The sequence below is a fragment of the Paenibacillus sp. Y916 genome, from assembly GCF_056786435.1.
This window is the reverse complement of the sequence record NZ_JBXCJA010000002.1, coordinates 173014-229443: the sequence shown is the minus strand read 5'-3', so window position 1 is coordinate 229443 and position 56430 is coordinate 173014. Positions and strand designations below refer to the sequence as shown.

General features: G+C 40.7%; 62 protein-coding genes and 2 pseudogenes (2 of these 64 cut by a window edge). 37 read left to right on the top strand and 27 right to left on the bottom strand.

The genetic code is table 11. The annotated features are described in order from the left end of the window. The 9 genes and pseudogenes from AC1TO9_RS05250 to AC1TO9_RS05210 form a co-directional block, all read left to right on the top strand. On the top strand, positions 1-588 hold the 3' portion of the coding sequence (locus AC1TO9_RS05250; protein WP_482058576.1) for an ABC transporter ATP-binding protein. The gene continues 144 nt to the left of window position 1, outside the view; the window shows 588 of its 732 coding nt (coding positions 145-732); its start codon lies off the left edge, out of view; it ends in the stop codon at positions 586-588. Next, positions 588-1337, top strand: a complete 750-nt coding sequence (locus AC1TO9_RS05245) for an ABC transporter permease (protein ID WP_482058575.1) — start codon at positions 588-590, stop codon at positions 1335-1337. The genes AC1TO9_RS05250 and AC1TO9_RS05245 overlap by 1 nt, the downstream gene beginning before the upstream one ends. Before the next feature lie 344 nt (positions 1338-1681). Beyond that, on the top strand, positions 1682-1867 hold the full coding sequence (locus tag AC1TO9_RS05240) for a RusA family crossover junction endodeoxyribonuclease (RefSeq protein ID WP_482058574.1): 186 nt from the start codon (positions 1682-1684) through the stop codon (positions 1865-1867). 998 nt (positions 1868-2865) lie between these two features. Then, entirely contained in the window at positions 2866-4038 is a 1173-nt protein-coding gene (locus tag AC1TO9_RS05235; RefSeq protein WP_482058573.1) for an AI-2E family transporter, read from the top strand. Continuing rightward, a complete protein-coding gene (locus AC1TO9_RS05230) occupies positions 4035-4445 on the top strand; it encodes a GNAT family N-acetyltransferase (RefSeq protein WP_482053752.1) in 411 nt (136 codons plus the stop codon). Before AC1TO9_RS05235 ends, AC1TO9_RS05230 begins: the two co-directional genes overlap by 4 nt. Before the next feature lie 79 nt (positions 4446-4524). Then, positions 4525-5400, top strand: coding sequence for a radical SAM/SPASM domain-containing protein (locus AC1TO9_RS05225; RefSeq protein ID WP_482053751.1), 876 nt, complete (start codon positions 4525-4527; stop codon positions 5398-5400). A gap of 93 nt (positions 5401-5493) precedes the next feature. Next, the gene (locus tag AC1TO9_RS05220) at positions 5494-6231 is read left to right on the top strand and encodes an alpha/beta hydrolase (protein ID WP_482058572.1); all 738 of its coding nucleotides are present in this window, start codon (positions 5494-5496) and stop codon (positions 6229-6231) included. Between the two features lie 108 nt (positions 6232-6339). Continuing rightward, positions 6340-6573: pseudogene (locus tag AC1TO9_RS05215) on the top strand (TIGR03943 family putative permease subunit); the annotation flags it as partial. After that, complete coding sequence (locus AC1TO9_RS05210; protein ID WP_482054468.1) at positions 6571-7026, top strand: Fur family transcriptional regulator; 456 nt, start codon at positions 6571-6573, stop codon at positions 7024-7026. The pseudogene AC1TO9_RS05215 and the gene AC1TO9_RS05210, both read left to right, overlap by 3 nt. A 28-nt stretch (positions 7027-7054) precedes the next feature. Here AC1TO9_RS05210 and AC1TO9_RS05205 read toward each other — a convergent pair whose 3' ends face one another. Further along, entirely contained in the window at positions 7055-7249 is a 195-nt protein-coding gene (locus AC1TO9_RS05205; RefSeq protein WP_482053749.1) for a GTP-binding protein, read from the bottom strand. Positions 7250-7484: 235 nt separating this feature from the next. Between AC1TO9_RS05205 and AC1TO9_RS05200 the strand changes: the two genes are divergently transcribed. From AC1TO9_RS05200 to AC1TO9_RS05190, 3 genes are read left to right on the top strand one after another with little or no spacing between them, the layout of a single operon-like run. Further along, the gene (locus AC1TO9_RS05200) at positions 7485-8201 is read left to right on the top strand and encodes a metal ABC transporter ATP-binding protein (protein WP_482053748.1); all 717 of its coding nucleotides are present in this window, start codon (positions 7485-7487) and stop codon (positions 8199-8201) included. Continuing rightward, positions 8138-8992, top strand: a complete 855-nt coding sequence (locus AC1TO9_RS05195) for a metal ABC transporter permease (protein WP_482053747.1) — start codon at positions 8138-8140, stop codon at positions 8990-8992. Before AC1TO9_RS05200 ends, AC1TO9_RS05195 begins: the two co-directional genes overlap by 64 nt. 24 nt (positions 8993-9016) lie before the next feature. Beyond that, the gene (locus AC1TO9_RS05190; RefSeq protein WP_482058571.1) at positions 9017-10015 is read left to right on the top strand and encodes a metal ABC transporter substrate-binding protein; all 999 of its coding nucleotides are present in this window, start codon (positions 9017-9019) and stop codon (positions 10013-10015) included. 118 nt (positions 10016-10133) lie between these two features. On the opposite strand, the gene AC1TO9_RS05185 is transcribed toward AC1TO9_RS05190, so the two are convergent. Further along, the gene (locus tag AC1TO9_RS05185) at positions 10134-10982 is read right to left on the bottom strand and encodes a 1,4-dihydroxy-6-naphtoate synthase (RefSeq protein ID WP_482053745.1); all 849 of its coding nucleotides are present in this window, start codon (positions 10980-10982) and stop codon (positions 10134-10136) included. Continuing rightward, a complete protein-coding gene (locus tag AC1TO9_RS05180; RefSeq protein ID WP_482054467.1) occupies positions 10979-11641 on the bottom strand; it encodes a futalosine hydrolase in 663 nt (220 codons plus the stop codon). Before AC1TO9_RS05180 ends, AC1TO9_RS05185 begins: the two co-directional genes overlap by 4 nt. A gap of 373 nt (positions 11642-12014) precedes the next feature. Between AC1TO9_RS05180 and AC1TO9_RS05175 the strand changes: the two genes are divergently transcribed. The 4 genes from AC1TO9_RS05175 to AC1TO9_RS05160 are packed head-to-tail and all read left to right on the top strand — an operon-like array spanning position 12015 to position 17247. Next, entirely contained in the window at positions 12015-13166 is a 1152-nt protein-coding gene (locus AC1TO9_RS05175) for a type III polyketide synthase (RefSeq protein WP_482058827.1), read from the top strand. After that, complete coding sequence (locus AC1TO9_RS05170; RefSeq protein WP_482058570.1) at positions 13153-13899, top strand: methyltransferase domain-containing protein; 747 nt, start codon at positions 13153-13155, stop codon at positions 13897-13899. Before AC1TO9_RS05175 ends, AC1TO9_RS05170 begins: the two co-directional genes overlap by 14 nt. After that, on the top strand, positions 13896-15044 hold the full coding sequence (locus AC1TO9_RS05165; protein WP_482058569.1) for an NAD(P)/FAD-dependent oxidoreductase: 1149 nt from the start codon (positions 13896-13898) through the stop codon (positions 15042-15044). The genes AC1TO9_RS05170 and AC1TO9_RS05165 overlap by 4 nt, the downstream gene beginning before the upstream one ends. Before the next feature lie 28 nt (positions 15045-15072). After that, the gene (locus tag AC1TO9_RS05160; protein ID WP_482058568.1) at positions 15073-17247 is read left to right on the top strand and encodes an MMPL family transporter; all 2175 of its coding nucleotides are present in this window, start codon (positions 15073-15075) and stop codon (positions 17245-17247) included. Here the strand turns inward: AC1TO9_RS05160 and AC1TO9_RS05155 are convergent. Further along, entirely contained in the window at positions 17200-18168 is a 969-nt protein-coding gene (locus tag AC1TO9_RS05155) for an alpha/beta fold hydrolase (RefSeq protein ID WP_482058567.1), read from the bottom strand. The two genes, AC1TO9_RS05160 and AC1TO9_RS05155, sit on opposite strands and share 48 nt — an antisense overlap. A 363-nt stretch (positions 18169-18531) precedes the next feature. On the opposite strand from AC1TO9_RS05155, the gene AC1TO9_RS05150 reads away from it, so the two are divergent. From AC1TO9_RS05150 to AC1TO9_RS05140, 3 genes are all read left to right on the top strand, one after another. After that, positions 18532-19026: a flavin reductase family protein gene (locus AC1TO9_RS05150; protein WP_482053741.1), complete on the top strand. Its 495-nt coding sequence runs from the start codon at positions 18532-18534 to the stop codon at positions 19024-19026. A 66-nt stretch (positions 19027-19092) separates the two neighbouring features. Next, on the top strand, positions 19093-19842 hold the full coding sequence (locus AC1TO9_RS05145; RefSeq protein WP_482053740.1) for an AAA family ATPase: 750 nt from the start codon (positions 19093-19095) through the stop codon (positions 19840-19842). A gap of 22 nt (positions 19843-19864) precedes the next feature. After that, positions 19865-20035, top strand: a complete 171-nt coding sequence (locus AC1TO9_RS05140; protein ID WP_482058566.1) for a hypothetical protein — start codon at positions 19865-19867, stop codon at positions 20033-20035. On the opposite strand, the gene AC1TO9_RS05135 is transcribed toward AC1TO9_RS05140, so the two are convergent. The 5 genes from AC1TO9_RS05135 to AC1TO9_RS05115 form a co-directional block, all read right to left on the bottom strand. Continuing rightward, the gene (locus tag AC1TO9_RS05135; protein ID WP_482058565.1) at positions 20032-20610 is read right to left on the bottom strand and encodes an LOG family protein; all 579 of its coding nucleotides are present in this window, start codon (positions 20608-20610) and stop codon (positions 20032-20034) included. The genes AC1TO9_RS05140 and AC1TO9_RS05135 overlap by 4 nt on opposite strands. A 131-nt stretch (positions 20611-20741) precedes the next feature. Next, positions 20742-21524: a hypothetical protein gene (locus tag AC1TO9_RS05130; RefSeq protein ID WP_482058564.1), complete on the bottom strand. Its 783-nt coding sequence runs from the start codon at positions 21522-21524 to the stop codon at positions 20742-20744. 177 nt (positions 21525-21701) lie between these two features. After that, the gene (locus tag AC1TO9_RS05125) at positions 21702-22538 is read right to left on the bottom strand and encodes an alpha/beta hydrolase family protein (protein WP_482058563.1); all 837 of its coding nucleotides are present in this window, start codon (positions 22536-22538) and stop codon (positions 21702-21704) included. Positions 22539-22716: 178 nt separating this feature from the next. Further along, entirely contained in the window at positions 22717-23421 is a 705-nt protein-coding gene (locus AC1TO9_RS05120) for a DUF421 domain-containing protein (protein WP_482058562.1), read from the bottom strand. 46 nt (positions 23422-23467) lie between these two features. Continuing rightward, positions 23468-25141, bottom strand: coding sequence for a ribonuclease J (locus tag AC1TO9_RS05115; protein ID WP_482058561.1), 1674 nt, complete (start codon positions 25139-25141; stop codon positions 23468-23470). Between the two features lie 221 nt (positions 25142-25362). On the opposite strand from AC1TO9_RS05115, the gene AC1TO9_RS05110 reads away from it, so the two are divergent. Together AC1TO9_RS05110 and AC1TO9_RS05105 are read left to right on the top strand one after the other, a co-directional pair. Next, on the top strand, positions 25363-26190 hold the full coding sequence (locus AC1TO9_RS05110; RefSeq protein WP_482058560.1) for a L,D-transpeptidase family protein: 828 nt from the start codon (positions 25363-25365) through the stop codon (positions 26188-26190). Positions 26191-26375: 185 nt separating this feature from the next. Continuing rightward, positions 26376-26558, top strand: coding sequence for a hypothetical protein (locus AC1TO9_RS05105; protein WP_482053733.1), 183 nt, complete (start codon positions 26376-26378; stop codon positions 26556-26558). A 305-nt stretch (positions 26559-26863) separates the two neighbouring features. Here the strand turns inward: AC1TO9_RS05105 and aspA are convergent, their stop codons facing one another. The 4 genes from aspA to AC1TO9_RS05085 all read right to left on the bottom strand — a co-directional run bounded on the left by aspA (position 26864) and on the right by AC1TO9_RS05085 (position 30848). Further along, a complete protein-coding gene (gene aspA / locus AC1TO9_RS05100) occupies positions 26864-28282 on the bottom strand; it encodes an aspartate ammonia-lyase (RefSeq protein WP_482058559.1) in 1419 nt (472 codons plus the stop codon). Positions 28283-28520: 238 nt separating this feature from the next. Continuing rightward, complete coding sequence (gene fabV, locus AC1TO9_RS05095) at positions 28521-29717, bottom strand: enoyl-ACP reductase FabV (protein ID WP_482058558.1); 1197 nt, start codon at positions 29715-29717, stop codon at positions 28521-28523. Positions 29718-29875: 158 nt separating this feature from the next. Next, entirely contained in the window at positions 29876-30319 is a 444-nt protein-coding gene (locus AC1TO9_RS05090) for a hypothetical protein (protein ID WP_482058557.1), read from the bottom strand. A 52-nt stretch (positions 30320-30371) separates the two neighbouring features. Continuing rightward, entirely contained in the window at positions 30372-30848 is a 477-nt protein-coding gene (locus AC1TO9_RS05085) for a stalk domain-containing protein (RefSeq protein ID WP_482058556.1), read from the bottom strand. A gap of 282 nt (positions 30849-31130) precedes the next feature. Between AC1TO9_RS05085 and AC1TO9_RS05080 the strand changes: the two genes are divergently transcribed. Together AC1TO9_RS05080 and AC1TO9_RS05075 are read left to right on the top strand one after the other, a co-directional pair. After that, on the top strand, positions 31131-31883 hold the full coding sequence (locus AC1TO9_RS05080; protein WP_482058555.1) for an exodeoxyribonuclease III: 753 nt from the start codon (positions 31131-31133) through the stop codon (positions 31881-31883). A gap of 22 nt (positions 31884-31905) precedes the next feature. Beyond that, positions 31906-32226, top strand: a complete 321-nt coding sequence (locus AC1TO9_RS05075) for a hypothetical protein (protein WP_482053727.1) — start codon at positions 31906-31908, stop codon at positions 32224-32226. 452 nt (positions 32227-32678) lie between these two features. Here AC1TO9_RS05075 and AC1TO9_RS05070 read toward each other — a convergent pair whose 3' ends face one another. Genes AC1TO9_RS05070 through AC1TO9_RS05055 form a run of 4 tightly spaced genes read right to left on the bottom strand, consistent with a single transcriptional unit; the run spans position 32679 to position 33824 of the window. Further along, a complete protein-coding gene (locus AC1TO9_RS05070; protein ID WP_482058554.1) occupies positions 32679-32864 on the bottom strand; it encodes a tyrosine-type recombinase/integrase in 186 nt (61 codons plus the stop codon). After that, positions 32815-33351: a hypothetical protein gene (locus AC1TO9_RS05065; protein ID WP_482058553.1), complete on the bottom strand. Its 537-nt coding sequence runs from the start codon at positions 33349-33351 to the stop codon at positions 32815-32817. Before AC1TO9_RS05065 ends, AC1TO9_RS05070 begins: the two co-directional genes overlap by 50 nt. Positions 33352-33363: 12 nt before the next feature. Beyond that, positions 33364-33627 (bottom strand): hypothetical protein, encoded by a 264-nt coding sequence (locus tag AC1TO9_RS05060; protein WP_482053726.1) that lies wholly within the window; start codon positions 33625-33627, stop codon positions 33364-33366. Positions 33628-33653: 26 nt separating this feature from the next. After that, a complete protein-coding gene (locus AC1TO9_RS05055; protein WP_482058552.1) occupies positions 33654-33824 on the bottom strand; it encodes a hypothetical protein in 171 nt (56 codons plus the stop codon). 330 nt (positions 33825-34154) lie between these two features. Here AC1TO9_RS05055 and AC1TO9_RS05050 point away from each other — a divergent pair, with 330 nt between their 5' ends. Then, positions 34155-34337, top strand: a complete 183-nt coding sequence (locus AC1TO9_RS05050) for a hypothetical protein (RefSeq protein WP_482053725.1) — start codon at positions 34155-34157, stop codon at positions 34335-34337. A gap of 308 nt (positions 34338-34645) precedes the next feature. On the opposite strand, the gene AC1TO9_RS05045 is transcribed toward AC1TO9_RS05050, so the two are convergent. Both AC1TO9_RS05045 and AC1TO9_RS05040 read right to left on the bottom strand, forming a co-directional pair. Then, entirely contained in the window at positions 34646-35161 is a 516-nt protein-coding gene (locus AC1TO9_RS05045; protein ID WP_482058551.1) for a DUF3231 family protein, read from the bottom strand. Between the two features lie 25 nt (positions 35162-35186). Next, positions 35187-35426, bottom strand: a complete 240-nt coding sequence (locus tag AC1TO9_RS05040; RefSeq protein WP_482058550.1) for a WGxxGxxG family protein — start codon at positions 35424-35426, stop codon at positions 35187-35189. Positions 35427-35594: 168 nt separating this feature from the next. On the opposite strand from AC1TO9_RS05040, the gene AC1TO9_RS05035 reads away from it, so the two are divergent. From AC1TO9_RS05035 to AC1TO9_RS05025, 3 genes are all read left to right on the top strand, one after another. Beyond that, positions 35595-35855, top strand: a complete 261-nt coding sequence (locus tag AC1TO9_RS05035; protein ID WP_482053722.1) for a YopX family protein — start codon at positions 35595-35597, stop codon at positions 35853-35855. A gap of 499 nt (positions 35856-36354) precedes the next feature. Continuing rightward, the gene (locus AC1TO9_RS05030) at positions 36355-36591 is read left to right on the top strand and encodes a translation initiation factor 2 (RefSeq protein ID WP_482053721.1); all 237 of its coding nucleotides are present in this window, start codon (positions 36355-36357) and stop codon (positions 36589-36591) included. A gap of 88 nt (positions 36592-36679) precedes the next feature. After that, positions 36680-37036, top strand: a complete 357-nt coding sequence (locus AC1TO9_RS05025; protein ID WP_482058826.1) for a ferritin-like domain-containing protein — start codon at positions 36680-36682, stop codon at positions 37034-37036. A 181-nt stretch (positions 37037-37217) separates the two neighbouring features. Here AC1TO9_RS05025 and AC1TO9_RS05020 read toward each other — a convergent pair whose 3' ends face one another. Further along, positions 37218-37721: a DUF2798 domain-containing protein gene (locus tag AC1TO9_RS05020; RefSeq protein WP_482054464.1), complete on the bottom strand. Its 504-nt coding sequence runs from the start codon at positions 37719-37721 to the stop codon at positions 37218-37220. A gap of 164 nt (positions 37722-37885) precedes the next feature. Then, positions 37886-38212 (bottom strand): MazG-like protein, encoded by a 327-nt coding sequence (locus tag AC1TO9_RS05015; protein WP_482058549.1) that lies wholly within the window; start codon positions 38210-38212, stop codon positions 37886-37888. A gap of 301 nt (positions 38213-38513) precedes the next feature. Here AC1TO9_RS05015 and AC1TO9_RS05010 point away from each other — a divergent pair, with 301 nt between their 5' ends. The 3 genes from AC1TO9_RS05010 to AC1TO9_RS05000 are packed head-to-tail and all read left to right on the top strand — an operon-like array spanning position 38514 to position 41891. Continuing rightward, positions 38514-38687 carry a diguanylate cyclase domain-containing protein gene (locus AC1TO9_RS05010; RefSeq protein WP_482058548.1) on the top strand — a complete coding sequence of 58 codons (174 nt, stop codon included), beginning with the start codon at positions 38514-38516 and terminating at the stop codon, positions 38685-38687. A 44-nt stretch (positions 38688-38731) separates the two neighbouring features. Continuing rightward, positions 38732-39433 (top strand): ABC transporter ATP-binding protein, encoded by a 702-nt coding sequence (locus AC1TO9_RS05005; RefSeq protein WP_482058547.1) that lies wholly within the window; start codon positions 38732-38734, stop codon positions 39431-39433. A gap of 13 nt (positions 39434-39446) precedes the next feature. Beyond that, the gene (locus tag AC1TO9_RS05000; RefSeq protein WP_482058546.1) at positions 39447-41891 is read left to right on the top strand and encodes an ABC transporter permease; all 2445 of its coding nucleotides are present in this window, start codon (positions 39447-39449) and stop codon (positions 41889-41891) included. A 1531-nt stretch (positions 41892-43422) separates the two neighbouring features. Here the strand turns inward: AC1TO9_RS05000 and AC1TO9_RS04995 are convergent. After that, complete coding sequence (locus AC1TO9_RS04995) at positions 43423-43740, bottom strand: YopX family protein (RefSeq protein ID WP_482053714.1); 318 nt, start codon at positions 43738-43740, stop codon at positions 43423-43425. A gap of 357 nt (positions 43741-44097) precedes the next feature. On the opposite strand from AC1TO9_RS04995, the gene murB reads away from it, so the two are divergent. Together murB and AC1TO9_RS04985 are read left to right on the top strand one after the other, a co-directional pair. Beyond that, a complete protein-coding gene (gene murB / locus AC1TO9_RS04990; RefSeq protein WP_482058545.1) occupies positions 44098-45012 on the top strand; it encodes a UDP-N-acetylmuramate dehydrogenase in 915 nt (304 codons plus the stop codon). Positions 45013-45274: 262 nt separating this feature from the next. Continuing rightward, positions 45275-45724, top strand: a complete 450-nt coding sequence (locus AC1TO9_RS04985; RefSeq protein ID WP_482058544.1) for a CBS domain-containing protein — start codon at positions 45275-45277, stop codon at positions 45722-45724. Positions 45725-45838: 114 nt separating this feature from the next. Here AC1TO9_RS04985 and AC1TO9_RS04980 read toward each other — a convergent pair whose 3' ends face one another. Beyond that, positions 45839-46366, bottom strand: a complete 528-nt coding sequence (locus AC1TO9_RS04980) for a hypothetical protein (protein ID WP_482058543.1) — start codon at positions 46364-46366, stop codon at positions 45839-45841. Positions 46367-46587: 221 nt separating this feature from the next. On the opposite strand from AC1TO9_RS04980, the gene glf reads away from it, so the two are divergent. Beyond that, positions 46588-47712, top strand: a complete 1125-nt coding sequence (glf, locus tag AC1TO9_RS04975; RefSeq protein WP_482058542.1) for a UDP-galactopyranose mutase — start codon at positions 46588-46590, stop codon at positions 47710-47712. Between the two features lie 49 nt (positions 47713-47761). Next, positions 47762-48556 carry a hypothetical protein gene (locus AC1TO9_RS04970; protein ID WP_482053709.1) on the top strand — a complete coding sequence of 265 codons (795 nt, stop codon included), beginning with the start codon at positions 47762-47764 and terminating at the stop codon, positions 48554-48556. 67 nt (positions 48557-48623) lie between these two features. Here the strand turns inward: AC1TO9_RS04970 and AC1TO9_RS04965 are convergent, their stop codons facing one another. Continuing rightward, complete coding sequence (locus AC1TO9_RS04965) at positions 48624-49322, bottom strand: DsbA family oxidoreductase (protein ID WP_482058541.1); 699 nt, start codon at positions 49320-49322, stop codon at positions 48624-48626. A gap of 213 nt (positions 49323-49535) precedes the next feature. Between AC1TO9_RS04965 and AC1TO9_RS04960 the strand changes: the two genes are divergently transcribed. After that, a complete protein-coding gene (locus AC1TO9_RS04960; protein ID WP_482058540.1) occupies positions 49536-50729 on the top strand; it encodes a voltage-gated chloride channel family protein in 1194 nt (397 codons plus the stop codon). Here AC1TO9_RS04960 and AC1TO9_RS04955 read toward each other — a convergent pair whose 3' ends face one another. The 3 genes from AC1TO9_RS04955 to AC1TO9_RS04945 are packed head-to-tail and all read right to left on the bottom strand — an operon-like array spanning position 50730 to position 54450. Next, the gene (locus AC1TO9_RS04955; protein WP_482054463.1) at positions 50730-51878 is read right to left on the bottom strand and encodes a Ger(x)C family spore germination protein; all 1149 of its coding nucleotides are present in this window, start codon (positions 51876-51878) and stop codon (positions 50730-50732) included. Further along, positions 51878-53359, bottom strand: a complete 1482-nt coding sequence (locus tag AC1TO9_RS04950) for a spore germination protein (protein WP_482058539.1) — start codon at positions 53357-53359, stop codon at positions 51878-51880. The genes AC1TO9_RS04955 and AC1TO9_RS04950 overlap by 1 nt, the downstream gene beginning before the upstream one ends. After that, the gene (locus tag AC1TO9_RS04945) at positions 53356-54450 is read right to left on the bottom strand and encodes an endospore germination permease (protein ID WP_482058538.1); all 1095 of its coding nucleotides are present in this window, start codon (positions 54448-54450) and stop codon (positions 53356-53358) included. Before AC1TO9_RS04945 ends, AC1TO9_RS04950 begins: the two co-directional genes overlap by 4 nt. Before the next feature lie 494 nt (positions 54451-54944). On the opposite strand from AC1TO9_RS04945, the gene AC1TO9_RS04940 reads away from it, so the two are divergent. Further along, positions 54945-55109: an antibiotic biosynthesis monooxygenase family protein gene (locus tag AC1TO9_RS04940; RefSeq protein WP_482053704.1), complete on the top strand. Its 165-nt coding sequence runs from the start codon at positions 54945-54947 to the stop codon at positions 55107-55109. A 296-nt stretch (positions 55110-55405) separates the two neighbouring features. Then, positions 55406-56430, top strand: a pseudogene (locus AC1TO9_RS04935) (RNA-guided endonuclease InsQ/TnpB family protein); it runs 383 nt beyond the window's last position.

The window sequence follows — 56430 nt, the reverse complement described above, 5'->3', positions numbered from 1 at the left end:
ATTCTATGCCGTATGGTGGCACAGGATGATGGTGAGGTTCGATTATATGGACGTTCATGTCTTGAGGTAGACCCTCAAGAATGGAGAAGGAGAATCAGCTATGTCTCTCAACAATCTTATATGCTTCCAGGCAGTGTTGAAGATAATCTAAGAACCGTGAGTCAGCTTCACAAAATAGATTTTGATCATAACTTAGCGAAGCGGCTCATGTCGTCTTTAAATCTAGATTATCTGGATTGGGGCAAGAAATCGTCTGAATTATCTGGAGGAGAGAAACAAAGAGTTGCCCTCGTTCGTTCACTTATGCTCCGATCGGAAATTCTACTGCTAGATGAGGTTACGGCTTCACTAGATATGCAGAGCAAGCTAGCGGTAGAGAAGCTGTTACAAGATTGGCGAGAGCAGGAAGGGGCAACCTGTATATGGATAACACATGATCTTGAACAAGCGCAGCGACTAAGTCAAAGAGTATGGTTCATTGAGAGTGGTGTCCTATTAGAAGATAGTAGTTGCCATGATTTCTTTGACAATCCGATGACAGATAGTGCAAGAAGTTATTTACAACTAGTTCCCCAGGAGGAATGTTAATGTCTTATGTAGCTCTTAGCTTTACGCTTATATTTGTGATGATCACGATGTTAGTCTCCATGTGGCAGAAGCTCGATTTAGAGAAGGATATTGCGATTGGTACGATCCGTTCTGCGATTCAATTACTATTAGTAGGATACGTGCTGATGTTTGTATTTCAATCTCAACATCCTATGTTTATCTTGTTAATTATTTCAGTCATGATCACGGTCGCCGCCTGGAATGCGGGTAAACGTGGTAAAGGATTACCTGGCATACGCTGGCGTATAGCTCTCTCTATTGGTTGTACAGAAGTTCTAATGATGGTCTTACTCTTAGGATTACATATAATAGAAGCAACACCACAATATATTATCCCAATCAGTGGTATGACGATTGGTAATGCGATGGTTGTATCAGGTCTATTCTTGAATCATATGAAGCGCGAGGTTGAGTCTAATCGTGGTGAAGTAGAGACTTTATTGTGTCTAGGTGCTAGTGCGAGACAGGCTATTCAGGATTCCTTGAAGAGATCGGTTAAATCAAGTATGATTCCAACCATCGATGGGATGAAGACGGTTGGAATCGTCCAGTTACCGGGAATGATGACTGGGATGATTATAGCGGGTGCTGATCCTGTAGAAGCAGTACGTTATCAGATTTTAATTGTGTTTGCCTTGACTTCCTCAGCAGCGATTACTAGCATTGTTTTAGGTCTGTTGAGTTATCGACTGTGGTTCACGAAAGATTTACGTATGGCCTCCTTATAGAGGAAGTTCAAAAAGTCGTCGGTAGGACTCTGAAAAAGTCCACACACATTGGTGTAGGATACCGCTACGATAACGGATTGTCCTTCCGATCGCTGTTGCCCTCTGATTTCTTGATTGTATATCCACAATGGTTGAAATCAGAGGGCAAAGGCGACCGCTCCGCTTCTTCAGGACAATTCCGTCATCTTCGCTACTTCGAACATAGGGTCTGACTTTCTGCAAATATTAGTCTTGTTTAGAGTGTTTTCGCGCAATTTATTGGTGCAGAAAGTGCCCCTTTTTTTATTCGAATTCATTTCACGGAATTAAAAGCATAAGTTTTTCAGTGGCCCTGTGGAATCTTCGTGAGCGGATGTGGCACTTACTTTAGATACATCGGAGAAAGGGAAATCCTTCCGATATCAAAATCGGATGCTGACAACTTTCTCGAAGGTGTGAAGGATACACTTAAAGGCGTGACTTGGAAGGATGATAGCTGGCAACTAGGAAATGAATTACGGAGATCCAATAGGCTCGAATGGCGAGGATAAATACAACGAGGGTGTCCATAATCATGAACGTGGCGAACCAGGCGATTTTACCTTGTGACTGAACGTACGATCTGATTTAAAATAAAAATTTGATGACTAGTCTTGGGATGTAAAACAGAATTTCTAGAAATAACTCAATGTAGTTCGATCTTCGTTCAGATCTAGCTCTATCGTATTTCATCGAAGTCACCTCAGTATTGGAATTTGTTAACTTTATTATACAGTGATTTGAATTCCAAAAGAAAGGACTGACGGAGAAGGGAGAAAATACAAGCAGAGTTGCTGAGAACGATTGGTCAGTGCATTATGAATCGACAGTTCCGGATGTCCTATATCTACGAGGCATGTTTTATCGTATTAAGTGAGGTAATAGGTTGAATATCCACTAAAGAGTTAGTTTTAAGGTGATCTTTTGACTACTAGCTGCAGTTGCAGATGCGGATGATTTAGATTGTGGTTATAATAGAAGAAAGTATATAATAATCTTGGCTAAACACTAAAATCAGCGCTTGACTATTTCGATAAGATCCGATTGCAGTTGTGCTCAATTAAACCTTATACCGATCTTAATCTGTTGTGAAGTAACTTAAGAACCACCTTTCCATAGAGCCACACTAACCACCGTATGGTATAAAGCCTGCAACGGCTTTTCGCAGGAATATGACACTCATCTGAACAAGTAGGTAGGAAGAATGTTTTCTTCTGATTCCACAGTCTTAAACTCCTAATAAGAGGGATTGGATCGGATGAAGTGGAGAAGTACGAAGCAGCGCAGATGACGGAATTGTCCTGAAGAAGCGGTAGCGCTCGCCTTTGCCCTCTGATTTCAACCGCTGTGCGGTATACAATCAAGAAATCGGAGGGCAACAGCGATCGTAAGGACAATCCGTTATCGTAGCGGCATCCTACACAAATTTTTGTTAAGTACTGGTTTGGTTTTGGGTCAGAAGATAATGATCATAATTTCAATCCATAAATAAAGGAAATGATAAACTATTATGAAACGAATACCGAATGGGATCAAGAATCGATCTATTGTGCTGCTCCAACAAAAAAAGTTAATGTTTCTATTCATTACACTAATGATTGGGTTAATTATTTTAGTATTTAGTAAAATATCCTACATATTTACACCGATTACAACGATACTGAGCACCGTGGCGGTACCTATAATACTAGCTTCCATAGCCTATTATTTACTCAATCCGCTCGTGGATTTCATGGAACGTAGAAAGATTAAGCGTGGTTATTCTATACTTATCCTCTATGCACTCATAATTGGGCTATTGAGTATTCTTATTGTTGAGATTATTCCTGTCATTCGTAATCAGGTGATGGGATTTGTTGAGAATGTCCCTATGTATAGTCAAGAAATTCAGATCATATTCGAGAACTGGATTGGCAGTGATTTATTCACTCAGATTCAGAATAACCTCGGATTCAATGCACCTGATATCATGGGTGAGATTTCATCGAAGGCGGCTTCATTTTTCAATAATACGTTTAAAGGGATTAGTACCGTTGTAGGAGCAGTAACGGAATTCGTATTAGCCTTTATTATTGCACCGTTTATTCTAGTGTACTTATTGAAGGACGGAAAGAAATTGCCACAGTATATGCTTAAGCTTCTGCCAACGAAGGTACGCCCGCATACATCTAAAGTTCTAAGCGAAATGAGCCATCAGATTAGTTCATATATTCGCGGACAGATTATTGTTAGTTTCTGTATTGGAATTCTACTGTATTTCGGTTATCTCATTATTGGAATTGACTATCCCGTGGTGCTTGCTATCATTGCGGCTTTTACAAGTATGGTTCCTTATTTAGGACCGACAATTGCTATCACACCTGCCATCATCATTGCGCTAGTAACGTCACCGATCATGTTGATCAAAATGGTTGCGGTATGGACGATCGTTCAATTAATCGAAGGGAAATTCATATCTCCACAAATTATGGGAAAGACATTAAAAGTTCATCCCATTACGATTATTTTTGTTATTATTGTTGCTGGTAAATTATTTGGTGTTGTCGGCATTATACTTGCGGTACCTGGTTACGCTATTCTGAAAGTTATCGTTATGAATCTATTTGAGTGGTTTAAGAATGCGACAGAATGGTATGATCCTATTCCAGAAATGAGTGAGAAAGAAGAGGGAGAAGAGATATGAATACTACGATAGATATTATATATGAACCACCCACGCCTGATGAGTATAATCAATTAAGGACTAAAGCAGGTTTGAGCGCTAGAGATAGAGCAGGAGCAGCTATAGCATTGACCCATTCGATCTTTAACATTACGTTGAGACAGTCGAATGAACTTATTGGGATGGGAAGAATTATCGGCGATGGTGGGTGCTTTTATCAAATTGTAGATATTGCAGTGGATCCTACTCATCAAGGAAAAGGTCTGGGTAAACTAATTATGGTTGAAATTACGCAATATTTAGACCAGAACGCATTTAAGGATTCCTATGTAAGTTTGATTGCAGAAGTCCCGGCCGATCGATTATATAAGAAGTTTGGGTTTGAATACACGCAACCAAAGTCTGTTGGAATGTATAAGAGATACTAGTTTAAGGTTGCTTATCCTAAGCTTCTACGTTAGAATTTCTGGAGTGTGTTACTTACAGAATAGGATGGAGCGCATGTACGTGAAGAAATTCAAGAAGTTTTATATTGAGATTACTAGTGTGTGTAATTTGGCATGTACCTTTTGTCCGCAGACAAAGCGACAAGCTAATTTCATTAAAATCGATGCGTTTACCAAAATATTAGACGAAATCAAACCTCATACGGATTATTTATACTTCCATGTGAAGGGTGAGCCGCTGCTTCACCCCAAAATTGATCAACTCTTGGATTTAAGCCACGAGAGAGGATTCAAAGTTAATATTACGACAAACGGAACACTTCTTCATAAAGCGAAGCATAAAATTATGATGAAACCAGCCTTACGTCAGCTGAATTTCTCGTTACATAGCTTTGATGGTCATGAAGGTTCGACGAATAAGGAAGAGTATGTAGCGTCTGTCCTTAATTTTGCGAAAGAGGCTGTGGAGAAATCAGATGTTCTGGTATCACTTAGACTTTGGAATTTGACGGAAGATAACATCACTAACCTCGAACGAAATAGAAATCGACAGATTCTCGAATGGATTGAGACGGAGTTTAATCTCGATTTTAAAATTGAAGAAAAGATAGCTCCAGGTAGTGGTGTGAAAATTGCCAAACAAATCTATCTCAATCAAGATCATGAGTTTAAATGGCCTGATTTGAAAGAAGAGGAAGACCACGGAAAGGGATTCTGCCATGGTCTGCGTAACCAAGCGGGTATTCTTGTAGATGGTACGGTCATTCCTTGTTGTCTGGATGGTGAAGGTGTGATCAATCTAGGGAACATCAATCAGACGCCATTCTCTGAAATTGTGGAGAGCGAGAGAGCGAACAATCTTTATGATGGGTTCTCCCGTAGAGAAGTTGTAGAAGAGTTATGTAGGAAGTGTGGATACCGCAAGCGGTTCTCTTAATGGGAATTACATGAGCAGGAGCTAATACACTCCTGCTCCTTTTGTTGCGTTATGTAAGAATTAGAAATTATGAAATCATAGGGGATGTATTTTATGGATAAATGGTTTCACTTTCGCTGGTGGAAACTTGCTCTACTCATAGTGCTCTTCATCGGTGTAGTGATGGCGGTCTACCTGAAACCATACGCACCAGATGCGATAGCACTTGAGGCAATGAAAGATGGCAATGGAATAACCGTGTCTGAACAGAGACGGTGGATTCAATTCGATCCAGAGAAAGCTGATGGCTTAAACGTCATCTTTTATCCTGGTGGCTTAGTAAATCCTAAAAGCTATGCACCTCTTGCTAAAGAGCTTGCTATGCAAGGATACCGGACATATATTGTGAAAATGCCCTTGAATCTTGCAGTACTTGGCGGAAATAGAGCTAATGGCATACTCAGTATGGAACCTAATGATACTTTTGTAATAGGGGGCCATTCACTAGGGGGCGTTATGGCTTCACGGTTTGCGGCTAGCCATCCAGATCAGCTCGCTGGTGTGTTCTTTCTTGCGGCATATCCGGATTCAAAAGGAAGCTTGGTTGAGATGGATGTACCTGTCATCTCTCTTACTGGATCGGAGGATGGTGTCTTGAAGAAGGAAACTTACGAGATTGCTAAACAATATCTCCCACAATACTCAGAATATTATGTAATTGAAGGTGGTAACCATGCCCAATTCGGGAGCTATGGTCCGCAAAAGGGAGACAATCCTACGAAAACAACATTTGAAGTGCAACTTCAAACGTTGATAGAGAAATTATCGGAGTGGATGAATAGATTGGAGTGAAGATCATTCGTTGAAGAATGATGTTGGAAGTGTGAAAAGGGTGTCCAAAGTAAACGAGCAGGCTATCATGTTAAAGAGCGCCAGATGTTGTAGCAGAAGAAGATCGAGATGACTGGATTTGTGTATCGAGAAGATGATATGCCTCCCAATCAGTTTGTTATTTCTAGACTTGCTGTGCAGCGTTGTTCAGCAGATACGGCTCCTTATGGTATAATAGTGGAATCAGAGATAGCTAATAGGGTTGCAGAGGTTACATGGGTTGAATTGACCGGAGTCATTGGTCAGACAACTTATAGGGGGAGTAACATAACGTTACCCTATGGGAAAGGAACGAATGTCATGACAGTGGATGAGGACAGTAAATCGTCGAGAGTTAAACAAATGATTGATGTGATGACGACAAGCGGCTGGCGGATTACGGAACAACGGAGAAAATTAGCCGAAATATTTACTGATGCCAATGGATATTTATCTCCAAAAGAAGTATACGATCAGATGACGATTCCATATCCAAGTGTAAGCTTTGATACGGTGTATCGAAATTTACGTTTATTGAGCGAAATGGGCGCGTTGGAGCAATTCTACTCTATGGATGGCGGTTTGAAATTTAAAGAAAGCTGCTCAACACATCATCACCATCATTTAATCTGTGTCAATTGTGAGAAGACATTGACGTTCGATTATTGCCCAATGGAGCAATCGCTGAAGTTACCGGGCTCATTCAAAATTGTGAATCATCGATTCGAAGTTTATGGATTATGTGAGGAATGTCAAAAAGAAACCGTTAACGTTTGATTAATACTATAATTACGAAGAAGAAGCTCTATTTAATGGAGCTTCTTCTTCGTGTAGATATTAGATGGGATTCCTTCACAAGGTCAGTTTTGTTCACAATGATATGATCGGCAACCTCTAATTGAAGTCTAAGCGTCTGCACTAGTTGTTTATCGGATGAGAAGAGGCTGTTATAATCTAGCGCGTTCTCAGCATCCAGTACAGTGACGATTTGTTTCAGCACCTCAGCTTACATTTATAAAGGATGCTTCAATGAATAAGGAATTTTATATTGACTAATAAAAGGGTTCCTGCTAAGCTCTTTAAGTGTAATAATTACGATTATCTAGTTTGCTTTCGTTTGATTTTTTTATTTATTCCATTATCGTAAAAATTACTGTTTATTTCAAGTGATATTCAGAATCTATTGTTTATATTAGAGATAGATTCATCCATATCGCAGAAAGGAAGAGATCGTTTTGCTTATAGCTTCTTTAGAACAAGTTGTATTTGGTTATAGTGATGTTCCTTGCCTAGAAGATGCAAATATTGAGTTTTATGCTGGAGAATTTATCGCTGTAACGGGTCCTAATGGAGCGGCGAAGACAACATTGCTTAAACTTGTACTTGGATTATTAGAGCCATGGAAAGGGAAAGTTCACTTATCTACTATAAATAAGGAAGGGAAGAAGCTTGTTGTTGGTTATGTGCCACAGCAAATTGCTGCATTTAACGCCGGCTTTCCTAGTACCATATTGGAGTTCGTCCGATCTGGTAGATTTGTCCGAGGATCTTGGTTACGAAGGTTGAAGGCAGAAGACTATAAATGGACTGAAAGAGCATTACGCCAAGTAGGTATGTGGGAACTTCGACATCGTAAAATCGGTGAGCTATCTGGCGGCCAGAAACAGCGCATTTGTATTGCAAGGGCGCTCGCTCAAGAATCAGACATACTCATTCTGGATGAGCCAACGACTGGAATGGATCAGGAGAGCCGACTTGGATTCTATGCACTGATGCAACAGCAGGTGAAAGAACAGGGCAAGACAGTTGTAATGGTTACCCATGGACTGTCAGAGGTGGAGAATTATTTGGACCGAATTATTGCGCTTGAGCGAAAGGAGGAAGGAAGATGGAAATGCTGCACTATGACTTCATGCAGCGGGCATTTTGTGCCGGTGGGCTCATTGCATTGATTGCTTCCGTGCTGGGTGTATACCTTATGTTAAGACGTCAGGCATTGATGGCGGATATGCTCTCGCATGTTTCATTAGCAGGTGTTGCGGCAGGTGCTTATCTGAACATCAATCCTACTCTGACCGGTTTCGTCGTTGCGGTTGTTGGAGCTGTCGCTGTGGAATATGTCAGGAAATCATACAAAACGTATAGTGAAATTTCGATAGCCATTATTATGATTGGTGGATTATCTACGGCTGTAGTACTTATGAGTTTTAATACAGGCGTTAGTAAGAGTTTCACATCCTATTTATTTGGTTCTGTCGTTGCTGTAACTCAAACTGAACTATGGCTGATGGTATTCGTGGCATTGATTGGAGGAGCATTCTTTTATTTGTTCCGACGACCACTTTACCAGATGACATTTGATGAAGAAACAGCCAAGACAGCAGGGTTACCAGTTCATTGGTTATCGCTAGGATTCAGTATTCTAACAGGAATGATTGTTGCAGCAGCTATGCCTATTGTCGGAGTCCTCTTGGTGTCATCTTTAATTGTGCTTCCTGCTTCCTTAGCGATTCGCATTGCCCCTAGCTTCCAAACAGCAATTCTAATCTCGATGGCGATAGGATTGATAGGCGTAATCTCAGGTTTAACGGCATCTTATGAACTGGGCACACCACCAGGAGGAACGATTGCGCTATTGCTATTACTAATACTTATTGCAGGAATTACGATTAAGAAAATAGTTATGAAGATTGGTAGCAAACAAATGCCGAATATCAATACAGAAAGAATGCAGAACCAATAAAATTATAATAAAGGGGAAATGAAAATGAATTCATGGTTTAAAAAAACTCTAGCCTTCGTAGCGTTATCATCAATAATTGTAACAGGGTGTGGAAAAAATGATGTGGTGTCAACCAATGCAACGAATCAGGCATCAACGCCTGAGGCAAGCGCTCAAATGGAGCAGAAATTGAAGGTTGTGACTTCATTTTATCCGATGTATGAATTCAGTAAGCAAATCGCAGGAGATCATGCAGAGGTTGTTGTTCTTGTTCCTGCTGGAACCGAGCCCCATGATTGGGAGCCAAGTGCGAAAGATATGGCATTAGTATCAGATGCGGATATATTCATATATAACGGTATCGTTGAGGAATGGGCAGAAAAGGCAATTAAAAGTGCTTCTAATGAAAAGCGTATTGTGATTGAGGCGAGTCATGGCATTGATCTCATGGAAGGCGAGGCACATTCACATGATCACGGAGAAGGTGAAGAGGAAGCTCATGAGCTTGAGCATGAGCATGTAATGGACCCGCATGTTTGGCTAAGTCCTGTTCTAGCTCAGAAACAAGTAACTGCAATTCTTGAAGCTTTTGTAATGGCTGATCCTGTAAATGAAGAAGATTATAACAACAATGCAGCGGTATATATAGCGCAACTGCAACAATTGGATGAAGAATTTAAAGCAGGATTAAAAGATATTAAAACAAAAGAATTTGTTACTCAACATGCTGCATTTGGTTATTTGGCAAGGGAGTATAACTTAACTCAAGTTGCGATTGCAGGACTTTCTCCAGAACAAGAACCATCTCCCGATAAGATGGTAGATATAGTGAAATTTGCCAAAGAACATCAGGTGACAACGATATTCTTCGAAACGCTAGCAGATCCCAAAGTAGCTGAAACTCTTGCTAAAGAAATTGGTGCCACAACAGACGTGTTGAACCCGTTAGAAGGGTTAACGAAAGAAGAGACTCAGAATAATATGAATTATATTTCAGTTATGAAGAAGAATCTTGAAGCCTTGGTAAAGGCATTGAGTGAATGAATCAGAAAATAGGTTCTGCTACTGAATAGAGTAAGTATATAGAATAGAGGCCGAGGGGAATCCCCCTCGGCCTTATATGCGATCCAAAATCCAGAAAGAATCACCGATATAATCACAGTTATCCCCGCCAAAGAAGCGAATCGAAATCGGTCTTGGGTATAATACCTTCTTCATAAGCCCGATTGAGTAAAGCCTTGATGGCATTGTAACCATCATCACCTAGATTTGCACTGAATTCATTCACATATAAATCAATATGGGCTTGTGCGACTTCAGGAGATAGCTCTTGAGAGTGCTGAAGGACGTATTGTTGCGATACATTGGGGTGAGCCCAAGCATATTCAACCGAATCACGAATCCACTGTGAAATTTGAGTTAAATCCAATGATTTACGAGCAATAATGGCTCCTAAGGGGATGGGGAGATGCGTATCTTCTTCCCACCAACTACCTAAATCGGTCATTAGTGACAATCCATAATCAGGATAGGTGAAGCGTGCTTCATGAATGACGAGTCCGGCATCAATCAAGCCATCGCGCACAGCAGGCATAATCTGGTCAAATGGCATGACTACAATCTCACCGATTCCACCGGGGATGTTCTGTGCTGCCCATAAACGGAACAATAAATAAGCGGTTGAAGTCTCACTTGGCACAGCGACACGGCGACCTGCTAGTGATGCAGGATCATTCGTAATCTCATTACGGCCTGATGTGAGTACTAATGGACCACAACCGCGTCCAAGCGCCCCGCCACATGGAAGTAACGCATATTCATCGGATACCCACGGCAAAGCTCCGTATGATATTTTGATAATATCAGGTCCATCGGTTCCTTGCGCAAGTGTGTTCGTAATATTAATATCCGCGTATGTAACTTCCAACTCGGGTGCACCAGGGAGTAAACCATGAACCCAAGCGTGGTATATAAAAGTGTCATTAGGACACGGTGAAAAGGCAATCTTCATGTTAACACCTCCAGCAATATTGAACTTGCGGCTTCAAGAGCCTCAAAAGCTTCTTTCATCTTCCATGCTGCTCGATCACGTGGACCGACTACATTGGATATTGTTCTTAGTTCGAGAACAGGTACGTTATGAATTTGTGCTGCTACAGCAACACCATAACCTTCCATAGCTTCTGCGGTCGCCCCGGGCACACGCTTGTCTAGTGCAAGGGCACTCCCAGAGGAACCTGTCACTGTTGAAACGGTAAGAATGGTTCCCGTATGAACGGAAAGACCTGCTTGATGAAGAGCATCGGTTACTATGCTGACTAGAGTAGAATCTACTTCTACACGAGAAGACCCAAAGCCTAGCTCATCAACGCTACAGAAGCCTTCAGCTGTCTCTGCCCCTAAATCTGCGGCTACAATTTCATTTGCTACAACAATTGAGCCAAGCTCTGCTTGTCCAACGAACCCACCACCAATGCCAGCGCTAATGACTAGACTATAATCGGCTAAGGCAAGCGCAGTAGCTGTATTGGCAGCAGCAACGGCTGAACCTACTCCTGCGATTCGTACATCGAATTGACTAGATCCCCTAAGACCACGTAAGACAGCATCTCTTTCCGCTACAACAGCGGTCATAATCAGTATTCGTTTACCTGACTCAAGAGTTTCTATTGCGATCTCGAGTGGTTCTGTATTGATATTATGCTTCAAAGTTATCCCCTCGTTCGCTTATTATTTCTTTAAGAGGTTGTTCAAAAAGTCGTCTTTTGATCCCGAAGTATAGCAGGGGGCGTATTCGACATCGAATATTGAATTCAGCCGGTCCTTCCGGTGCTCACGTAGGGACTGCCTACGCTCCGCTCCTCACTCCCTATCTTCATCCAATCTTCTCGGTGCTGAAAAGTCGACTTTTTGAACATGCACTTTAACCAATATAACATGGATACCGTGGGGATTCATGCATATACGAGCTATTTGAAGAATAGACTTGTTCCATTACGTCATATCGGTACAAATTTTGGACAAGGGGTTGATGGGACTAATGATGGATACGATGTCTCCTAACATTTCTATACTTGGAATAGGTACGGCTCTCCCAGCTAACAGATTTGAACAAGGTGAAGTGCTAGATAAACTAGAGGAAGCTCTACACGATTCTCCTAATTCAGTACGGTGGGCAAGAAGAATCTTTAAACAATGTGGTGTCGCCACTCGGTATACCTGTGAACCTAATCTTATCGGACATGGATCAAGAAGCCGCTATTTGCCATCAGAAGGACTTCATGATGTCCCTTCTACCGCAGAACGGATGGAAATATATAAAAGAGAATCTATCCCCTTAGGCCTACAAGCGGCGAAGGATGCCTTGCTTGATGCAGAGGTCGATCGTTCACAGATCACCCATCTCATAACAGTAAGTTGTACGGGACAATTCCTTCCAGGGCTGGATGCTGTTCTTGTCAAGGATATGGGGCTGTCTCCTCGTGTGCAGCGGATTCCATTAACGTTTCAAGGATGTGCAGCGGGATTGAAGGCGATTCAATTGGCTAGAACGTTGGTGGAAGGACAATCAAACGCTCAAATATTAATAGTCTGTGTGGAATTATGTACACTTCATTTCCAGCCTTCAAGCGATCGCGAGGCTTTATTTGGTGCGTCGTTCTTCGGGGATGGGGCTTCTGCATGCATTATTGGGACCGCTGATAAGAACAGTAAGGGGTTGTTTCAATTAGGAGACGGCCATTCGGTTCTTTTACCTGAGTGTAGTGAAGAAATGATATGGGAGATTGGCAATTATGGATTCGATCTCTATCTATCAACGAATATCCCTAAGTTGTTAGGTCGCTATCTAACTGCGGAAATGGAATCACTCTTAGATGGAGACAAGACTCCTAGCTTATGGGCAATACATCCTGGGGGCAGAGGAATTGTTGATATCGTACAACAGATGTTCGAATTAAGCGATGCTCAGGTTCAGTTTAGCCGAAGCATCCTCCATGACTATGGTAATTTGTCTTCTGCTACAATTCTATTCGTATTAAAAGCGATGCGTGAGGATCTGCTAACTCGCCAAGTTGCATCCTCAAGTGGCGTAGCGTTAGCCTTCGGTCCGGGGTTAACGGCAGAACTACTAAAGTTTACGTATATTCCTACGAGCATTCTACAAGAACGGAAGATAGATCATGTTCATTCTTAAGAAGTTACAGAAAAGAGCGGAAGAACCAGAATTAATGGACGACTTCAGTATGGGTGGAGCAGATCTGCATGAAGCGCTACGTGATTTAAGGATGTTGAATCTAATATTTGGAGCCTCGAGTCCTACAATCTATGGTATTGAGAAGTTATGGATTCTCGCGGATCGGCCGAGTGCCTTAACTATTCTTGACGTCGGTGCGGGTTCAGGAGATGTGAACAGACGTATTCTTAGATGGGCAGATAAGAAGGGCATTGATATTACGATTCAACTAGTTGATGTTACGGAAGAAGCCTGTGAGGAGGCACGTCAATTTTTTCATGATGAACCGCGAGTATCGGTGGGATTAGTTGATGTGAAGTACTTATCCGAAGCCAGTGTTGATATCGTGACTGGATCACAATTTATTCATCATTTTACGGGAGATGAGCTACATAAAGTCGTATCCTATATGCATAAAGCGTCCAAGCTTGGCGTTGTTATTAACGATATTCACCGACACTGGCTGGCGTGGCTAGCTGTATGGATTGTCAGTCGTGTGGTTTCCACGAATCGTTATATAAGACATGATGCCCCTTTATCTGTAGCTAAAGGATTTCGGGCTACGGATTGGATTATGTTAAGAGAAGTTATAGGTATCCCACAACTCATCTATTCATGGCGACCTTTATTTCGATATGCTGTTGTCATTCCTCAGGGTTCTGTACAGAATAAAGATCGGAGTGAGAGTGGATGACACAAATAATGGATGCGGTCGTAATAGGTGGAGGAATTGCTGGCTGCAGTCTGGCCAAACAATTAGCAGATCTAGGATGGAGAACGGTCTTGTTAGATCGCCAATCGTTCCCCCGCCACAAAACTTGTGGTGAATTTCTATCTCCGGAATCTCAAGAGATGCTTAGTAAGCTTGGATTGGATGCCGTTATGGAATCATTACAGCCACAGCTGATATCGAAAGCGAGACTTATATTTCAACATGGAGATTCAGTAGAGGTTCCTTTACCAGGCACGGCATGGGGAATAAGTCGCTATACACTTGACTCTGCACTCCATGAAGCGATTGTTCATGCAGGTGCAGACGTGCGGACAGGAGTTACAGTGACATCTATCAAGCAAAATGAAGAGGGATACGAGGTCAAGATGAAGCAGAATGGTAAAGTTGAGGTCATTTATGCTCGCTCAGTTTATGCTGCTTGGGGTTCACATCGTCATTCTAATATGTTCAATGAACCTTATCCATTGGATTCGAGTAAGCCTTCCTACGTCGGGATCAAATCTCATTATTCAGGAATACAATCTGAATCTGTTACGGAGTTATATTTCGTGAAAGGTGGGTATATTGGGATTTCTCCTGTTGAGAAGGGTTATTCGAATGTGGCTGCGTTATTGGAAAAGGCAGTCGTCAAGGGCGCGGGAACGACAATACCTGCCATACTTGAATCAGCTTCAAAAGGGAATATTCAATTAGTTGAGAGAATGAAACAAGCTGTCCCAGTTGAGGGTACACAAGTGTCCATCGCTCCGGTCCATCTGTCACATCATCCGCTAGCATGGCATGTCATTCCACATCTAGGGGATGCAGCAGTGGTGATTCCACCGCTCTGCGGGGATGGCATGTCGATTGCACTACGTTCGTCCTTTCTATGTTGTGCTTCCGCTAATCGTTATCTTCGTGGAGAGATATCACATTCTCAGTGGCAAGAAGAATATACACAAGCGATTGAGCGTGAATTTAGTGGTCTTATCAGACGAGGAAGGGTTGCGCATGTATTGAGTTCGATGCCTATGATTACGCGCTGTGTCCCTACCCTAGTAAGGATCTGCCCGCCCATTGGAAAGTATCTAGTTAAGGCCACTCGATTGAAATTATATAAAGGTTAACTATTTTTCATATAGGAGAGGCTTGCTTATGGGATACCGCATGCTTGCTATTCTTTCACATCGCTTCTCTCCATGGATCATTGTGTTGTGGACTGCATTCTTTGTCGTCTTTAGTACCTATGCTACTGAATTACCAACGCTACTCAAAGACCACGGGTTAGAATCTGATGGGAGTTCTACATATGTTCAACAAATACTATATTCAGAATTCGGAATTCCTGATGAGCCGATTATGCTTGTTTTTGAAAAAGAAACATTAGTAACAACTCAGCAGTTTCAGCAGTTTATTGAGAGCGTCCTATTGAGTATGAGTAACATCGAAGGTCTTTCTTCACAAGTATCTCCGTTTGAAAGGGAAGGGATGCTACAAGGGAATGTAGCTTATGCACTTCTTGGATTTCGTCAGCACGCCTACCAGATCGGACCTGTAATAGAGCAGATTAGACAGCAACTTCCCACTTCCTCGCATATTTCGATGGGTGTGACAGGGAAATCCGTTATTCAATACGATGTGAATCAAGCGAGTCGTCAAGGATTGCAGACAGCGGAGTTGATCGGCTTGCCGATAGCATTCGTAATACTGTTATTTGCGTTCAGAGGAGTCTTATTTGCATTGCTCCCACTTGTGATAGGGATTATTGGTGTTATAGGCACACTAGGGATCATGGCTTTCGTCGGCACAGTGTTGGATCTCTCCAATTTTGTATTAAGTGTGATACCTATGGTTGGATTGGCGTTAAGTATTGATTTTGCACTTATGATCATCAGTCGATTTCAGGAGGAACTTCATGGAAGGAATGTAGAGCAGGCATTAATAACTTCGATGAGTACAGCCGGACGAGCTGTAGTATTCTCGGCAGCATGTGTATTTCTAGGGCTAGTAGCGATCCAATTCATTGATTTACCCATCTTTACGACCGTCGCCTTGGGTGCAATAGTTGTTCTAACCATATCGCTTCTACTGAATTTAACACTACTTCCGGCTCTACTTAGTATCCTCGCTCCAATTATAGTTGCTCAAAGAATAGTTCCTAACAAGAAGCAATCCCCGAAGTCCCAAAAACCCCAGAAATCCAAAACACTAGGCATTTGGGATCGATGGTCACTCGCCATTATGAAAAGACCTGTCGCATCAGTACTGCTTGCTTCTATCGTGTTGATTAGTTGTCTCATACCATTACGGCAGATGGTCATTAGCATACCGGATGAAAGTTCACTCCCTAGAGGATATGAATCACGAACAGCGATGGAAGTGTATAAAGCTCAATTTACTTCGACTTCGAGTTCAGAGGTAGTTGTGATCGCGGAAGGAAAGAATTCCACATTTACAACCGAAGATTGGCTCCACGCCTATCAATGGGTGAAGCGGATGAAACAAGATCCGGGAGTAATTAAAATTGAATCTGTGTTTGACCATCTTTCATTGTTATCGGAGCAACAATCCCTTCGGTTGCTTCAGAATCCTTCTTTTATGAACAAGATGGGATCGGAATTACAATCCGTGCTTAGGGATAATAGACTGCTCTTTCCGATGACTATACGTGGTGCCGTCGGTTCGAAAGAAGCTTCGGATTGGTTACGGAATTTAGAGGAGGAAGGTGCTTCAGCGGAACTACCACTGATCGTTGGGGGAGAGGCGAAGTATCAGCAGGAGATATTCGATGAAATTTCGAGTCATATTGGTTCTATTCTATTATTTATTGGAGTGACGAACTTTATTGTTCTATGCATTGCGTTCAGGTCCATTCTTATTCCACTTAAAGCCATTGTGATGAATCTATTAAGTTTAGGTGCATCGTTCGGTATTCTTGTGTTTATATTTGAAAAAGGAAGATTTGGACTTGAAGCTAGTCCTATTGCGGTTATGATTCCTGTCTTTGTATTTGGTCTCGTATTTGGAATCAGTATGGACTATGGTGTGTTCCTGTTATCCCGAGTGTCAGAAGTATACGAACGTACGGGTGATCTCCTTATTGCCGTTACGTCAGGATTATCTTCAACCGGTCGGATTATCACATCGGCAGCTGCTATTATGATTGCAGTCACCTTGCCATTCGCCTTCGCGGATGTCGTAGGGGTGAAGCAACTCGGAATCGGAATTGCAGCAGCTATATTCATCGATGCCACGATCATTCGATTGATCCTTGTTCCTTCATTAATGACCCTTCTCGGGCGAATGAATTGGTGGATGCCCTTTCAATAAGGTCTTTACTGAATGGATGACTACATCGGGTCTATGTATTTGAATTGAATGCCAGCTGTCATCTACGATGATTTGTTTGGTCATTTGGGTAAGATGTAATAAATCTACCTGTCCTTTTTTCCAAGTATCCGTTTGTTTCCCGGCACTTAATACGATGACAGGTAAGTCCTTTCTCAAAGGTTGTGCTTGTTGTAATTGGATGCTACTTTCTCCCGTATGCAAAACTTCCGAATATGCGGACTTATAAGCAATTGTTCGATAACCTAAAGCACGAGCCTTTCTCAGCATCTCAGAAGGAAGTCGCTTGGACCCAATATGCATTCTCAACAATCGAGGAATGGCTATCGGAGACAGTAAATAGCCTAGTCGGAACATTTTCAAATGATTCTCGCGTTGCTTCCTTCTAGCTGGATGGGACTGATCTAATAAATATCTATTCTCATGTGTGGAATCCACTAACACTAGACCCATTACTTCCTCCGGATACGTGGCGGCAAATAACCTCATGATCATTCCACCATATGAATGTCCAACGAGTAAGAAAGGCGGCTTTCTGCCCAGTTCAGTCAATAACAAACGAAGATCCTTCACATATTGTTGGCAGGTTGGTTCTAAAGGAGAGGAAGTACTCCAGCCCAATCCGGCTCGGTCATAAGAGATCACTGTCGCGATGTCAGCAAGTTCGGGTTGAACGTGACACCAATCTAGTGAGCACCCGCCCATGCCGGACTCCAATATAATAGTAGGTGAACCTTTCCCAGATACATTGACATGCACCTTATGCTGGTTAAGCTCAATCATTTGTCCACTAGGCTTATATTGATATGACTGGTATCTAGATGATACCATCTGAAACAAGGTCAATGGAAAACCGATTACTGATAGAGTCCCGCGAATCAATTGATCAGAGAAAGAAATCATGGTCAAAACCACCTCCTCCACTAATTTAAAGGCGAAAATTGGAAAAGTTAAAGAGAAGCTTTTTCTAAAAACTTTCCTATTTTAAAATATTGTTAAAATTTTGAGTCTTTATTTGTTGTTTGAGTTATAATTGATAAATAAATGTTCATGGTATATAAGTTCGAGTTCAAAAAGTCGGATTTTCAGCACCGAGAAGATTGGATGAAGATAGGGAGTGAGGAGCGGAGCGTAGGCAGTACCTACGTGAGCACCGGAAGGACCGGCTGAATTCAATATTCGATGTCGAGTAAGCTTCTTGGTAATCTTCGTGATCAAAAGATGACTTTTTGAACTACCTCTATACGTTGAAAGGTGGCTTTAAATATGGATAACAGCACGAATGTATCACGCTTTAAAGAAGTAATGGGGAATTACCCTACAGGAGTGACCGTCGTAACAACAGTGAATGAAGAAGGAGTTCCACTGGGACTTACCGTTAATTCATTTGCATCTGTATCATTAGATCCATTACTTGTCCTATGGTCCATCGACAAAAGAGTTTCAACTTATGAAACTTTTATAAAAACGGATAAATTCGCTGTACACGTACTATCTGGTGATCAAGGCGATATTTGTTCCCTATTTGCGAGTAGAGATATTGATCGATTTGGAAGTTGTGATTGGAAGTTATCACAACATAATCTTCCGATTATTGCAGGAGCTTCAGGAGTGATGCAATGTAAGACGTTCAAAACGATTGAAGCGGGAGATCACACTATTTTGATAGGTGAAATCATCGATATTGAAAGTAATAACAAAGAACCGCTCCTATATCATAAAAGGAAATTCGGGAGAATTCCGGACGAATTCTATATTTAAACTTTACATGATGACATTCCTCCTACTTTTGTGGGGGGATTCTTTATTTAACTTAAAGGAGGTACTATGCCTTTTCTAAAGAAGATAAATCTAGATTGGGATAACTTATCCCATGAAGATGAACATCAATTTCCATTTCAGATCCCTGCGATACGTAGCTTGAGAAGCTTAAACTTAGAGAGTAACGTGACCTTTCTAACAGGAGAGAATGGTTCAGGTAAATCCACATTATTGGAATCCATTGGACTTTGTTGTGGTTTCAGTATTATTGGGGGAAAAGATCTTGTCATTCAGAAGGAAAAGGATAATGTATCGCTGTCATCTATCATGAAATTAAGCTGGATGCCTAAGGTGAATAGCGGCTTTTACTTCCGTGCTGAGACATTTGATACGTTTGCGAACTATATCGATGAGCTAGCAGATGATCCTTTTATTGGTAATTCCGCTTATGGTCCATACGGTGGGAAGTCCTTAAATGAACGCTCTCACGGTCAAGCGTTTCTAACGTTTTTTAACAATCGGCTCGATAAGAAGGGGCTTTACTTGTTAGATGAGCCAGAGTCAGCCTTGTCGCCGCAGAGTCAGTTAGCCTTTATGAGGTTGATTCGGGAGATGGAACAGAGTGGACAGGCTCAATTCATTATTGCGACGCATTCGCCGATGCTTATGGCGTACCCGAATGCTCAAATTCTACATTTTTCGGAAAGCTCTATAGATCCTATTGAATACGAAGAGACGGAACACTATAGCTTGACTCGAGATTTCCTAAATCATCGCGAGAGGTATTTCGACATATTGTTCTCGGATGATGAGTGAGAAGATTGAAATAGTGTTCTGAATGAATATACCAGGCAGTCCATTAGGATGCCTGGTTGTTTATTGTTTGGATGAGGTAGAGCTTTCTAGTATGGCATTATTTAGATGGATCAACACGCTAACGGCGTGTGCCGGACTTCCTTACTGCAATCCGGGTGCGGTTCAGGAAATCGACTGTGGAGCTTACCCTTAATCAAGCTGTTTCCATTTATTATCCATCACTTGTGGAACATAGTTCTCCATGCGTTGGATAAGGTCTATTGGATCACTAGACACGATAATTAGGCTCAGATTTGATTCGTTGGCAAATCCCTCTTGAACACCATAATTAATCATCTTCAACAGTGGATCGAAGTAACCGCAAATATTTAATATGCCAATAGGCTTATGGTGTATACCAATCTGTGACCAGCATAGAACCTCGAAAAGCTCCTCATATGTTCCGAATCCACCAGGTAAGGCGATAAATCCATCTGCTAATTTCCCCATCATAGCTTTGCGTTCATGCATACCTTCAACTTCAATAAATTCAGTTAGTTGTTGATGCACGATTTCGCCCTTAAATAATCCTTTGGGCATCACTCCAATCGCTTCGCCACCTTGTTCCATGATGGTATTGGCGATCACTCCCATAAGTCCCATATTGGACCCACCATACACTAAGCGATATTGCTCTTGAGCCATATAATGACCAAGCTCAGTAGCCTTGATTTGATAGTCCGGACGCTCCCCAAGATTAGATCCTGCAAAAATACAAATAGATTTCATAAATGGTATTCACTCCAATTTTTATGTATATTGTATTAGTTATTATATATTATACAGGAATAAAGCCATTAATATATCAAATTAATTAGAAAAGACCACAGAAGTGGTCCTTTTCTTTTTAACGATAAGCGTCACTTAGGAATCTTGGACTCGGTTAGTAGTATGATCTGTGAAATTTGCTTCTCCCAGCCGTAAATATGTTGTTGAGATGTTTGAATGTTTTGCATTTCGTTATACATAAGCGTTATTTCTTCAGCGGCTGTAACGGCATTGCCCTGCTTGACACTTGCTTTATAACGTTTCTCTGCTGCCGAATAAGATTGTTTCGTCGTAGCTATTGTTTTGTTCTCCGCAGTAATCATTTTTTTGTAATTTTGGACAGGAGCAAGCACCTCCTTAACTGCCTTCAACTTGATTGAACGCTGCTTTTTGGCGGAAGCGAGTGCATCTTTGGTAGCTTTCACCTCAGAACGAGCAGTTAACACAGAAGTTAGTATCTTATTACGCTTAAGATTCAGTAGATCAGCGAGTTTCTTATCTTTATTCTTCTTAGCTGCAGTAGTTTGTTTGGTTAGTGCTGAGTATTGTTCTAAAAGCGGAGAATGCTTACGTAAGGTCTGATCGTATTGAATTTGCAATCTGTTTATTAACTCTAGGTCTATGTTATTGATCTTTATGTTCACTTGCTTCAATACATCATTATTCACTGTACGTTGCTCTTGAATAAGTTGTTTTTCAGACGAAATAGCCATCTTAAGAACTGTCAAATCATCGTAAATATGGTTGACATGTTCCAATGCAGTATCCCAATGATCCGCTGCACTCACTTGTGAGACATTACTTTGTAACATAATCAATAGACAAAGAATGATTAATATTGAACCTCGAAATCCTCTAACCATTGCCTTATTCATAAATTAAATCAACTCCATTCCATGAAATTTATAGCGCAGAAAAAGCACCTCCAAGAAAGGCTAGTACGCCTAATCTTGCGAGGTGCTTCGCTCGCTAACATGTTAAATTTAAACTTAGTCTATCCTTTAATATGGAAAATGTCAATAGTTTGCCGAACATACGTTTCTGTGTGGGGCCTACTGTTCAATCCACTGAAACATTCGTTCAATGGCGACTAAATGTGTATCGAGTGGAAGATGGTGGTCGTAGCCGTCATATGGATGAAACTCAGTGGGTACCCCTGCCTCGACAAGCTTGTTGTACATATTGAGTCCGTGACTGAAATCGACTTGGGTATCTTGGGTGCCATGCATAATAAGCACGGGGCACTGAATTTTATCCGCCATGAAGATAGGAGAGCGCAGTTGATAGGATTCAGGTATTTTATTGGGGGAGCCTCCAACGACTCGTTTCAACATTTTACGGAGATCCACTCGTTCTTCATAGGTCTGGGCAAGGTCGGATACACCACCCCAATGGATTAATTTATGTACTTTAGGTATGTGTGTTGCGGTATGTGTAGCATTAATAGACCCACGAGAGAAGCCCATTACAGAAATTCGTTTCTCATCTACAAAAGGAAGACTCTCCACAAGACGATATGCGGATAAAACATCTTCTTGATCGCTGCCCCCGAATTCGTCACGCCCATCCCCACCCTCATTTCCTCGATAGGTAGGAGCGAATATGATATGTCCGTAATTTGAGAATTGCTCAAGCCACTCTGTCTTGACTCGTCCGAATTTACCGATGCCTCCACGACAATAAATCAAGACAGGCCATGTTTTAGATCGAAGATCTTTGCGTGCTGGTGGATAAGAACTGGATAATCCAGTTACGGGAAGCTTCATTGAACCATAGGACTGAGCAATGAAGGACTCTAACTCTGAGGTAGGCAGGTCATACCCATGCGGTAAGCTTAGATACCCTTTTACCTTCAATCCATGTGATAAGTAAGTGATATGAAAGATCATAGTTGCTATCGGCTCCTATTATTTAAGGATTTTAAATTATTTATGATTGGAAAAGAACTAGCATTCTTAAGTATAAACTAATTGTTTGAATGTCCATAATCCAAGCAAAGATCTTAAGGAGTTATCCAACCATTTCTCTAGAATAGATAGGGAAATGGTTGTTTTTGATAAAGCCTCATTAATTGGGGTTAGAGTATACCCGCACATTTTCGTTGTCGTCGATTGTCGCTAATATGACATCTGCGATTTCTGAATAAGCAGGTGATATCTTCTTCTTGAGCCAGTTATGGTCTTTCTCGATTTCTTTAAGAAGGGATGCATTGGCTTTTCCTTCAATGATAATCGGTCTTGCGAGAGTAAACGGTTGGGTCGCAAGCTTCATATCTGCTGGGGTAAGCGGTTGGTATTGGGTATCCATGAACACGGAGATGGTTCCTCCCGGCTCCCAAACTGCGAGGGATACATATTCTATATTCACTACTTTTTCTTTCCGTAGCTCACAGAATAGAAAATCAATAGAAATTCTTGCTTTTGAAAGGTTATGGAATTGGATTTGTCCATTTCTAATGAGTGTAATCGGCGGCGGATCGAGATAACGTCTGAATAACGGCCATTTTAAGCTCAACCACGTCGCAGCAACATATAGAATGATTAGAGTGACGGTAGTTAGCATAGAGCCTTTTACACCTAATCTCTCGTCTGAAAGCGGATGAGCGATAATATTGCCGAGTGTCAGGGCAATGATGAAGTCGAGAAACCTTAATTGAGAAATGGAACGTTGTCCCATTACTTTCGTTGCAAGTAGCAAAAAGACAAAGCTAACGATGGCTCTCAAGACCCATTCAACTGTTGTCAACGATTCTTGACTCTTGAAAAAATCCAATTCATTCCCCCCCCCTTAATTCGATGAATTCCCGATTCCAGCCCACTCAGACCTGAATAATAAGGGGAAGGATGATGGGTCTTCTTTTAGTGTGACTATACAAGTGATTTCCAACCGATTCTTTAATCGTTTGTTTATGAATACCCCATTGCGTAATGTTCTTTTCTTGTAATTGATGGATGGTTGCCACTGTAATGCGACGTACTTCGTCTAGCAATTGCTCTGATTCACGGACATACACGAAACCACGTGAAATAACATCGGGACCGGATATGATTTTACCATCCGTTTTACTAAGAGTGACTACTACGATGAGAATGCCATCTTCGGAGAGTAACTTACGATCACGTAAAACAATCGTTCCTACATCACCGATTCCCAACCCGTCAACAAGAGTATTCCCATTCGTTATTGTTCGAGATTGATAAGCTTCTTGATTTCGAATGTCGACAACATCTCCATTATTAACAATAAAGATGTTATCCTTGGCTACACCCATCGTTTCAGCTAATAAACGGTGCTGATGAAGCATGCGGAATTCACCATGAATAGGAATAAAGTATTTCGGCTTCATAAAAGCAAGCATTAACTTCATTTCTTCCTGACTAGCATGACCGGATACATGCATTCCCGTTGCCGACCCTGATCCATAAATGACGTTGGCTTTCAGTTGAAATAGATTATCTACGATTCTTGATACATTGCGTTCATTACCAGGGATGGATGTAGCAGCTAGAATAACCGTATCACCGGGTAGAATTTCTACTTGTCTATGATTAGAACTGGCTATACGCGATAAAGCGGCCATGGGTTCGCCTTGGCTTCCGGTACAGAGTATAACAATTTCATGGGAAGGCATTTTGCTAACTTCATTCGCATCAACTAATGTCCCTTCAGGAATTTGTAAATAATCTAGCTCGGTAGCAATGGATACGACATTCACCATACTTCTACCGAGTAAAGCTACTTTCCTATTTGTTTTTACCGCCGCATCAATGACTTGCTGTAGACGATGAACATTGGAAGCGAAGGTGGAAATGAATATTTTCTGCTCGGCTTTTATAAATGCCTCTTCGATGTGTGCTCCTACGAGACGCTCAGAGGGGGTAAATCCGGGACGTTCCGCATTGGTGCTCTCAGACAAAAGAGCCAAGACACCGTTGTTACCAATGCTTGCCAACCTATATAGATCTGGATGCTGTTCATTTACAGGTGTTAAATCGAATTTGAAATCTCCTGTATGTACAACAGTGCCTTCAGGGGTATTGAATACGATACCGAGACAATCAGGGATGCTGTGATTTACTCTAAAGAAACTTAAATTTATCGTGCCTAATTTGAAGCTCGATTCAGAATCGATTGTGATTAGTTTTGTACTCTTGAGAAGACCATGCTGTTTGAGTTTAATTTGGATTAACCCTAGAGTTAAGCGTGTCCCATAGATAGGGATATTCAACTGTTTGAGAATATAAGGAATGCCTCCGATGTGATCTTCGTGTCCATGAGTGACGATGAGCGCTCTAACTTTGTCGCTATTCTCCAGTAAATAAGATATATCAGGAATGATTAGATCAATCCCCAATAAGCTCTCATCAGGAAACTTGGAGCCACAGTCAATAACGATGATATCGTCACCATATTGAAGCATGTACATATTTTTTCCAATTTCATTCACACCGCCGAGAGCGGCAATAGAAAGCTTATTTTCCTTTGTCGTCAATCTTGACACCTCCATTTGAAAATATGGAAGTAGTATCTCCATTTATAATAGATGTTATGACGATAAGGCAGGAAAGAGCTTATTTTAAAAAAAGTTGTTCGCCATATATATGTCGTAGGACATTCATCCCATTAATATATTTATTGTAAAGGAGGTTTTGCAAACTGCTTCATTCTATTCAGCGCTATATTGTACTCGTGGTTGTGTTTCTACTTATTGGGATGCCCTTATATGTTGAGGAGGCGAATGCCGATCAAGTAAATACAGATTTGATCGTGGTGAACAAGAAGAGTAACAAATTGGCTTATTTTAAAGATGGGAAATTGGTAAAGGAATTTGCTGTTGGTACGGGTAAGAGCCCAAGTCTAACACCTGAAGGTAAATTCAGAATTGTGAACAAAATCAAGAATAGACCTTATTATAAGGAAAAAATTGCTGGTGGAGATCCTCGAAATCCACTAGGGGATCGATGGATTGGGCTTGAAGTGAACGGAACACAAGGAACGACGTATGCGATCCATGGCAATAGTAATGAGAACTCAATCGGTAAGTATGTAAGTGCTGGTTGTATTCGAATGCACAATGATGAGGTTCATTGGCTCTTTACTCAAGTGAAAGTAAACTCTTATGCTATTATAACTACATCTGATTTAACGTTTGAGGAAATAGCTGTGAAGAATGGATACTCAGTAGGCTCTAAGATATTTGAAGGAACAGTAATCATTAATGGTGTAGAACAGAAATTAAAGAACTCGCTTGAGAATGTTGATTCTCGTATTTACATTCCGCTGCGGGAGATTCTAGAATTACTAGGAGCTACTGTACAGTGGAATAATGAGAACCAGATGGCGACGATCTCTATTGGGGATCGAACGATTACCCATAAGCCACTTACGAACAAAGCAACGGTTAACGGAAATGTTATCACGATTACGCCATCAAGATATCAAGGTGCGACAGTGATGCTTCCGCTACGGAATATACTAGAGATGTCCGGAATTGAAGTCGTATGGGATGGCAAGAATAACACCATATATCTATCGAATTAACTAGAAGAGAAGCCGCGAAAGTGGCTTTTCTTTTTTATAGGGAATATAGTTGAATATTGAAAGAATGATTCTAAAGGAATACAATACAGAAGCAGCTATATCTACAAAATATTTCTTACGGACACTGGATAGAGAGATGAATTTTAGATGTCTGTGGGCTTTATAATACGGAAGGGGTGTTCTTAATGAAAGGTTTGAATTATCTATTCGTTGCTATTTTAAATTTCTTAGCGGCAATTGCTTTTATTGTTGCAGTTGCGTTCTCAGATCTTAGTGATTGGAAGGTAACTTATGGTTTTGGATTCGTTGCATTATTATTTGCTTTTACTGGAATAGCCAATATGGTAAAACACATCAAGGGGAACTGAACGATAATTATTATTTCGTTACAACGCAAACAGCACCTTTATCCTAATGGATCAGGGTGCTGTTTGCGTTATATCTGGTTAACGAACGATTCGGAGAAGGAGTTAGAATAGATGTCGATATTATCATAATTCACCATATGAAAAATTCATAATAGCAAAACAAGAATTCTAGATACATTAATCTATACGCATCATGTGTATGTATCTATTTTTCGAAAAAGAGAGCATTCTAAACCATTTAGCATCACCAGATGAAAAAATAAAGAGCAACATTAAAGTTGCTCCTTATTGTCCATTCTATTAAGTCAAATATGTGGCACCTTGTGTAGTAATGCTTCACCTGCAATGCCCGGGTTCGTCATTTGAAATGGATCAAGGATAATGTTTAATTGCTCTTCGGACAATACTTGGTATTGAAGGCATAGACTACGCACCGATTGACCTGTTGTAATAGCTTCACGTGCGATCTTCGTTACCAGTTCATAGCCCAAGTGGGGGCTAAGTGCAGTAATAATACCTACGCTATTCTCAACATAATCAAGACATCGTTCGATGTTCGCCTGAATTCCCTCAATACAATGCTCTCTAAAGACACGGAAGCCCTGGTTCATAATTTCTAATGACTGTAGTACATTGTATACCATGACTGGTTCCATAACGTTCAGTTCCAATTGACCGGCTTCTGACGCAAGACAGATCGTATGGTCATTTCCGATGACCTGGAACGCAATCTGATTGATCACTTCGCACATCACAGGATTTACTTTACCTGGCATAATCGATGAACCCGGTTGGCGAGAGGGAAGTGTGATTTCACCTAGACCTGCTCTTGGACCAGAGGCCATTAGGCGAATGTCATTAGCTACTTTTGACATATTCATCATACAAATTTTTAGAGCGGCTGATACTTCTGTATAAGCGTCCGTGTTCTGTGTTGCATCTACAAGATGTTCGGCAGGCTCTAATGGAAAGCCACTCAAATCTGCAAGGATTTCTGCTACTCTCTTAATATAATGTGTATTGGCATTAAGTCCAGTACCGACGGCTGTTGCTCCAATATTAATATGAAGTAAGTTATTTTTCGTGGCTTGAAGACGTTTGATATCTCTATCAAGCACGCGTGCGTATGCTTGGAACTCTTGACCAAGGCGGATAGGTACAGCGTCTTGCAGGTGAGTTCGTCCCATTTTGATAACACCGTCGAACTCCGTAGATTTATCGTTGAATGCTTTATGTAAGTCCTTCATGGTCCCAAGTAGCTTCTCAATCATCGTCAGTACTGCTAAATGTACTGCCGTTGGGAAAGCGTCATTCGTGGACTGGGACATATTGACATGATTATTCGGATTGATGTCTTCATAGCTTCCTTTATCCTTACCTATTAGTTCAAGTGCGCGATTAGCAATGACCTCGTTGGCATTCATATTAATGGAAGTACCTGCACCACCTTGAATAGGATCGACAATGAATTGTTCGAACCATTTACCTCTAATAATCTCATCTGCAGCTTTAACGATGGCATCACCTTGAGCAGCTTGTAACTGGTCAATCTCCATGTTAGCTATAGCGGCCCCTTTTTTGACCATAGCTATTGAACGGATTAATTCTGGGTGGATTCGTTCTCCTGTAATCGGAAAGTTCTCCGCTGCCCTAATAGTATTGATGCCATAATAAGCATTGGATGGAACTTCTTTCGTACCAAGAAAGTCTTTTTCCAAACGCATAACACTCATTCCTCCTAGTATGAAATCGGACATATAGACCTAGCGAAAATCTTGTGAAATATTGGACACGATACCATTATACGTTGTTCCCATTAGGCAAACAAATATAATCCAATCCCGCAAAATAACAGGCTTGCTAAAGTTTCAAATAAGATGGCTTGTAGCTCCTGTTTTGTGAGTAATCATATATACAGAAATAAGGTTCGTCAATGACGAACCTTACACTTAGGAATATCGATTATAGAAGGTGAGGGACCTGAACATCGGGATTAACATCTGCTTCATAATCAACACCATCGAATTCAAAACCAAATAGTTGGAAAAATTCGCGACGATAGCCTTCGAGATCGGTAAGTGCGTGAATGTTCTCGGTCGATATCTGATTCCATATCTGCGTAACTTCAGCTTGTACATCATCGCGTAGTTCCCAGTCATCGATGCGAATACGACCTTGTTCATCTACGGGTGTTCCTGTGCCATCATTTGTATATAAGCGTTCTGTAAATAGACGATAGGTTTGCTCAATACAGCCTTCGTGGAGACCTTTCTCTTTCATGACTTTATATAGAGCGGACACATATAATGGTACGACTGGAATAGCTGAACTGGACTGTGTCACAAGGGCTTTGCTTACACAGACATATGCTGAACCACCAGATATAGCGAGTTGGTCGTTCATGCGGATGGCAGTTGCTTCAAGGTGATCCTTCGCACGACCAATAGTACCTTCTCTGTAGACAGCTTGTGTGATTTCTGAACCGATATAGGAGTAAGCAATCGTCTTAGCGGTATCGGCTAGTACGCCCGCTTGGCGAAGCGCATTGATCCACAGTTCCCAATCGTCACCACCCATGACAGTAACCGTATCACGAATCTCATCTTCCGTGGCAGGATCAATCGTGATTTCACTTACTTCGCCGGTATGGAAGTTAACGGTTTTGTTCGTAAAGGGTTCACCAATCGGTTTGAGCACGGAATTAACCATTTCACCTGTCTGAGGATCTGTTCTTCGTGCAGATGCGACACTATAAATAACCAAATCAACTTGGCCTAGTTCAGTGCGAATCACTTCGATTGTCTTTGCTTTTGTCTCTGAAGAAAAAGCATCACCTGTGACACTGAATGATTTGAGACCAGCATCATCCGCCGCTTGCTCAAATGCTGCTGAATTATACCAGCCAGCGGAAGCTGTACGTTTCTCGCTTCCACTGCTAGGGCGATAGACGCCAACTGTATTCGCCTGTGCGCCAAAAGCTGCGACAATACGAGATGCTAGTCCATATCCAGTGGAGGCTCCAATCACTAATACATTAAGGGGTCCTTTTATTGCTGGATGTGCTTGTACATATTCTATCTGCTGTTGTACTTGACTGGCACAGCCTACTGGATGTGATGTCGTACAAATAAAGCCACGTGTTCTTGGTTTAATAATCATAGGTTTAGTAATTCCTCTCTTTCATTAAGTATATTCAAGTTATGGAGTAATTTTTTGCTAATATATCGTTACTACACGATTCTCTGAAAGGCAACTTTTCTATTATACCATGAATTGGAGGGTTATTAAATTTCGAACTGTTATGAAATATAATAAATTTAATTAGAGATGAGCGTGTAGAGTACTGTTTTTACCTGACCTTCTGGTAGAGGTATATAAGTAAACATCAAGACATTCCCTGTACGTTTCTTTAAAACAAGCATTTTGGATAAAACATATGGGTCCCTAGGATCGACCCGATTCCATTCCTTTTGATCATCTATACTAATCAGCTTTAAATTGAGATTGGTACTTACTCCTGTTGTGGCATTAATCGCAAATAGTTGAGTTGTATCCATTGCACGAACTAGAGCTACATCATCCGCGACATATTCCACCATAAAATCTCCCGTTTGACCGGTGATTTCCTCCAACTCAAATAGTTCCCCGAGACTACCATTCTGAGTAATATATTGAAGGTTTCGTCCAACAATCATGAAGAGTTGCGTTGTTATCAGTTGGGGAGCATGAATATAGGAAGAGGTGACGGAGTGATACTCCATTATCTTCTGAATTTCTTTGTGTTGGATTAATGCCTGATAGCTATTTGTGAAATCATTGAACATGGCATAATGATTGTCGTTTAAAAGCAATAGATCTTGGCATATCCATAATATGCAAATTACCATCGCTATCGTTGTACCATGTCTTTCCACCCATTGCACTTACTGCCGAGACCAAAGGTACGTAAACAGCACCATTAAGAATGCGAGGTGCCTTCGTTAAGGATAACGCTGAGCCATTCACCTTCGCCACGTCAGAACCCACCGTGAAGATAACTTCACGTTCTGGACGAATCAGTCTAGCTACTTTAGTTGGCTGGTTCCAGGTTAGTGTATAACCCATAGAGGACGCGAGCGACCTCAGTGGGACCAAAGTTGTGCCTTCTAGAATGACCTGATTGGCACTCAGTCCGTTATCTTTATAATTTACCAAAATTGACTTTTCTTTTGTAGCTGACACTGGTACCGAGCTTGTACTAATAGTAAAAGCGGTGGCGACAATTCCGAACGTAAGTATCCACTTTTTCATTTATGTATTACTCCTCCTCTGGAGATTTACATTATATGTATTAGACGTAATGTACTACACAAGGTTACTAAGGAAGAGTTACAGGAAGTGAAATTCGAACAAGAATTAATCGGCGACTGTCTAATTATTTCCTAACAACATCAGGTAATCTGAAAATAGTCTAGTGTAAGCGTCAATGCTCCATTATTGGAATAATGTTATACTCAAGTTACCATACGATCCTGTCGCGTTGGGATAGGGGATTTGTTGAAGTTAATGAGAAATGTTAGGAGATAGATCGATATGAAGCTGGTATCTTGGAATGTAAATGGGCTTAGAGCATGTGTGAAAAAGGGATTTAATGATTATTTCCGGGAAGTGAATGCGGATATATTTTGTGTTCAGGAAATCAAATTACAGGAAGATCAAATTGTGCTGGAGTTGGGCGAAGAATATTCGCAGTATTGGAATTACGCTGTTAAGAAGGGGTATTCTGGCACAGCTATTTTCACAAAGATCAAGCCACTTTCTGTACGCTATGGTCTAGAAGAGGATGAGGAGCCCGAGGGACGAATCATTACGCTGGAGTTCGAGAGCTTCTATCTTGTGAATGTATATACTCCTAATTCAAGGCGTGATCTGTCGCGACTCGATTTGAGACTAGCCTGGGAAGAACGATTCCGTAGCTACATTCAACAATTGGACTCACTCAAGCCCGTTATTATATGTGGGGATTTAAATGTTGCCCATCATGAGATCGATCTTAAGAATGCACAATCCAATCGTGGTAACTCAGGATTTACTATAGAAGAACGTAGTAAAATGACTGAAATGTTGGAATCGGGATTTATAGACACATTCAGACACTTTTATCCGAATCGGACAGACGCGTATACTTGGTGGTCTTATATGGCAAAGGTAAGAGAGCGGAATATTGGCTGGAGAATTGATTATTTCCTGGTTTCCTCTAGAATGGGATCTTCCTTAAAGGATGCTCAAATTGACTTCGAAGTTATGGGGAGTGATCACTGTCCAATTATTCTTATGATAGATTAAATATCCAAAGGAGGATGACATTATGGCACTCGGAGTTTTATTCGTCATGTTAATTGTTATTGCAGTTCTCAGTATTACCAGTATTGTTTTGTTATTTCTAGTAAAAGACCCTAAGTGGAGTAGTATGATCTTTAGAATTACGCTAGTAATAGCGGGTTTTATTAGCTATATGAATGTTACTGCTCCTCCGAGTAACTTCGTTATTCCACGAATCGTGGCACTAAGTTTCGGAGCATTGGCAGTGATTGGAATTATTCTGAAGTATATGAAAAAAGAGATGATCGCAAAAGTATTCCTAGCCGCTTCGGTGCTGTTGGGTATTCTGCAACTCTTTTTCTTCTGATTGGGTTAGATGTTGAAGATTTTGAAATTTCACAATCAATACCTTATTTTGGGTAATCGGATGGTATGATATACTAGGAAATAATGAAATAATGAAATACATAAGATCAAGCATCTAGATAGAAAGACGAGGTTACATTTTGAATGGTCGTTAATTATCTAGTGTGAACCTGAAGCACACATGAATTCCCTGGGAGGTTCGCATCAAAGATCACTTAATAATATCCATTTATAGTTAAATTGGAAACTGAGAGGTAATTTAAAAGTGCTGATTTGTTTATTTACATTAAAAAATCGTTGAAAACACACTTTTGCATTGCTTTTTGGCAGTCGCACTCTCACGAGAGTGCCAATGTCGTGGGTGTGCTATGTGTAGGAACCTTGATATAGTGGTGTTTTCAAGAGATTAGTTGCCGTCTCGAAATCATCTAGCGGACGAAATGGGGACGGTTTCTATATATGTTTTTTAGTGCGTTCTCCGAATCTGTCAAATTCAGAGGCTGCTCGGTCAGACATGCTCTTGGTCACGTGGCTATACGTGGTCTGGAGCATTTTCTCATTTTTGTGTCCTAATCGTTCGGCTACAGCATTAGCTGGTATGCCGCTCTCTAATAGGAAAGTAGCGGACGTATGTCGCAATCCGTGAAGCTTTACGTACCGAAAACCGTTTTCGGTTAGAAAATCTCGCCACTACGAATATGGTGTGTTTGGGTGGTAAGGGATGCCGTCCCGCAATCTTTGCAGGTATACTTTCACCAATTAAAATCCTATTGTCCCCAAAGTCACAAACTGAAATCTCAAGCGGGACAACCTCTCCGCGTCTAAAAGACCCAAAAAAGGCAGCCTGTATGAGTAGTTTACATAGGAGTGGTTGCTCTTCTAATGCAATTAAGACTTCTTCTATTTCGCTCTCTTCATAGAACTCTACCTCTACTTGCGTAGCATTCGGCCACTTTACTCCATCACATGGGTTGGTTGCTATCACTTGCCATTCTTTTACTCGTTCGAGTACATTCTTCAGGACTCTTAAAGTATATCGCTTTGTATCCGCATCAAGCGTTCCAGGTTTACCATCTTTTCGCGCTTCGGGTGATTTTAAGTACTCCTTGAAATTTACGACATGCATCGTTGTAATGTCCTAAAGTTCCAGATGTCTAAAATGGGGGTAGATATGATTACGCAAATGTTGATCACAAACGACCAGACTATACTCGGATAAGTTATCTGGATCACTGGCATATTTAAGTTTCCAATGATTTTCGGTAAATTCCCTGAACGTCATGTTACTCGCTTTGATAAATTCCCCTGAGATCACTCTACACTTAAAGTCTGCGAGTTGATCGTCCAAATAATCTTTAAGCTTTCGACTTACATCTCTGTATCCTTTGCATTTCTCAGACATTTTCATTAGTGACGGCTCTTCAATCTCTACGGTTTCACTTGGACGATTTCTTTTGCCATCAGAATGATAGCCAAGATCGATGCGTATCCGCCATGTAAATGAGTTTGTTCGATTTTATAGATGTTACTGAAAGTGAACCCGAGGACATAGAGTCTCAACACATAGAGTCTGTACTCTTGGCTGGTGGACGATCTCACATAGGTCAAGAAATACGAAACGAAATGCATGATCACACTGGGATTAAGTTTAAGTGGCGCTCGGCTGATGGTGAACAGGTTGAAACAAAAGTCATATGGATAAAGGCAGCTCAAATCATTTCGAAGCTAATAAAAGAAGGTAGGTACAAAAGAGCTGAGGTTATATATAAACCATATCCCTAAACGGAACTAATAAGGTGCGCTGCATAAATAGCACAAGCGCCAATTACCAACAAAACAATAACCATTATAGTAACAAATACTTTACCATTCATAATTTTCACCTAGGTTTGATTATTTCAAATAAATAACCATAAAGGAGCGATAACAATGAAAGAGCAATACAAGCTCAAGCAAGGCGATATGGTCGTGATGCATACGTGTATGGAACATGACTCTCCTGATAACTTCGGCAAAGTATGGACCTGTAAATCAGATGCATTCCGCCACATAGGACATGATTTCTTGAAGGGTTTAGCGGTTCCTTCTCAACGGAATTTCTTCAAAAGGTGAATACAACAGAGAATCTAGTACCAATAGGAGAATATCTAGTCCTATCAGATGGATTTGAGGTAGAACAGTTTAAGCCTGCAATTGAAGTTATCGGAGGATTGCGTAAAGAGTTGGTAGAGACAGAGGAAGATAATGTGATTTTAAAAGCGCACGTAGACGGTTTAAGTAAGCTCGTTTCACAGTTTGATCAGATAATACAAGATTCCTCTCGTGAGTTGGCAGAGGCACAGCAGACCATGGCCAGCCGAGAGGATAGTATCAAAAAAAAGAAAGAAATCCTGCTCAATGAGCAGGACTATAAATTATATTTAAGCTTGAGGTTCAGGTCTCTTCACTTGAAGAGGAGGAGGGATGAGCCAACCTTTTTCTTTGTTCATCTTGAGTACTTGAACACCCAAGGCCGCCATAGTGAGATGGTATTTAGCAAATAAAGCACCAATATCCACTCTAACTGATTGACCCATAACTTGGCTACAAGCAACCAGTCCGATAGCGATATCAGCAGAAATTTTAGCGGCTATTTCAGGATCAGTAAATCTTGCTCCAGCAGGAATGTCTTCGAGTTTTGCAGTTGGTCTCTCAGGCATGATTGGTGCGGGGGCAATTCCGTTATCAGATAGCAATTTATCGCATTCTGTAATCTCAAGCTTTGCTTGATCAATAAGCTTGTCTAATATTTTTTTAAGATCTCTGTCACCAGCGTGGTTTAAAAATGCTTGGTAACATGATACAGCGCCTCTTGCAACCATAGAGCTACTCCATACACTAAAAATTTCACCATAATGCATTGGTTCGTCTTTGGGATTTCCGTTTAAAATACCCATTATTTTAGCTCCTTTAGAAATTTGTTTAATGACGTTCTGGATTGCGACTTTTTAGACCTACGAGGCCTGCAAGACCAAGTAATCCAAGCCATCCCCAATCTGTACCGTTGTCATCGTTTGTAGCATTAGCCTTATAACTGTTTGTGTTCATTTCGTTTGTGTTCATATCGTTTGAATTCATGTTGTTGTTTTCTGCAAATGCAGGAAAAACAAGAATCAAAGCAATACTCAATGTAGCTAAAAAAGACGCAAGAATTTTCATCATTGAGTTTCCCTCCTTCCAGAAATTTATGACTTATGTGGTTTAGGTGCAGATACCAAGATTATCTTTCCCAGAACAAATGTAAATATTCTATAAAAAGCATTAGGAAAGGAAATTCAGTTGTATCCGAGATGGGAAATAACCAATCACATAGACATCCGAACGTTCGGAATGATAGACATATCGAATTTATCAAACGGCGATTTAAAGAAGAAATTAAGCGAGTTAGAGAGGAAGAAGAGATATGAGAGAGAGATCAAGTTCCGTGGAAAAAGACTTGATAACGGTGAGTGGGCTTATGGATATTACTTATACGGAGCAATTAAGGATGAGCATGTGATATGGACTGATAATGAAAATTGGCTAGTCGATCCCGAAACAGTAGGGCAATACACAGGGCTAAAAGACTGTGAAGTTAAGACAATCATTTAAATAACTTCTTGTTGACTTAAAGATTGATTTTGTTCAATGATTTCCATGCAAAGTTGTTTTAAATCTTTTTTCTTGCTTTTACTCATCTTTAATTATCCTTTCAATTAATGATTATATTTAAGTGCATTGTAGCTACGGAGCTTTAAGGTGACTGTCTGATTGCGTCGGCAGCTATATTAAGTTCTTTCTTTATATCCATTCGATCCCTCCGTTCATACATTCAATATTCTACCTAGTAGGGAGTTAACCCTTCTTAAAGGGCCGTGATATTTTATAGGGTAAGGAAACCTTTCCTGAGCAGATAAATAATATTCATTTGCAGATTTCCCCATATATTATATTGCTAAAAATAGCGAAGGGATCAATCTTCGTACTGTGCAATATACATGGAGCCAACCTATAAGAATATAAGAACTGCAACACGTCGTTCCGAACGAGTTTTTAACATGTTGTGATTACGAACATATATTAATACATATGAAAATAGGGGGTACAGTAATTGGCCATTAATAAGGAGCTACGAAATATTGAAATTGCCAAGCTGGCTTTTATAGGGGCCTCCATTGCTACATTAGGTGATGGAATCGCCGCGCTAGCTGCCGGATTGGCGTTAGACGCTTTAGAACAGGATTATAAAACCAAAATCAGTAGTCGTAACGCTTCTAGTAAATCAACTAAGAATCAACTTGATTATTTTATTAACGAGTTAGTTAAGATCAGAAATATTGTTGGTTGACAAGATTCAGTGTATTAGGCTTAATCATACATTGATAAAAAGGAGTGATGGAAAGGTGCAAAATCACGCTAGACAGCCTTCAACAAACATGGAGATCGTTACCGATATATCCAAGGCCATCAGCGGTGAGTATCGTGCTATTCACTGCTATGAGCAATTAGCAAATCAGGCTCCAAATGTTGAAATTAGACACTATCACTTGTTCTCCCATATCTATACATTTCTTACGGGGAAGCAACCTTCTCCACAACTATCTGTACAATGTGCTGATAACTTTCCAAGTAGAGTACTTGCATCATTTAAGGATGAGCAAGAAACAGTTGACTTTTATCATAGAAATTCAAGAAAAACCAATGATATTTTTATTAAGGATTCGTTTCAACAAGCTGCAGCAGATGAACAAAATCATGCAGTTTGGTTTTTATATTTTATGAACCATTATTAATTGATCATTAGCCGGCCCTTATGTCGGATTTTCCTATTGTACATAATGTGTCATATGCGTCGTCGCACTCTCACGAGAGTGCGTGGGTTGAAATTTATGTCGCAGTATCGTCCAAATGAGCAAAAGAAAAGAACGTCCCATGGACGTTCTTTTCTTTATTCGACTACAACGTTCCAGCTAGTTACGCATTCACACTTTCTGTTTTACGATCCTGTCTTGCGTGTAATGCTTTCATTGCAAATCTTGCTATCGGTTGCGCAACCAACAGTTCAATCCAAAATGCTATACCAAAGTTTCTTGGCCAGATGTGAAGGAAGTTTTTAAATGGTTCTAGGCTTATTTGTTTCGTCCCAACCCATGTGCCGATAATCGATAGTAAAATAGATAATACTGTGACATTCAATAAAGTATTCAATAGAACCCTAGCATTAAATCCATCAGTTTGTCCCATGAATTTTGGCATTACTTTCCCAACAATCGGTCCTGCAACTAATCTTACCGATAAAACTACGATTATCCACATGAACGGAATAATCTTTAGTGTATCTATATACACTTCCTTACTGAAACCACGTTCCAACCCCACAATAATAGGGGCAATCGTATTTACTGAAATAATTGAAATAATCAATAAAAATAATATACCTTCTTTTCCGTTTCTAGGAAGTCTCGTTTCTCCGTGCATGTTTGTCATCTCCGCAAATAATATTTCAGATCGCAGACGTATCATGCGACATATATTTTCAGTCAAAAAAAGACCAATATCTCTACACACTGATTTAATCATTATAGCATTTTTTTCAAATGAATGTGAGACCTTCTATCTCAAGTCCAACAGGTTTAACAATCTCAATCCCCTAGTTTTATTTCCGTTTTGGTTAGGAATTTTCCTAACGCTTCACTACTATCAATATTCATACGTTCAGCCAAAATAATCAACCACCACATGCATTCACCAATCTTATGTTCAAGTTCAGATGCAGTTTCTCCATTTGTTGGCCAACGACCCTGTTGGGACATAGTTAGACGACCGACCAAACCAGCATCTGTCAGGAAAGCTAACGCATCTTCTTCTACTGTCCATTCTTTTTCATGATATTTGCGCTCTAAACGATGATAGACTTCTCTTAACTGTATAGAACGTTCAACGGCTTCACTTAGATTCATATTTTTCATTTTGTATCCTTTCTTTTATAGGCATTTATCGTTCAACTATATAGTAAGGACGATCAGATCACCAATCATGAGAGCTGGTATAAGTCACTATGCGATAATCATCAGGAAGGGATTATTCTTATCATCTTTGCAGCAAGGGCAATTACAGACGATGGAAACCGAAATCATTCATCGTGAGGGTCATCATGTTCATTTGAGTTGATTAAGCATTCCGGTCATTGTCGGTGGAGATGTGAAAGGAACATATCTTATATTTAGAGATATCAGCGAAGAGAAACGATCGAAGGATAAGATTCAGTAGATGACCTATCATGATGAATTGACCGGCTTACCCAATCGTAGACTTTTGAAAGTGAAACTGGGGGGAGCGATCGAACAATGCCGTCAGGAAAACCCTCAGAGACTTAGACTTTGTATTTATGATAGACTGAAAGAATACATAGCCCCACCAGACATCGTATTGAGATGGATATAGATCGAAGACTGGTTTAGGTTTGGATAGAGACAGGAGGATGAGGAATGAGTTTTGTTGCTGTAAAAGGTGAGTACAAGCGTTACAAGATGGGCGAGAATATGATTGTCGCCAACGACGGGATTGATTTCGAGATTAATAAGGGTGAATTTGCCGTGATTGTCGGTCCCAGCGGTGCTGGCAAATCGACCGTGCTTAATATTCTTGGCGGGATGGATTCCGCCGACGAGGGCCAGGTCATTGTTGATGGTACGGATATTGCTAAGTTCAGTGCCAAGGAGTTGACAGGCTACCGTCGCAATGATGTAGGTTTTGTATTTCAGTTCTACAACCTGGTGCCTAATCTGACAACGCTAGAGAATGTCGAGCTTGCTTCCCAGATTTCCCCGCGTGCATTGGATGCGCGTAAAGTACTTGAGGATGTGGGACTGGGTGCGCGGCTTGATAATTTCCCGGCTCAATTGTCCGGTGGTGAGCAACAGCGCGTCGCCATCGCTAGAGCGCTAGCCAAGCAGCCAAAGCTATTGCTCTGCGACGAGCCGACGGGTGCGCTTGACTATAATACTGGCAAGCAGGTGCTGAAACTGCTGCAGGATGCCTGTCGCAATACGGGGACCACAGTCATCGTAATCACTCATAATTTGGCAATTGCGCCAATGGCAGACAGAGTCATAGAGATCAACAACGCTAAGGTACGGAAGATGGTAACTAATCCATCGCCGGTATCCGTTGATGATATCGAATGGTAAGGAGAAGACATCCATGAAAAAACGATCGTTGTGGAAAGATATATTTCGTGAAATTAGGCACACCAAGGCCCGTTTTATTTCGATTTTTGCAATCATTATGCTGGGTGTCAGCTTTTTTGCCGGGATCAAGGCGGCCGGGCCAGATATGCTGGATACAGCCGAAACTTTTTACCAGGAAATGCGGCTGATGGACCTGAAGGTGCAGACCACCTATGGTCTGACGAAAGATAACATAGAACTGTTGAGTGATGTGCCAGGCGTCGATGAGATCCAGCCGGGTTACAGCGCGGATGTATTCATCGGCGACAACGCTTTAATATTCAAGGTCTTTTCTTACAATACAGATAATCCGCTTAACCAGTACAGCATTATTGAAGGGCATCTTCCAGAGCATTCCGGTGAAATCATACTGGATGACAGGATGACCGGAGAGTATACGCTGGGCGACAAGGTGACGTTTAGCCAGAATGGTGAGAATGCAGAGCTGTCAAACGACTTCGGAACAGTGGATTATACTGTCGTGGGCTTTGTTAGGAGTCCCCAGTTTATCGAGAAGAACGCCAGGGGCACCAGCGGGATCGGCAAAGGTACGGTGGATGCGTTCGCCGCAATTCCCGAGGCAGACTTCAAGCTACCGGTTTATACAGAAGCCTATCTGTCCTTCACAGATACAGCCGGATTGAAGGCTTATACGCCTGAGTACGAGGCGCTGATCGAAGAGCACAGCCATGCGGTAGAGCAGGCGCTATCCGGCTTGCCGGAAGCAGGGCTGGAGCTGCCCAAAATCTATGTCACAGATCGGAACGCCAATCCGGGGTATGCTGAATATAAAGACAACGCTGACAGATTGTCGGCGATTGCGAGTGCGTTTCCGGTGTTCTTTTTCCTCATTGCAGCGCTGGTTAGCCTTACGACCATGACGCGGATGGTCGAGGAGCATCGCCTGCAGATAGGCACACTTAAAGCGCTTGGTTATGGCAACCGTGACATCATGGCCAAATTCCTGGTCTATGGCACGCTTGCCAGTCTAGCCGCTTCGGTTGCGGGGCTTGCCGTCGGCTTTACTCTGTTCCCAACCATTATCTATAATGCGTACAGTTCACTATATAACCTACCGGATATTATCAAAAGCTTTTATCCTTCGTATTCCATCATCTCCATCATTGTGGCGCTGTTATGCACTACATTGACGGCCTGGATTGCTTCCCGGGTAGAGCTGCGCAGCAACGCTTCCGTATTGATGCGTCCGAAAGCGCCAAAGAGTGGGCAGCGGATTTTATTGGAGCGGATTCCCTTTGTATGGAAACGGATGAGCTTTATGCAGAAGGTTACTGCACGGAATTTATTCCGGTACAAACAGCGGATGTTCATGACAGTGTTCGGCGTTGCAGGATGTACTGCACTGATCCTGACCGGGTTTGGTCTCAAGGACTCGATCGGAAGTATCGCAGGACAGCAATTTGGTACGATTATGAAATATGAGGCACTTATAGCGTTGCATGAAGATGTGTCTACCGATGTATTGGATGCCTATGAGCAAATGATCGCTGACGAGTCCGCCATAACTGGAACATTGAATGTAGCGCAAGAAACGGTGACCGCACGCGAGAGCGGTGTAAATGACCAGAATGTAAATCTGTTCATTCCTGCATCCGTTGATTCTCTCTCCGAATATGTGGAGTTGCGGGACCGTGTGAGTGGAGAAGGGCAGGCGCTTACTGACGAGGGAGCTATAGTCTCGGAGAAGCTGGCAAAACTGTACGGGCTTGAACCTGGCGACCAGTTAACGTTGGTGGACAATGAGAATGAAATATTCAAAATTCAGGTCGCGGGGATCACAGAGAACTATGTGATGCATTATGTTTATATGACACCAGCGTATTATTCTTCCATATTCGGGGATGAACCGATGTTCAACATAGAACTACTGAACTATAACGTGGAAGATAAAACCTGGGAAGATAAGTTCGGCGAGCAATTGACGGCGAATGGAGGTGTTGCAGCGGTCAGCTTCTCTAGTAGCGTAGGTTCCGCCTTCGACGAGACGATGAAGAGTATGGACATTGTAACCTTAGTGCTCATTGTGTCGGCAGCAGCATTGGCTTTTGTCGTGCTCTATAATTTGACCAATATCAATGTATCCGAACGGATCCGGGAGCTGTCTACAATCAAGGTGCTGGGCTTTTATGATAAAGAAGTAACGATGTATATTTACCGTGAGAATATTTTGTTGAGTATACTCGGTATAGTGGCCGGATCGGGTCTCGGCATTGTGTTGCACAGCTTCGTTCTGAATACGGCCGAGCTGGATTCGACAATGTTCGCCCCGATCATCAAGTGGCAAAGCTATCTTTATGCTGCACTTTTGACACTGTTATTCTCAGGAATTGTTATGGCTTTCATGCATATTAAGCTCAAGCGGATTCATATGATTGAAGCTTTGAAGTCAGTGGAATAATCGCTCAACGATGCAAAGGACTCTTTCAGATAGTTGGAAGGGTCTTTTTTTTGACCATCTGAAAAAGTGAGGAAATGGCATAATTTGATGCTGATGCAGCTGATAAAGCTGATAAAGCCGCAGCCACGGTAACGATCTGGGTGTAGCGAAGGAAAGATTAATAAGATTATCAATCAATGAATGAATAGAGTTTTCTCAAGATTACGCTTAATTCACCCTGGTTAGCTAAACAAATCTTATCAAACCGGTAGACTGAATATTCATCGCCTTTATAGATGCGTTGCTGTGAATACTTCCAAGTGATCATGGATGAATTCGCATAAAGGTCATATTTGGGATGGATTGTTCGCCAAAGAGTAGAGTTAGATTCAACTGAGCTAAGGGATTGTTTCGGTATCATAGGCGCCTAGTATTCTTATTTCGCACAGTAGCTTCCTGTAAATGGAATAATCATTTCCTGGCATCCTCCGTAATGGAAATCAATAATTCGCTGTTTCGTGCTTCTCCATTCCATCAAGTCTAATCCCTCTTATTAGTGGCTAAAGACCGCGGAATCAGAAAGAGACGCTCTTCCTACCTAATTGTTTAGATGAGTGTCATATTCCCTCGAAAGTACAGGCTTTTCTTTCAAAACCAATGATATAAAGAATATACCTGCAATCATGCAGGTATTTAATCATAAGTAGGAGAGATTGTCCCTTTAGTAAGAAAAAGGATGTATCATCGCAGGCATCTGGAGTGAATCGATAGATCAAGTGGAAAAAAATGTACCGTTGCAGGCTTTATACCATACGGCGGTTCGTGTTGGCTCTATAGAACGGTAGCAAGGTGGTTCTTAAGTTACTTCACAACGGAACAAGACCGGTATAAGGTTTAGTTGAGTACAACTGTAATTTTATCTTATCGAAATCGTCAAGCGCTGATTGTAGTGTTGAGCCACTATTAAATCAACATAATTTATTGACTCATATGGTATACTTTGGGAGTAATGATCATTATATGAATGATAATAATAGGGTCGAACATTCAAAGTTAAGTCAACTACAGATGTAGATTGGTTATTGAAGTTCAGGTGCGAACCATAAGCACACATGAAATCTCTAGGGGGTTCGCACCTGAATATATCGGATATTGGCCCATAATTGGGTAATGCTGGATATAAAGATGGTGTTATAATTTGAATTATCACTTATTTTTGAAAAAGTATCATTGAAAATGTACCTTTTCGTGATCTTTTCGCAGTCGCACTCCGTATGGAGTGCGTGGATTGAAGTTGTCAATGATATGAAAGTTGCTGATGGACAAAATCTTCGTACTGTTAATCAATCTTGATAGTTGCAACTTCTTCTACTCAATGTCGTATTAGTTACAAAGGAGTGTGGTTATGGGTAATCAATTTTGGATAGCTATATTTTGTTTTGTATTGGCATTACTAGGATTTTTACATAATCGTAGGCGGCGCAAATAATGCGGCGTCTTTTTTTATGCGTTCTTGTCTTGTTGCGCCTTATGTGTCTTATTTGCAGTCGAACTACTCATTAATTAGTTCTGGACTTTCGTACATCGTACCGATAACTTCCCCGTCCTCTAAGTAAAGAAGGTGTAAGCCCATCAATGGTTCTTTACCTCTAAATAGTTGAAACATTCCACCATAGTATTGAACATTTAAATTTTCAGGTAATGGAGCAGAACTATCAAATCTTAGCTTGTTTACTTTGATGATATCTCCGTTATAAATTTCTTTGCTTCTCACAATTTCACCAGTAAATTGACCCATTGAGCTTAGTTCGCATTCAACAGGATAACCATCTGTATAAAGCATTGCTCTATCATTAATACCTTTTTCCAATTTGTATTCTTCCGTGTAGTCAACTTCGAACCATCCGTGACCATAATGCCAACTGTTAGTTTCCAGGCTAAAACCCTGAATTTTGGTTGTGTCATTTTCATTTCTCCTTTGCTTCGTAGATTGTGTCTACTGTGCACTATGCTTCGTCGCACTCTGTATGGAGTGCGTGGATTGAAATGAATCCTGTTAAGATAGTTTACTTCATAGCAATCGTAGCCCACGTATGAACTCTGAACTGAAATGGTTAGATTTGGAGGGTTATGAAAGCTAACATAGATTATCGTCATTTATCATGTTATGGTAAAATAAGATATAACATAGGTAAAGGATTATATAACATGGAAGAGGAGTACAGAAATGGAGATAAGCCAGATTTACAAGGAGTTGAAGTCACTAATCCCGCTTGCGGAAATTCAGTGTCATGAAACTTTAAAGGATCATGTATATACCCAAATGGGTGGGAATGCGGATATTCGTGTTCAACCATCTACATATGACGAAGTTCAAAGTATCATTAAATATGCAGCAGAGCATAAGCTAACGATTACAACACTTGGGAATGGATCGAATGTCATTATTCGAGATGGCGGTATTCGCGGAATCGTTCTTCAGATGACCCAATTACAACAAATGACGGTTTCTGAACATACACTATGTGCTCAAAGTGGGGCATCCATTATACAAGCATCACGAATGGCCTTAGATGAGCACTTGACCGGACTAGAATTCGCTTGTGGCATACCGGGTACCGTAGGTGGTGCACTTTATATGAATGCTGGGGCTTATGGAGGGGAAGTTGCTGATGTTCTAATAGACGCTCTTGTCGTGGATTCTAGCGGGAACTTATTGACCATAAAGCGAGAGGATATGGCACTGGGTTATAGAAAGAGTATTTTTGCAGGTGGAATGTTTACTATACTAGAAGCAAGATTTAGCCTTCAACCTAGTGATCATACTTCTATAAAAGAAAAAATGGATGAATTAACACACTTGAGGGAATCGAAACAACCTTTGGAGTATCCTTCGTGCGGAAGCGTATTTAAGCGTCCTCCGAATCGGTTCGCAGGTCAATTAATCCAAGAGAGCGGCTTACAAGGCGTACGAATCGGTGGAGCTGAAGTATCAACGAAACATGCTGGATTTATTGTTAATGTAGATAACGCTACTGCAAGCGATTATATTGGTCTAGTTCATCATGTGAGAGACACCGTTAAAGCTAAATTTGATATCGATTTGGAAACGGAAGTTAAGTTTATTGGTGAAGAATTATAGAAAACTCACTTAAATAACGAGTCAACCTGATCAAGGCGGAATAGATGCACATCGAAGAAGCTACTGAATTTTCGGTAGCTTCTTCGGTGTGCAATTTCTATGATGATCCGGACATACTCAGTTGATTATTGTAGGTTTTAGTTCAATTGCTCAGTATCTCTGGAGAATAAATTTAATATTGAGTTAATCATTACTAGTATTAGATTTGATAATTCAAGTTTAATATAGAGCTGTAAGCATAAAAAGGAAAGGGTGATTCACCATGACAGCCATTGTTCTTTATAAAAGTCCACAGTTAGTGATTAAGGATGATCAAAGCCTCTCCCTTTCTCAACTCTCCAAGTTCATTCAAGATAATCCCCATGTTTACACGAATCAGAAATGTAAAGATACATTACGCGTTTTATTCGCTCATCCAGAAGCGGAATGCATCGTGGTCTGTAACGAAGAAGATCAACCTGTAGGACTTGTGAACTGCAGTAAATTTTATTTGCGATTAATCGGTCCTATGGGAATGGATAGTTTGTATATGGAACCTGTAACCAAGCTGATGGATCGGAACCCACTCATAGTAGAGGAGGGAACTCATGTTCAATCCATACGTGAGGAGTTAGATAGACGTCAGGAACATAGGCTTGGGGAATATCTCATGATGACAAAGCAAGGAAAACTTAGTGGTGTCCTTAAAGTATCAGATTTACTGAGCCTCTAATCTATTAAAACTATATTTTACACCTATAGGGCAAGGGTCAGGGCTGTCTCATCACGGACAGTTTTTTTGTTGTGTTTCTAGTTAAGATAATAGATGCCCCTTTCCCTGATGGAGTTACATACTATTTTTAAAGTTTGCATAATCAATAACAACAATTCGACCATTATTATCGATGTTGAAGTTTTTCCACCTCGGTTCATCATTTCTTCTGTTAGTTAAATCATTTGGTGCTATTCCCTCTCTTAAAAATTCATCTCGCAATTGGTGAACTAAACCCCTGTTTTTTTTAGTATCAGAAACTACTGACAAATTAATCTTCTCCATTACGCACCAGCCATGACCATGGTCTACCACTTTAGAAAGATAACTTTTTATCGTCGGTATTGAGGATTCATATAATAAAGCTTCCGATGCATTATCTTTTATACCCTTTATCGAATAGCCAATTTTCAATACAAAGCCGTTTTTTAGGTCAAATACAATCCTGCTTCTTCCTGTCCCAATTACTTTATAGGATAGCTTTAATTTACGCGAGGCTTGAGTAATACTGAATTGCTTCTGATAAGCATCCATTTTCTCTACTTTTTTAATCCACTTCACAATTGTATCCAGATCCCTTGTTTTTATATAATTCTCACTCATTACTACCATCCTTTCTGAAAAATAAACTATTAATATTATCATATTCAGGCGAGGACACGTTGTGAATCCTATGGACAATGGTTTTATCCAACTTCATGACTCCAACCATTTTGTAAGCGAATTAGATATTAAATAGTTATGTAAAAACAAACTGTTGCACAGCACCTCTTATATTATTTTGAATATATTAAATTGTACATTGATATAGAGGAGTGATATACGTGAAAGTAGATTGGGTGATTGTCGGTGCTGGATTTACAGGAGCTACTTTGGCGGAGAGGATCGCTTCTGAACTGAATCAAAAAGTATTATTGGTAGAGCAGAGAGATCATATCGGGGGTAACTCTTACGACTGCTATAATCAGGACGGCATTTTGATCCACAAATACGGTTCACACACATTTCACACCAACTCCTCTATGGTATGGAACTATCTTTCGAAATTTACGGAGTGGAGACCTTATTTTCATCATGTGTTAGCCGTAGTGGATGGCAAGAAAGTCCCTGTTCCATTTAATCTAAATTCTATCTATGCTCTTTTCCCTCAAAAGTACGCGGAAAAGCTTGAAGATTTGCTTATCCAACATTACGGTTACGGCGTGAAGGTACCCATACTAAAACTTCGGGAAAGCGCAAGCGGAGACCTCATCTTCTTGGCTGAATATATTTATAAAAAAGTATTTTATCACTATACCCTTAAACATTGGCAGTTGAAGCCGGATGAGTTGGATTCTTCAGTTACTGCGCGAGTCCCGGTTTATATTAGCAGGGACAATCGCTATTTCCAAGACACCTATCAAGGCATTCCGAAGCACAGCTACGCAGATCTCTTTAGTCGAATGCTAAAGAATCCTAATATTAGCGTTCTCTTGAACACGGACTATCGTGCAGTCATAGAAGATATTAAGTTTAAGCGCATGATCTATACGGGACCTATAGATGCTTTCTTTAATTACAAGCATGGGCGCCTCCCTTATCGTAGTCTTCGCTTCGAGTTCGAGACATTAAATCAAGAATATTATCAGGAGGCTGGAACAATCAATTACACGAATGAGTATGAATTTACACGCATTCTTGAAACAAAGCACCTCACTGGTCAAATCGCGCCGCATACAACAATCACCACTGTTTATCCGATGGAAGACAACCAGAATAACGAACCCTACTACCCCATTCCGCGCGCGGAGAACCGTCAGCTCTATGGCGAATATGTAAAGGAAGCGGAACAAATCAAAGATAAAGTTCTTTTTGCAGGGCGGCTGGCAGATTATAAATACTACAATATGGATCAGGCTGTAGCACGGGCGTTAACACTGTATAAACAAATAGCAGACAAGAGCATTTAATCTCATGACTTCATGATAATGTTTGTTAACAAAAAGGTTAATTAGGAGGATGAAACTCATGATCTGTTTTTCATTGGTAGCACATGAAAATGAGAAGGCTGTGATGGATCAAATAGAAAATATTCGTCGTTTTATTAGAGGAGACTACTTTATTGTATTATATAATGGGGGCCCGAACAAAGAATTCGGCAAAGAGGTCTGTCTAAAGTATAACGAAGTAAAGCTATGTCCTTATAGCAGTCCATTAAAAAACAGAAAAACCGGAAGAGTATTATATGATGTCACCAGATGGCTGAAGATTATGAATATTTCTTATGACTATCTAGTCTACTTGGAATCAGATACGATGTTTGTAAAAGATGGGTTTAGTAAATATATTTATAAAAAAATGAAAGGGTACGATTTTATGGGGCAGCATTGGAGAAAATATAATCCTAAAAAAGATTACCCAAGATCTCCGGGAACGAAGTCGATGTTTAAGGATTGGAAGCGGTGGAAGGAATATTTTAAAGAAAGTTATTTTTGCAAAACATCGAACCCATTTCAAACTTATAGTTATACAATAATCCAGAAGATCCTGAAGATAGTTGATGGAGAGAAATTAGAAAAACTATTAGCCAAAAGTCCGGTAGAGTCATTGGGCGAGATGATCTTTCCAACATTAGCAAAGAAATGTGGTGCTAAAGCACGCACATATCCCATATCTTTCAAACAATATAATCGATGGAAACCTATGCTTAGTAAGAAAGATGTAAAAAAGGCGCTGAAAAAAGGGGGGGTTATGTTTGTTCATCCGGTTAAAAGCGATCGTGTCCGCGATTGGGTTATGAAAAACGCAAAATAATTGGAAACTCCGCATTTGCGAGACGTTACTTCGCATATGTGGAGTTCTTTTGATATTTATCTTGATGTTATATAAGACAATTCCCATCATCACAGCTATCTCCAGCACCGCCTACAACGGTAATCGGGTGAGCATCAATCCAAGCTTGACGAAGGGCATCAAGGAATACTTCAGTTGATTGTGCTCCAGATATTGCAAATTTTTCATTAGCAAGTACAAATGGAACACCACTCACTTGTAGAGATTGTGCACGACTCTCATCGGAGCGAACTTCTTCAGAATACTTGTCGCTCTCTAAGATTTGTCGAGTTTCAGTCTCCTTGAGACCAGCCTTCACAGCCACTTGAAGAAGAGCATCGATGTCACTAACTAGCAAACCTTCAGTGAAATAGGCATGATACAGTTGCTCACTAACTTCTTCCACAAGCCCTTGAGCGGCAGCATAGTGGATTAGTCGATGGGCATCAAACGTGTTACTAGATTTCATAAGATCAAATCGATACTCAAGTCCATCTTTCGCAGCTAGCGTTGTAATTTGAGCCATCATTTGTTTCACTTCATCTACTGATCTACCCATCTTCTTAGATAAGGAGTCAATAAGATCCTTACCTTGACGTGGTGTGGATGGATCAAGCTCGAAACTACGCCAGATGACCTCGATCTCATCACGATGTTCGAATTGAGATAATGCTTTCTCAAACCTTCTTTTTCCTATATAACACCATGGACATGCAATATCAGACCAGAATTCTACTTTCATTGTCATAATGTAACCTCCTCTATACTTTCTAACTATCATCATAATGATTACAGATCAAGAAATCAAGCTTTAGTCAGATCTGGTTAAATAACATTGACAAGCTATTGCATATGATCTACTATTTCGGAAATGGAGGTTATTTGCGCGTGAGAAAGTGGGTTTATTAAAGTGGATGGGATGCGGAAGATGGTGTTAAATAGCTCGAACAGATTTATCCAGATGTCATGGTTACGATTTTTATTGAAATGGATCTTCTTTGGTAGCGTTGTTGGCTTATTAACAGGAAGTGCTTCAGCGATATTTCTGATGAGTCTTGATTATGTAACTGACGTCAGGTTAACGAATCCATGGTTGCTATTCTTATTACCATTGGGTGGAGCTTTCGTAAGTTACCTGTATTATACATACGGTAAGAATAGTGCTAAAGGCAACAATCTGATCATTGAACAAATCCAAGGGAGGGGATATGAGCCTGTTCCTTTAAGATTGACTCCGTTAGTTTTATTGGGGACATTAGTAACCCATCTACTGGGTGGTTCGGCAGGACGAGAAGGTACAGCGGTTCAGATGGGGGGGAGTCTGGCAGAGCAATTCGGCAGATGGCTAAAGGTTGGACCCGTAGACCGCCAAATTCTGTTGATGTGTGGGATTAGTGGAGGCTTTGGATCGATATTCGGAACACCGGTAGCGGGAGCCGTCTTCGCACTAGAGGTAATCGTTCTAGGTAAGATGAGATATGATGCGTTAATACCTTGTTTCATAGCAAGTTTTACTGGAAATTGGGTTGCGATGAATTTATGGGGCGTTACACATGTTCAATTCCAAATGGGGACTGTTCCTTCAATTACATTTATAGTATTACTGAAAGTTATTGTTGCATCAATTTGTTTTGGCTTAACGAGCATGTTCTTCAGCGAGTTAACGCATTTCTTCAAAAAAACCTTTGCATCCATCTTTCATAATCCGATGATTAAAACTGCTGTTGGAGGGATCATCATTATCCTCATGGTATATGTAGTTGGATCCCGAGATTACTTAGGGTTAGGAGTCCCATTAATTTCTCAATCTTTCGAGGGGGACGTTCATCCGTTCGCATTCCTGGGGAAACTGATCTTCACATCGGTTACTCTGGGAGCAGGATTCCAAGGTGGTGAAGTGACACCGTTATTCGCCATGGGTGCCACACTTGGGAATTCGTTAGCTGGGGTGCTTCAACTATATGCGCCTTTTCTAGCTGCATTAGGATTCATTGCTGTATTTGGTGGTGCAACGAATACCCCTCTTGCTTGTTTTCTAATGGGGATTGAGTTATTTGGTGCTGAGGGTGCCCTATTTATGTTTATCGCGTGCTTGGTAAGTTACATATTCTCCGGAAATTCAGGGATATATACTTCCCAAATGAAAGGAAAGTGACTAACGAGGCCTTTGCTTATATAGCCCGGCATAGAGTAAATGGACTTTAACATCGATCGTTTGGAGAGTATCTTCTGTTAACAAGAAGGTATTATCCAAATGTGGATATATTTCATGAAACTTTCGAGGATTAGAACGAAAAAGCGACTCTTCCAATCTTAAAACATCACATTTTTGCTCTACACCCTTTTTATAGGTGTTCTTTATTTCTGATACAATCGCCTTTTCCACTTCTTTCTCAACAGTATTTTCGGTAAATGGTTCTTGCATTTCTTCGATAAGAGCTTGCGCTGTAATTTTAATATTGTATTTAACTTCATTACCTACAATCTCTGGGGTAATAGTGAAATGAGGTTTGCGTAATAGGATCGTTGCAGTTGGAATGCCTTCGTCAGGAATGGTAATGGGTGTTCTTACGAGTTTCCTTTGTATCCAACGTGATCCTTGAAGATCATCCTCAGACAGCCAACCGGTAAATTTATAATTTTTCAGGAAATAAGCTCCGTTAATTTTCAGTAACGATTTTTTAGCATTATCTTCATGCCATGTACCTGTATCAATAGAAAGGGATGGTAGCTTTGTAGATAGAGCCGGTTCGTGCAGATTAGCAAGCAATTCATTAATATAGATGGGCTTAATATATGACCGTTGGGTGTAGACATCATTGGGAGTACTCATGATCGTCTCGATGGGAGAGAGGTTAAGAATTGATTTCTGGGTTAGGATATTGTGTAAAGGCTCTTTTGTACCGTATACCAGAACGGTATACCTGAATTCTCGATAGCGGAGCAAAGAATCCTCGACACCTTGAATACCGTGTTTCAATAAATTCTCCGAGAAGATAATGGCCTTGACATGACCCCAGTACAATCTTTTCTGTGATGTTTGATAGAGTGAGATTAAGGATTCTATGACGGTCTCTCCTTCACCCTTTCCAATCCAAGTAGGTATATTCTTACCTAGTTCTGCTCCTTCCGTCTTGGCAACATTGCTGAAATTAAGAGCTTGCACATAGGAGATGTACTTCCCATCAACATAGTCATAACCAATCGCGGTAACATAGATCATATTTTGGATTTCCTTGGTATTCCAGCATCCTGATAACAATGCCATTAGCATAAGCGACGATATAATCCTTCTACAATACATCATGTGGGATCTTCCCCTTGATGATCAGAGTCAATTGTGTGTAAATCACTGGGTCTATTTTTTGTTTTAATCCAAGGCAAACGAAAGAGGGTACTTATCATATCTTTATAAATGGGTGGTGAAAGAGGAGACAAGTATGGCACTCCGAAGCTCTGTAACCTAGACATGTAAATAACAAGAAGGATAGAGCCTAACATTAGTCCATATAAACCTAATAAAGCTGATAAAAAGAATAATGCTAATCGCACAATGCTAACCATGGAACTTAAAGTTTGATTAACTAATGTTACACCTGACACCGCTGTAATCGCCCCAACAACAACGACAGATGGTGACACTAGACCAGCTCGAATAGAAGCATCACCAATAATTAGCCCTCCAATGACAGTCAGGGTCTGTCCAATTGAACTAGGTAAACGGACGCCTGCTTCGCGAAAGATCTCGAGCAGAATAATAAGTAGGAACATTTCTAAGGGGGCAGGGAATGGAATTCCTAACCTTGCGGTGGCTACGGTAGCCATAAGATAGAAAGGAATCTGATCCTGATGTAATCCAGTTAAAGCTATCCAAAACCCTGGAAGTAGAATTGACAAGAAGAAACTAACCGCACGGATGATCCGAACAAAAGAAACATAATAAAAATTGAAATGGATATCTTCTGGTGATTTCAATAACAATGTGAATGTTCCCGGTCCAATTAACACCATAGGACTGCCATCAATAACAATGACAAATCTTCCGTTTAGTAAGCAATTTACTGTGAAATCTGGACGACCGGTAAAGTCAAGTAATGGAAAGAGAGAATACTTGGAATCAGATAGCATTTCTTCAAGCTGACCAATACTATATATTCCATCGACATCAATATTGTCTAATCGTTGTTTGACTTCCTTCAGAATCTTGGGAGAGATAATATCATCGAAATACAGTAAACCAACTTTGGTCTTAGTTCTTGTTCCCAGAATATAACTCTCGTAACAAAGTGACTTACTCCGTATTCGTTTGCGAATAAGGGCAACGTTGACAACGATGCTTTCTACAAAACCATCTTTAGGACCTTTAATGGATATTTCTGTGCTTGATTCCTCAGGAGATCTTTGTGGAAGTTGACTCATATTGAAAGTGAAGAAAGAATGAATATGCGGAATTAGAATCATCAGATTTCCTTCAAATAATAACTCACAGAGGATTTCCTCAGAGACATTTTTCTCTAGTGGTTCAAGTTGTAGCTCTCCAAACATTTTACCTTTATGAATAACAAACTCATTATTTACTCGATACAACGATTGTAGTTCTGGCAGGACAGTACGGCTAATAAGACTAGATTCTACCGTGCCTTCACTATATATCAATACTACAGTAGATGATTCGGACTCATCAAATTGATGTGTAAAGATGATGATATCTTTTGATTTCTCAAATAAATCTCTTATTTTCTGTTCAGTCCAATTCAATTCTGCATCTTCCTTAGAGAAATTCAATTCACTTCCCCCTTTGGTGGTTTAGTAAATAACGCAATATAGAGCCATATAATTGAAAGAATCACATTTATCCATAAGGAAACAGGAACATATACTTTAAAGCTCCATTGATAAAATGTTTCCTGATTGATGGGTAAGAGGCTTAGTAGTATATAGCTTGTCGCAATGAGAAGAAGGAAACGAGTCCGCATGACCTGATTTGTAAAGGGAAGTAGATCAGACAGTAGAAATTGTACAAGACTAATTCGAATAGTGGCACCCGCTAACCATTGGAATATGGAAAGGAAGTCTACATGTTCGATATACTCACCTAGCTTGACGAGACGCCATTGCTCGTAAGGTGATACGAATTGTTTGGCTGCCTCAATAGGTCCGAATTCAGTGATGGCTCCAACGATTGGTCCAAGGGTTATGCCTAGAAGGAAAACTCCGAGTATGATGAGCTGCCAGAAACGTATCTTTGTTTTTAAATGATGTTGTAACACGATGAGGACAATTAATTCTGTGAATGCCCCTCCCATATACACGAACCCTTCGAATACAGGTCCCCAACCATGTTCTACGAAAGGTCTTAATAATGCGTAGTTTATCTGAGATGTATTTGCTACGGATACGAATATCCCGAGAGCCATGACAAATGGCAGTAAAATTCCGGCTCCTATGGCAATCGTCTGGATTCCTAATTTAGCACAGTAAAAGCAAGTAAGTACTAATGGAACAATGAGTACAAGTCTTGGTGTAGCAGGTAAATAACCAAGAAAAATCCATGTGACGGTATGGAATATCGTAGCTCCGCCAATCAAGTATAGTTGTATACAGACTGGAATGATGATGATCCAAGCTATAATCGGATTTGTACGTTCAATAAGCCATGGAAGTAATTTCTGTTGTCCTGATTTCTTCATAATAATGACAATAATTGCACACCAAGGTAGACAAACAAGCGAGGACAGTAACACAGTGATCCATGCATCTCTTCCTGATGCATCTAAGAGCATAGGATTGATAATGACGTGGGTCATCAGTCCATTCATTAACAACAGGATCATAGCTACTTGTAAAAAACTTATTTTACCGATTGAAGAATTCACTTCTGTATCCCCTTCATACATAGCATCTTATTCCTGCTGTGTAGCATACCCGTAATTTTAATTAATATGTGAAGGATTGGACAATTTGGATTTAATATAGATAGTTACGATAATGATTATCAATATCATGCATCTAGAAAGGAGATATTCAGTGTTACGTTGATTTTTTTATATTATCAGCCATACAAGTGGCTGTTTCCTATTGGGGTAGTCGCAACGATTTAGTAGTCGCTGGGGGTACGTATAGTAGATTACATGATGCTCAATTCAATTTTGATGTATGACGATTTGAACAACCTCATATAATGAATAAATTAAAATTTTGGAGGGATTCATTTGCTTATTCAGACTAGAACGATTGTGGTAGAGATGGGTAATGCAGAGAAGGTTGTTTAAAAATTTAGCCAAGAAAGTCCAGTAGAAGGTATGGATGGGCTAATAGATATTAGTATTCTCGTGAAAAAATAAGTAAAGAAAATGAAGAGGTTATGATCATGATTCGCTGGGAATCGGAGGAAGCATGGAAGAATTGGGAGAAAAGTGATGTTCATATCCAAGGTCATCGCCAAAAGAGAGGGAATGTTACGCCTGAGTATATCATAAGCACAACAGTGGGTATGTATGAGACCAAGAAGATCAAGCGTGGGGGAAGCATTTAATAATCAGTAAGAGATCTTATATGTCTAGTAAAGTGAAGAATAGAAAGACCCGTGTTGGCATAAGTGAAATGCGAACACGGGACTTTGGTTTATCGTCCATGGAAATATTGGATAATAGGTTCATTGTGTACTTACCCGTTTGTAGATCATCAACAGTCATTTCTATCAATTTTCGCCGAGAGAACTCCCACAAGATGTTCTTCCTTTCCTAAATCTTAAAAGGTATAATAAGAATAGAACATATATTCGCATTATACAAGTTGGAAGGGGGTGAAGTTTTGTCAGATTCAAAGTCAATGTACAGAACTCATCAAGTGTGGATTAAGCCGGGACATCGCTTGTTTGCACACCTCGATCAAGCATGTCAGGATGCTAAGAACTTGTATAACACGACCAACTTTTACATCCGACAGATTATTACCGCCTTTGGGAAGAATGAGCCACTACAGCCGTTGCAACAGGAAGTTCTCGACACGCTGGCATCGCATATTGACGTCATGAACAAACGACGAAGTGAAAAAAACCGTTCCCATCCGTTCAAGCTACCCTCGCAAGAGAGTCCCTTTATTCATTACAATTTCTTGGACGCTTTGTTCAAAGTGATGAATCAAATCGATTATCGAGCGCTCCCGACGCAGTGTAGTCAGGGAATCATGAAAGTAGTGTTCCACAATTGGAAAGCCTTCTTTGCCAGCATCAAGGACTACCGCCAACATCCTGAGAAGTACAATGGCAAGCCTAATATTCCGGGATACGCTCGGAATAAAGTAAAGGAAGTCACGTTCTCCAATCAGGACTGTGTGATCAAAGAACGAAAATTTCTCAAGTTTCCAAAGACCAAGCTGCAACTGAACATCGGTAAGCTGGGTTATACCGACGGACAACTGATGCAAGTGCGTGTCGTTCCAAGGCATGGGCAATACGTGATTGAATTGATCTTCACTTATCCGATCCAACAGAAAGAAGCGGTACAAGAACATGTGCTGGCGATTGATCTTGGCGTCGTCAATCTTGCAACCATCGTCACGACCACCGGAGCGAAACCGATCATCGTGAAGGGCAAGATTGTTAAATCGATCAATCAGTATTACAACAAGATGAAAGCGCACTATACTGGCATTCTTCGCCAAGGCAAGGAACCGCGAGAAGGAGCGCATACGTCTAGACGCTTAGAACGGCTCCATTTGAAGCGCCACCGTAGGATCAAAGACTTGTTCCACAAGGCAAGTCATCAGATTATTACGTTGGCAGTGAAGAACAACATCGGCACGATCGTCATTGGTCATAACGATGGATGGAAGCAATCTCCTGGAATCGGACG

What these genes read in the sequence shown, in the direction of transcription:
- AC1TO9_RS05245 (WP_482058575.1), top strand. Translation starts at nt 588, where the DNA reads ATGTCTTATGTAGCTCTTAGCTTTACGCTTATATTTGTGATGATCACG.
- AC1TO9_RS05235 (WP_482058573.1), top strand. Translation starts at nt 2,866, where the DNA reads ATGAAACGAATACCGAATGGGATCAAGAATCGATCTATTGTGCTGCTC.
- AC1TO9_RS05230 (WP_482053752.1), top strand. Translation starts at nt 4,035, where the DNA reads ATGAATACTACGATAGATATTATATATGAACCACCCACGCCTGATGAG.
- AC1TO9_RS05220 (WP_482058572.1), top strand. Translation starts at nt 5,494, where the DNA reads ATGGATAAATGGTTTCACTTTCGCTGGTGGAAACTTGCTCTACTCATA.
- AC1TO9_RS05210 (WP_482054468.1), top strand. Translation starts at nt 6,571, where the DNA reads ATGACAGTGGATGAGGACAGTAAATCGTCGAGAGTTAAACAAATGATT.
- AC1TO9_RS05195 (WP_482053747.1), top strand. Translation starts at nt 8,138, where the DNA reads ATGGAAATGCTGCACTATGACTTCATGCAGCGGGCATTTTGTGCCGGT.
- AC1TO9_RS05190 (WP_482058571.1), top strand. Translation starts at nt 9,017, where the DNA reads ATGAATTCATGGTTTAAAAAAACTCTAGCCTTCGTAGCGTTATCATCA.
- AC1TO9_RS05185 (WP_482053745.1), bottom strand. Translation starts at nt 10,982, where the DNA reads ATGAAGATTGCCTTTTCACCGTGTCCTAATGACACTTTTATATACCAC.
- AC1TO9_RS05175 (WP_482058827.1), top strand. Translation starts at nt 12,015, where the DNA reads ATGGATACGATGTCTCCTAACATTTCTATACTTGGAATAGGTACGGCT.
- AC1TO9_RS05170 (WP_482058570.1), top strand. Translation starts at nt 13,153, where the DNA reads ATGTTCATTCTTAAGAAGTTACAGAAAAGAGCGGAAGAACCAGAATTA.
- AC1TO9_RS05165 (WP_482058569.1), top strand. Translation starts at nt 13,896, where the DNA reads ATGACACAAATAATGGATGCGGTCGTAATAGGTGGAGGAATTGCTGGC.
- AC1TO9_RS05160 (WP_482058568.1), top strand. Translation starts at nt 15,073, where the DNA reads ATGGGATACCGCATGCTTGCTATTCTTTCACATCGCTTCTCTCCATGG.
- AC1TO9_RS05155 (WP_482058567.1), bottom strand. Translation starts at nt 18,168, where the DNA reads ATGATTTCTTTCTCTGATCAATTGATTCGCGGGACTCTATCAGTAATC.
- AC1TO9_RS05150 (WP_482053741.1), top strand. Translation starts at nt 18,532, where the DNA reads ATGGATAACAGCACGAATGTATCACGCTTTAAAGAAGTAATGGGGAAT.
- AC1TO9_RS05145 (WP_482053740.1), top strand. Translation starts at nt 19,093, where the DNA reads ATGCCTTTTCTAAAGAAGATAAATCTAGATTGGGATAACTTATCCCAT.
- AC1TO9_RS05140 (WP_482058566.1), top strand. Translation starts at nt 19,865, where the DNA reads ATGAATATACCAGGCAGTCCATTAGGATGCCTGGTTGTTTATTGTTTG.
- AC1TO9_RS05135 (WP_482058565.1), bottom strand. Translation starts at nt 20,610, where the DNA reads ATGAAATCTATTTGTATTTTTGCAGGATCTAATCTTGGGGAGCGTCCG.
- AC1TO9_RS05130 (WP_482058564.1), bottom strand. Translation starts at nt 21,524, where the DNA reads ATGAATAAGGCAATGGTTAGAGGATTTCGAGGTTCAATATTAATCATT.
- AC1TO9_RS05125 (WP_482058563.1), bottom strand. Translation starts at nt 22,538, where the DNA reads ATGATCTTTCATATCACTTACTTATCACATGGATTGAAGGTAAAAGGG.
- AC1TO9_RS05110 (WP_482058560.1), top strand. Translation starts at nt 25,363, where the DNA reads ATGCCCTTATATGTTGAGGAGGCGAATGCCGATCAAGTAAATACAGAT.
- AC1TO9_RS05105 (WP_482053733.1), top strand. Translation starts at nt 26,376, where the DNA reads ATGAAAGGTTTGAATTATCTATTCGTTGCTATTTTAAATTTCTTAGCG.
- aspA (WP_482058559.1), bottom strand. Translation starts at nt 28,282, where the DNA reads ATGCGTTTGGAAAAAGACTTTCTTGGTACGAAAGAAGTTCCATCCAAT.
- fabV (WP_482058558.1), bottom strand. Translation starts at nt 29,717, where the DNA reads ATGATTATTAAACCAAGAACACGTGGCTTTATTTGTACGACATCACAT.
- AC1TO9_RS05090 (WP_482058557.1), bottom strand. Translation starts at nt 30,319, where the DNA reads ATGGAGTATCACTCCGTCACCTCTTCCTATATTCATGCTCCCCAACTG.
- AC1TO9_RS05085 (WP_482058556.1), bottom strand. Translation starts at nt 30,848, where the DNA reads ATGAAAAAGTGGATACTTACGTTCGGAATTGTCGCCACCGCTTTTACT.
- AC1TO9_RS05080 (WP_482058555.1), top strand. Translation starts at nt 31,131, where the DNA reads ATGAAGCTGGTATCTTGGAATGTAAATGGGCTTAGAGCATGTGTGAAA.
- AC1TO9_RS05075 (WP_482053727.1), top strand. Translation starts at nt 31,906, where the DNA reads ATGGCACTCGGAGTTTTATTCGTCATGTTAATTGTTATTGCAGTTCTC.
- AC1TO9_RS05065 (WP_482058553.1), bottom strand. Translation starts at nt 33,351, where the DNA reads ATGCATGTCGTAAATTTCAAGGAGTACTTAAAATCACCCGAAGCGCGA.
- AC1TO9_RS05060 (WP_482053726.1), bottom strand. Translation starts at nt 33,627, where the DNA reads ATGTCTGAGAAATGCAAAGGATACAGAGATGTAAGTCGAAAGCTTAAA.
- AC1TO9_RS05050 (WP_482053725.1), top strand. Translation starts at nt 34,155, where the DNA reads ATGAAAGAGCAATACAAGCTCAAGCAAGGCGATATGGTCGTGATGCAT.
- AC1TO9_RS05045 (WP_482058551.1), bottom strand. Translation starts at nt 35,161, where the DNA reads ATGGGTATTTTAAACGGAAATCCCAAAGACGAACCAATGCATTATGGT.
- AC1TO9_RS05040 (WP_482058550.1), bottom strand. Translation starts at nt 35,426, where the DNA reads ATGATGAAAATTCTTGCGTCTTTTTTAGCTACATTGAGTATTGCTTTG.
- AC1TO9_RS05035 (WP_482053722.1), top strand. Translation starts at nt 35,595, where the DNA reads ATGATAGACATATCGAATTTATCAAACGGCGATTTAAAGAAGAAATTA.
- AC1TO9_RS05025 (WP_482058826.1), top strand. Translation starts at nt 36,680, where the DNA reads ATGGAGATCGTTACCGATATATCCAAGGCCATCAGCGGTGAGTATCGT.
- AC1TO9_RS05020 (WP_482054464.1), bottom strand. Translation starts at nt 37,721, where the DNA reads ATGCACGGAGAAACGAGACTTCCTAGAAACGGAAAAGAAGGTATATTA.
- AC1TO9_RS05015 (WP_482058549.1), bottom strand. Translation starts at nt 38,212, where the DNA reads ATGAAAAATATGAATCTAAGTGAAGCCGTTGAACGTTCTATACAGTTA.
- AC1TO9_RS05010 (WP_482058548.1), top strand. Translation starts at nt 38,514, where the DNA reads ATGACCTATCATGATGAATTGACCGGCTTACCCAATCGTAGACTTTTG.
- AC1TO9_RS05005 (WP_482058547.1), top strand. Translation starts at nt 38,732, where the DNA reads ATGAGTTTTGTTGCTGTAAAAGGTGAGTACAAGCGTTACAAGATGGGC.
- AC1TO9_RS05000 (WP_482058546.1), top strand. Translation starts at nt 39,447, where the DNA reads ATGAAAAAACGATCGTTGTGGAAAGATATATTTCGTGAAATTAGGCAC.
- murB (WP_482058545.1), top strand. Translation starts at nt 44,098, where the DNA reads ATGGAGATAAGCCAGATTTACAAGGAGTTGAAGTCACTAATCCCGCTT.
- AC1TO9_RS04985 (WP_482058544.1), top strand. Translation starts at nt 45,275, where the DNA reads ATGACAGCCATTGTTCTTTATAAAAGTCCACAGTTAGTGATTAAGGAT.
- AC1TO9_RS04980 (WP_482058543.1), bottom strand. Translation starts at nt 46,366, where the DNA reads ATGAGTGAGAATTATATAAAAACAAGGGATCTGGATACAATTGTGAAG.
- AC1TO9_RS04970 (WP_482053709.1), top strand. Translation starts at nt 47,762, where the DNA reads ATGAAACTCATGATCTGTTTTTCATTGGTAGCACATGAAAATGAGAAG.
- AC1TO9_RS04965 (WP_482058541.1), bottom strand. Translation starts at nt 49,322, where the DNA reads ATGACAATGAAAGTAGAATTCTGGTCTGATATTGCATGTCCATGGTGT.
- AC1TO9_RS04960 (WP_482058540.1), top strand. Translation starts at nt 49,536, where the DNA reads ATGTCATGGTTACGATTTTTATTGAAATGGATCTTCTTTGGTAGCGTT.
- AC1TO9_RS04955 (WP_482054463.1), bottom strand. Translation starts at nt 51,878, where the DNA reads ATGTATTGTAGAAGGATTATATCGTCGCTTATGCTAATGGCATTGTTA.
- AC1TO9_RS04940 (WP_482053704.1), top strand. Translation starts at nt 54,945, where the DNA reads ATGATTCGCTGGGAATCGGAGGAAGCATGGAAGAATTGGGAGAAAAGT.